Origin of the sequence: Marilutibacter maris (assembly GCF_003233695.1) — a bacterium.
Lineage (GTDB): Bacteria > Pseudomonadota > Gammaproteobacteria > Xanthomonadales > Xanthomonadaceae > Marilutibacter > Marilutibacter maris.
The window spans coordinates 3,620,687-3,675,338 of record NZ_CP029843.1 but is presented as its reverse complement, the minus strand read 5'-3'; the positions used below and the strand labels follow the sequence as shown (position 1 = coordinate 3,675,338).

The following is a 54,652-nucleotide window of genomic DNA, read 5'->3' as shown; positions in this document are numbered from 1 at the left end:
CTGCTGGTGCGGTTCGAGGGCGAGCACCTGGTGCTGGAGCTAAGGCCGCTGGGTACGCCGTTGCCGCCATAGGCGGCCGGCTCGGCGCTCAGAATCCGCTCGGTACCGGCAGGCCGCGCAAGCGTCGCGTCGCCATCCCGATCATGCCCAGCGGCTGCTTGGTCCGGTCCAGCCAGTCGCGTTCGCCGGGCATCCGCGGTTCGATGCCGACGCGCCTGAGCATCCGGTTGGCCGCATGCGCGTAGGCCTGGCGACGGGTCAGCGGGGTGTAGAACACCACCCCGAACGAGATCGAGACGCCGTCGCCGGGCGTCACCCACGCCGGTTCGCTGCGGGTCATGTGCGGCGAGGTGGACGGGAAGTAGGCGCCGTCGCCGGGACCGCACGCCAGCACATGCGCGCGCGGCCGCAGTGCATCGGTGAGCCTGACGTTCTCCAGCGAACGGGCGACGATGAAATCCTCGACGTCGCGGGCGGCGACGGTGACGCGGTCGGTGTGGTCCCACACGTTGAGCGTCTTGCGGCCGCGGATCTGCAGCCAGAAGTTGTTCTCGCGGTCGATATGGAACGGGGTCACCGACGGCGGCGCGGAGATGAAGATGAAACCGCGGGCCTCGCAGGGGCGCTCGCTTCCCCGCAGAACCGCGCCGGTGCTGCCCAGGATGTCCCAGATCAGGGCCCGGTACTGCGGGTCGGTCTGCACGTTGTACAGCGCAAGCCATGAGCCGGGCTCCTCGATCCGCTCGAACACCTCGTCGATGCCGCGCCCGTCCTGTGGCCGTGAGCGATGGTCGAACCTCGATGCATCGGTCGTCTCCGGCAGGATGAAGCGGCATTGCCGGGTCCTCATCAATGACCTGGCCAGGTCCTCCAGCCGCTCGAGCTGCATCAGCGGATGCAGGTGATAGTCGTGCCTGATCGGACACATGCGGCGCGTGGAGAAGCCCGCCTCGTCGTCGATGCGGATGCGGTGGCAATCGCTGTCCGTCAGCGGAGCGGCGGTGGGAACCTCCAGCAGACCGGTGGCGGCGACGGCATCGACGCTGGGCATGGGCGTTTCTCGGACATGGGCGAATACGTCCGAAAACGCGGCGTCACTGCCGGGGCGGCCAACGCCGCCGCGGCCGACATCGGATTCAGAACCCGTGCGGCAGGGGGAAGCCGCGCATGCGGCGGGCGGCCATCTGGACCATGCCCAGCGGCCGCTTGGCCCGGTCCAGCCAGACGTGTTCTCCGGGCATGCGTGGCTCGAGCCCGGCGCGCCTGAGCAGGCGGTTGGCCGCGAACGCATAGGCGCGGCGGCGGGTGTCCGGGGTGTAGAACACGACACCGAACGACATCGAGACCGCGTCGCCGGGTTTCACCCAGCTGCGGTCGCTGCGGGTCATGTGCGGGGTGGTGCAGGGGAAATAGGCGCCGTCGCCGGGACCGCATTCGAAGGCATGGACCCGTGGGCGGGCGGCATCGCTGAGACCGACATGCTCCAGCGACTGGGTCACGATGAAGTCCTCGACATCGCGGGCGGCGACCGCGACCCGGTCGGTGTTGTCCCACAGGTTCAGGGTCTTGTGGCCGCGGATCTGCAGCCAGAAGTTGTTCTCGCGATCGATGTGGAACGGGGTCAGCGATGGCGGCGCGGAAATGAACAGGAAGCCGCGCGCCTCGTAGGGCCGCTCACCCTGCAGCAGGGCGCCGGCGCTGCGCAGGACTTCCCAGACGAAGGCCTGGTACAGCGGGTTGGTCTGGATGTTGTACAGCGCGATCCACGAACCGGGTTCCTCGATGCGCTCGAAGGTCTCGTCGATGCCGCGCCCGTCCACCGGCCGCGAACGGTGATCGAACTTCGAGGTCTCGGTCATTCCCGGCACGATGAAGCGGCATTGCCGGGTCGGCATCAGTTCATGGGCGAGCGCGGCCAGACGATCGAGCCGCAGCAGCGGGTGGTCGCAGTAGTTGTGCCGGAGCGGGCACAGGCGTCGCACCGAAAAGTCCGCCTCGTTCTCGACGGTGATCCGGTAGTGGCCGCGGGCGGCCGTGTCGGCGACGCTTGCCGGTCCATGCCCGCCCAAGGCACGCGCGCTGGGTATCGCGCGGGACATGGGATCCTCCACAGACTCGTGCAGACGGCAGGTGTGGGCAAAACAGGTGTGGATATGCCCGGGAACGCGGTGGCGGCGATCGAGCGGCCAGGGCGTGGCGCGATCGCCGTGGCGGGGCTGCAATCGTATTCGCGGCCGAAACCCCGGATCCGGCAACACAGTGGTGCAGCCATGGGCTTTCGCCGGTTGCTGCAATGCACAACAATGCGCCCTGGCACTTCCTGTCCCGAGCTCCGTCCATGGCCGACTCCGGTATCCCCGCCGCTACCGCCGAGCGCGTGCTGCCGCCGGCGACCGTCCGCGCGATCCTGTTCGCGCTGGCGATGGGCGGTTTTGCGATCGGCACCAGCGAGTTCGTGGTGATGGGGTTGATGCCCGACATCGCCCGCGGACTCGGCGTCACCGAGCCCCAGGTCGGGCATGTGGTCAGCGCGTACGCGATCGGCGTGGTGGTCGGCGCCCCGCTGCTGGCGATCCTCGGCGCGCGCCTACGTCGGCGGCCGCTGTTGCTGGCGCTGATGGCGTTCTATGCGCTGGGCAACCTGGCCAGCGCGCTAGCGCCCAACTACGCCACGATGCTGCTGGCGCGCTTCGTCGCCGGACTGCCGCATGGTGCCTACTTCGGCGTCGCCTCGCTGGTCGCCGCCTCGATCAGTCCGCCGGGACAGCGCGGCACCGCGGTCAGCCGGGTCCTGCTGGGTCTGGCGGTCGCGTTGCTGATCGGCAATCCGCTGGCGACCTGGTTGGGGCAGACGCTGGACTGGCGCTACGCGTTTGGCCTGGTGGTGATGGTCGCGGTGGCGACGGTGGTCTCGCTGACCCGCACCTTGCCGCCCGATCCGGACGAGCCCCGCGCCGACCCGATCCGCGAACTGCGCGACTTCAACCGCGCGCCGGTGTGGCTGGCGCTGGGCATCGGCGCGATCGGTTTCGCCGGCATGTTCTGCGTGTTCAGCTATCTGGCGCCGACCATGATCCACGTCACCGCCGTGCCCGAGGCCTGGACCCCGTTCGGCATGCTCGCTTTCGGCGTCGGCGGCATCCTCGGCAGTCTCGCCGGTGGGTGGCTGTTCGATCGACTGCAGTTCCGCGCTGTCGCGGTGATCCTGCTGTGGTCGGCGGTGGTGCTGATGGTGTTCCCGTTCGCCGCCGGTTCGCTGTGGACCCTGCTGCCGGCAGTGGTCGCGGTCGGCACGATGGGCGCGCTGGCGCCGGTGCTGCAGGCGCATCTGATGGACGTGGCCGGCGATGCGCAGACCCTGGCGGCGGCCTCCAACCACTCCGCCTTCAACACCGCCAACGCGCTCGGCCCGTGGCTGGGCGGCATGGCGATCAGCGCCGGCCTGGGCTGGACCTCGACCGGTTATGTCGGCGCGGCCACCGCGCTGGCCGGGCTGGCGGTGTTCGCGATCGCCTGGCGGCAACGGCACGCGCCGCGACCCTGACGGCGCCTCAGCGCGGCGAGGGGATGCCGCCGGCTTCGGTATCGCCGGCGTCCTGCCGCTGCTTCAGTGCCAGGCAGAACTCGGCGGTGGCGGCATCGGCGGGATAGTTGCACTCCACGTGCAGTTCGTCGACGGTGACGTCGCGCGGGGTGCCGAAGGTGGTGAGGGCCGAGAAGAAGCCCAGCTCCAGTCCCTGGTGGCGGAACCCGACGTTCAGCACCGGTGCCGGCACGCTGCCCAGTTCGCGCCGCCGCCACTGCGATGGCACGCCCGGGTAGGCGGTGACCTCCTCCAGCAGGGTGCGCGCATTCAGGTCCGACGGGGTCGATGCGACCAGGGCGTGCAGGTGGCGCAGCAGTTCGCCGGCGACCTCCTCCCAGTTGACGACCCGCGCACGCAGGTCGTCGGGATCGAAGAAGTGCCGCAGCATGTTGCGATGCCGGCTGTCGCGCCCGTCCAGCAGCCAGCGATTGACCCGGATGGCGGCATCGTTGGCGATCAGGATGTCCCAGTGCCGGTTCATCACGAATGCCGGATAGGGTTCGTGCTGGCGCAGGATGCAGTCGATCGTCTGGCGGATCCGCGCCATCTGCGGCGCGTCCAGTCCATGCTCCGGATACTGCGGCGCATGCCCGGCGGCGAGCAGCAGCGCGTTGCGCTCGCGCAACGGCATCTCCAGCGCGTCGGCAAGGCGCCCGACCATCTCGCGGCTGGGGCGCGCCTTGCCGGTCTCCACGTAGCTGAGGTGGCGCGCCGAGATTTCCGCCGTCATCGCCAGGTCGAGCTGGCTCCAACGGCGGGCGCGCCGCCATTCGCGCAGCAACAGGCCGGCCTGGACATCGGGAGTCGCGGCGAGGGACATGGTGTCGGTTCGTGGTGATGGCTCGCGGGCAAGCATAGGGCCGTGCGTGGCCGGGAACCATGACCTGCGAGGTCATCGGCCCATGACCGGCGACGTCATTGCCGCGATGCGGGCGTCACCGCAGGCTTTGCCTCGACCGGGGAGGTGCCCCGACGGAGAACGACACATGCAACGCAGGCACTTCATCGCGCTGGCGGCCGGGACGCTGGCAACCGCGGCCACGGCCGGTTCGGGATTGCTGCCCGGTCGCGCGGCCGCGGCCACCGCGAAGGACGGGATCGATGCCGCGGCCTGGCATCGGCTGCGACGCTTCGTTCCCACCCGCTTCGGCGACATCGCCTGCATCGACCATGGCCAGGGCGAGGCAGCCCTGTTCCTGCACGGCTTCCCGCTCAACAGCTTCCAGTGGCGTGGCGCGATCGAACGGCTGGCACCGTACCGTCGTTGCATCGCTCCGGACTTTCTTGGCCTGGGGCACAGCGAGGTCGCCGACGGGCAGGACCTGGCGCCGCGCGAGCAGGTAGCGATGCTAGTCGCCGTGCTCGACCGGCTCGGCATCGACCGCGTCGACGTGATCGCCAACGACAGCGGCGGCCAGGCCGCGCAACTGCTGGTTGCCGCCCACCCGCTGCGGGTGCGTTCGCTGTTGCTGAGCAATTGCGACAGCGAGATCAACAGCCCGCCGGCGGCGATGGCGCCGGTGATCGAGCTGGCGCGCGAGAACCGATGGGTCGACGAGTGGATCGTGCCCTGGCACGCCGATCCGGTGCTGGCGCGTTCGGACGCGGGCATCGGTGCGATGTGCTACGCCGACCCGGGCCATCCGGGCGACGAGGCGATCGCCGCCTATTTCTCGCCGCTGATCGCCTCGCCGCGGCGCAAGGCACTGGCCAACGCCTATGCGGTCGCGCTGGCGCGCAACCCATTGACCGGCATCGGTCCCCAGTTGGCCCGCTGCGGGGTGCCGACGCGGATCGTATGGGGGATGGCCGACACGATCTTCGCGCCGGCCGATGCCGATCACCTGGACCGCGCGTTCGACCGCTCGCGCGGTGTGCGCCGTCTGCCCGGCTACAAGCTGTTCTGGCCGGAGGAGCGGCCGGACGTGATCGCGGCCGAAGCGCTGGCGCTATGGGGCCTGGAAGCCGGCGAGGCTGACATCGGCTCGTTCAGCCGCCCGGCCACAGCCACAGGAACGCCGCCGCGGTGACCACGCCGTAGATCAGCGCGTCGAGCAGGTCCTTGGCGACGCTGCCCCAAGGCTTTCCCATCCAGATCCCGGCCTGCACGCCGCCGCCGCCGTAGGCGAGGAAGGCGAGCACGCCGGCCAGGTGGGCGGCGTACGGAGGCGGCGCCGAGGCGCCGAGCAGGTGCACGGTCAACAGCGCCGCGATCGCGGCGATCGCCAGATTGAGCGCGAACCACTGCAGCAGCGATTCGCCCATCCGCGGCGGCCCGTTGCGGAACACGGTGATGAAGGCGACCGGGCCCTCGTGCAGCTTCTTCAGCATCGCCTCCTCCTGCATCGCCTTCATGTCGGCGCAGTGCGGCACGGTGTACAGCCCGGGCGTCGGCGAGGCCTTGCGCAGCGCCGCCTGCACCGCGTCCTCGTCGGCGAGCTTGCGGTAGTCGCTGTTGTGCCACTTGAAGACCATGTGGATCAGGCTGCTGGCGACGAACACCAGCGCCGCGGCAACGAGGACGGGGAGCCACAACTGGGTCAGTGCGTTCATGACGACCTCCTTCGGTGGATGGGCGCAGCGGAACGTGGGGTCTGTGCGTCAGGGACTGGGTCAGGACCTGTCCAGGCCGAGTGCCGGAACTTGACTCGCGGTTGCCCGTCGTCCCCGTCGAGATCATACGCCGATGCCCATCGGGCAGGCAGATGCGGTGCTGACGGCAGCTCCCCGAGGGTGTCCGGACCGGCGCCGGTCGATGTGATCGGGCAACCGCCGGAGCACTGGCGAGTCGAGAGTCTCACGAGTCGAGAACCTCATGATGCATCGTGGCCACGCAGCCATGACACGGAGCGTGTGCATGCAGAGCTGCGACACAAGGAGGATCAATGAAGTACAAGCATGCAAGGCGCGTCGCCGCGCCACTATTCGCCCTAGTCGGGATTATCGCCAGCGGCATTCCCCAGGCGAATGCCGCCGACCCGGAACGGCCATCGCGCCGATATCAACTGGTGCACGAAATCGTCATGAAATGGGCGCCTGTCATCGCCAAGACCCATCGGGTGCCCCCTCGAGCCTGGGCTCGCGGCATGGGTGGGGTCTTCGCGGACAGCGACCTGGATGCATTGCAGGCGGCGGTGGATGCCCGCAGCCTGGATGGGATGATCCGGGCGCTGGTCCCGGCTTCCGGCAATGGCACTGCGATCGGCGGTGTCAGTGCGCTGGCCGGAACCCTTTCGGCCCAGAATCCGGCGAGCGTCGGTGCGGAACTCGTCTACGTGCCGGTTACGCCGTGTCGGATCTTCGATACGCGCGTCACCGGGGAAATCCTCACATCCGGCAGCACGCGGGACTTCGACGTGACGGGGGTCTCCAGCTATGCGCTCCAAGGTGGCGATGCGGGCGACTGCAACGGCGTCGGGGCGGTCGGCGCGTTCGCGGCGGCGGCGATCAGCCTGAGCGTGGCGACCCCGGCCAGACGGGGATTCATTACCGCATATCCGTTCGGGACCACACGTCCGCAGGCGGTAACGATGGTCTATAACCGGGGTGTGCGGGATACCACGCTGTCGATCGTTGCCCTCGACCAGGATGCGTCCGCCGCCGACATGTCCATCTACTCGGCCAGCGATACGCATGTCGTCGGGGATATCGTCGGTTACTTCATCAAGCCCCGGCCCATCGCCCTGGAGTGCATCGAGACCGGGCAGACGGTGGAGGTCGCGGACCCCGGAGTCGCCAGGAACGCGATTGCGCCGGCCTGTGCGACCGGCTTTACCCAGACGGCCACGAACTGTCAGTCGTCGTCTTGGCAGATGCCTTTCGTCTACATGTCCAATGGGATCTGCTCGGCGCAGAACAATGGCGAGAGTGCCGCCAATCTGAGGGCTTCCCGCACCTGCTGCCGGGTGCCTGGGGGCTGACGATGCCCGACGCGATGGTCGGGGTGGTCCCCGGCCATCGCCGCGTCGGGTCCGGCAGCGGGCAGTTCCGCCTCCGTCATCAATCCGCTGCCGGAGCCCCGGGCTCGCGTGCCAGCATCGCCCCGACCGGCTCCGACACGCTGCGCAGGCGTCCGTTGTCCATCCGCCTGCGGATGGTGGCCGGACCGTGGCACCAAATTCCGCGACCTTGCGTTTTCCCTTTTGACCATGGCGCGGAGGGTGTCCATGGACGCAACCTAATGAAGGGGATTCAGCAGATGAAACTCAAGTACGCAGCGAATGTGGCGGCTCCGCTGCTTCTCGCGGTCGGTGCGATGACCTGTGCCATGCCCAGCGCGAATGCCGCCGAGAACGGGCAGCCTTCCCGTCGCTATGAACTGGTCCACGAGATCATGATGAAGTGGGGACCGTTCGTGGCCGAGACCTACCAGATCACCCCGCAGGCCTGGGCCCGGGAGATGGGCGATCTGTTCGCCACCAGCAGTCTGGACACGCTGCAGGCCGCCGCCAATGCAAATACCCTGGACCAGATGACGCTCGCCTTCACTTCGGTTTCAAGTGGCGGTGCCTCGATCGGTGGGATCAGCACGCAGGCCGGTGACATTTCGATCCAGAGCCTGGGCGATGCGGCAGCCGACCTGGTCTACGTGCCGGTTCCTCCCTGCCGCATCTTCGACACCCGGGTTGCCGGTGGGATCATCGGTGCCGGCAGCACCCGCAATCTGGACGTCACCGCGATCGGCAACTATTCCGGCCAGGGCGGCGACGCCAGCAACTGCAACGGCGTCGGCGCCGCCGGTTCGTTCGCCGCCGCGGCGATCAACTTCAGCGTGGTCACGCCGTCCGCGCAGGGCTTCATCACCGCGTTCCCGTTCAACACCACCCGACCGCTGGCGGCGACGATGGCCTACAACCCGGGCGTGATCGACACCACGCTGTCGATCGTCGCCCTCGACCAGGGGCCGTCGGCCGCGGAGATGTCGCTCTATTCCTCCGCCACCACGCATGTGGTCGGCGACATCGTCGGCTATTTCATCAACCCGCAGGCGACCGCGCTGCAGTGCGTCGAGACCGCGCAGACGATCGACTCGGTCGCTCCCGGCGCGACCAAGAACACCGTGGCGCCGGCGTGCGCGGCGGGCTATACCCAGACTTCGACCAACTGCGAGTCGTCGACCTGGCAGATGCCCTTCGTCTTTTTCTCCAACGGTACCTGCTCGGCGCAGAACAACAGTGGCGGCAATGCTTCGCTGCGTGCCTCGCGCACCTGTTGCCGCGTGCCCGGCCGCTGAAACTGGGACCGCTTGATTCACCGATCGCAGGCGGGTTCCCACGGGAGCCCGTCTGCTTCATGTCGAGGTGGGAGGCCTGGAGGCGATGACGCTCGGCCAGGCCTGTGGCGGAATCCGCCCGTAGCAGGCGGCCGCACGCGCCGGAGGCCGGTAGTCATGCCCCCGGATTGCGACGAACTCGTCATGGAACTCCGCCCAGCGCGAGCGCGGAGGGGCATTGGTCGCGATGCCACCATGTACCTGGTGGAAGGTGGTTTCCCCCAGCAGCATCGTCACCCGGGCGTCGGGCAGCGCGCAGGCCCGGGCCCAGGTGTCGAGGTTGACCAGGCCGCCGCCGGGGGTGACGAACGCGGGGTCGTAGCCCCCCAGTTGCTCCCATTGGCCGCGCCGCAGGAACAGCGCGTTGGTCTCCGAGGGCACGGTGAACCAGCCTTTCGCGGATGAGCCGGCGAACACCGCGATGCGGAACAGTTCGTAGCCGTCCTTGCGCCAATCCACCGAATCCAGCAGGCGGTCCTCCTCGGCCTGGTCGTAGCCGTTGCCGACGCTGCGCATCTGCACGTCGGGGCCGAGATGGAAGGCGACCGTGCCGATGACCGCGCACGGATGCAGGCGCGAGGCTTCCAGCGCCGAGGCCAGCAGTCGCGGCGTGGCCATCCGCGCACCGTCGATCATTACTCCGATCAGCTCGCCGCGAGCCAGCGACAGGCCCTGGTTGATTGCCGAGACTGGCGAGGGTGGGGCGTCCTCGATGCGATGGAAGCGCAGTCCCGGGCAACTGGCCCGCAGACGTTCCAGCTCGGGACGGTGCGGCGAGCCGTTGTCGATCAGGATGACTTCGTAGTCGGAGGGATCGATGTCGCGCTGATAGGCCGGCGACAACGTGTGCAGGGTGCGCGGCAGTTCGCGCGCCATGTCGTAGCCGATCAGCACCACCGACAGCCGCGGCGGGCTCATTCCGGTCGGCTCGCGATGGCGCGCAGTCGGCGCAGGATGTCGGTGCGACTGGCGCCGGATGCGCGCGTTTCGCGCAGGGCGTCGGCGATCGATCCGACCCGCGGGTCGTCCGGGGCCCAGGCCTCGTCCCGTCCCAGCACCTCCGGCGGCGGATCGGCGGGCGCGGTGAAGCGGCGAACGATCGGGTTGTAGCGATCCCATAGCACGCGGTTGCCCGGGTCGAGGCCGGCAACCAGCAGCAAGCCGGTAGGCGCGGTGTCGAGCGGAATCAGCAGCAGATCCTTGCGGAACTCGGCCAGGCAGGCATGCAGCTTCCAGACATCGCCGGTCCATACCCGGGTGCGGCGCTCCCGGCTCGCCTGCAGCGGGTGCGACGGGAAGATGTCGTCGATGACGATCAGGGCGCCGGGATGCGCGCGTCGCTCGACATTCATGAAGTCGCGCAACACAAACTCGAACAGGTGCATACCGTCGATGAACGCGAAATCCGGACGCGGCGCCGAGGCGCTGAGCGCGTCGGCGGCAAAGTAATCGTCGCTGGCCAGTTCGTGCAGGGTGGCATTGGCCGGCAGCGGCGAATCTAGTTCGGGCTGGGGGTCGATGCCGATCGCCTCGCAGCGGGCAAGCGCCAGGCTACCGCCCCGGCGCACGCCTATTTCCAGATAACGGCGCGGCGCCAGTCGCTCATGCAGCGCGGTGAGCGTATCGCGGTAGTGGATGCGGCCGGAGACCGCCTCCTGCTCGGCGCTGCCGGCGGCGACGTCGATCGGCGCGATCGGCTGCCGCGTCCGGGTCGGGCCTTCCGGCACCGCGACCTGGGCGTGGCTGAACACCCCGACCAGGTCGCGCCAGGGGCCGCGTTCGTCGAGCCAGCTTTCGATCATGTGGCAGCCGCTGTGGCGTGCCAGTGCGCGATAGGCGTCGGGGTAGAAGCGGTAACAGTCGACCGGATAGCGGTGGATCGGACCTGCCGATGGCGCGATCAGGAACAGGAAGCCGTCCGGCTTCAGCACCCGCATCATCTCGGCGAAGCTCAACCAGAAGAACTCGCAGTGTTCGAGCATCTGCCCGGATACCACGATGTCGAGCGAACCGTCGTCGAACGGCAGACGGTAGGGATCGTCGAGGACGACGTCGACGCCGTCGCCGGCGCTCAGGTCCGCGGTCAGGTAGCGCACTCCCGGTCCTTGGAAGATCGGGCGATAGCCGCCGTTGACGTCGGCGCCGCCGACATCGAGCACGGTGATACCGTCGCGCGCCTGCGTCCATGCGCCGGTCACGTAGCGCGCGTGACAACGTTCCATGTTTTCAAATGAGGACGCGTGCATTCGAAAAGCCGTGGTTGGCGAGGACTCGGCAGTGTCCGCGAAACCCGCGGCACCGGGCAAGCCCACGGCCGGAGCGGGCTTGCCGTGCGGGCTGACGACGTCGCCCGATGGTTCGGCTCAATCCCGGGGGCGGTCTCCGCTGGCACCGCCGTCGTCATCATCGCGATCGCCACGTCGCGGCTCGCGCACCAGCATCGCCCCGACCGGCTCCGACACGCTGCGCAGGTGCAGGTCCTGCTGCGGGAACGGGATCTCGATGCCGGCCTCGTTGAGGGCGGCGTAGATCCGGGTCAGCAGGCGGCTGCGGATCGCGAACCAGCTGTTGTAGTCGCGGGTCCAGGCGCGCACCGAGAAATCCAGCGAGCTGGCGCCCAGGCCGATGAAGTACGCGGTTGGTTCGGGCACCTTGGAAACGCTCGGGTCGGACTGGACCACGTCCATCATCAGGGCGATGACCTGCTCCGGGTCGCTGCCGTAGGCGACGCCGACGCCGATCTCGATCCGCCGGAACATGTCGCGCAGGGTCCAGTTGGTCAGGTTCTCCGACAGCAGGGTGCCGTTGGGGACCACCACGTCGGCGCCGTCGAAGGTCTTGATGGTGGTCGCGCGCATGCCGATCTCGCGGACGTTGCCGGAGATGCCGGCGATGTCGACCACGTCGCCGGGCTGGATCGGGCGTTCGAACATCAGGATCAGTCCGGAGACGAAGTTGTTGACCACGTTCTGCAGGCCGAAGCCGATGCCGACGCCGAGCGCGCCGAACAGGAACGCGAGCTGGCTGATCTCGAAGCCGGCGACGGCCAGCGCGACCAGGAACCCCAGCATCAGCAATGCGTAGTAGCTCAGCGAGGCGACGCTGTTGCCGACGCCGCGCGGCAGCGACATCTTCGGCAGCACTTCCTCCTCCAGCACGAAGCGCACCGCCTTGGCGCTCCAGAACGCGATCAGCACCGAGGCGACGAACAGCAGGACGTCGCCGAGGGTGAGGCTGATCTCGCCTATCTTGAAGGTATGGGTGAGCACCGCCTCGACCGTCGAGTAGACCGGCCGGAAGATGCGGAAACGGTTCATCGTGTAGGCCAGCCAGCCGATCACCGCGGCGACGTTGAGCAGGCGTACGAACAGGCGCAGCATCAGCACCGCGCGCTCGCGGACGCCGCGCAGGCGGTCGGCGCTGCGGCGGACGATCAGCAGGTGCAGCAGGGCGGTGAACACGTTGACGCCGGCGTACAGCATCAGCCCGAAGTAGCCGCTGTCGATCACCCCGCCGGTCAGCATCTCCGCCAGCGAGAACGCTCCGACCACGTTGGCGATCGCGGACACCGCCAGCAGGACCACGGCCGCCCAGGCGATCAGCTGGACGGTGCGCTGGATGCGGGTGGCCGGCCCGGTCCGCGCGATCCGTCGCGAGCGCCATAGCAGCCACGCGGTCAGCGCCAGCGCCAGCACGGTGAGGCCGAGCTCGTAGAGCCGGTACAGATCGGTGCCGGCGAGCAGCGCCAGGAAGCCCAGCCGCTCCAGCAGGTACAGCGCGGTGGCGACGTAGGGCCACGGACCGAGCAGGCGGAAGCCGTGCGCGGGCAGCAGCCGCAGCACCGGGATCAGCGCAACCAGCATCGCGAACTGGTGCAGCATCAATGGCGCGTCGGCCTCCAGCACCAGGATGCCCATCATCCACAGCAGCAGCCACGAGGACAGCGGTCGCCGCAGTACCCGCGCCGCGGTCTCGTCCTCGACCGTGCCGGGGGCGCTGCGGCGGTTGTGCAGGCTCAGCCAGATCAGCAGCGGCAGCAGCAGCAAGCGCAGGACATTGAGGACGCGCTGGTTGCCGAGGCCGGCGGCGTTGTAGTCGGCGGCGAACTGGGATTCGATCCTGGCGTTCTGGTCGATCGATTCCAGCACCGTCTCCTGGTCGCCCGCCTGCTGCCGCATCCGCCAGATCGGCGGCGCGTCGGCATGCAGCAGCCGGCTGTCGATGTAGTCGATCGCGGCGGCGACGGTCTTCTGGCCGGCCTCGATGCGGGCCTCGACGGCATTGGCGCGCCGGCCGACGTCGATCTGGCGGGCCAGCGGCGCCGACACGGCCTGCTCGGCGGCTTTGAGCTGGGCGATGACCGCGTCGACCTGGGTGGTGAGCGCCGCTGCGGCGCCCGACCCGGCCAGGCCGGCGCGGGTCGCCTCCCAGTCGGCGCGGCGCTTGGACAGCTCGGCGACGTCCTCGGCATACGGCGCCGTGGCCTGCTGCAGTTGCGCCTTCAGCGCGGCGAAGCGGCGGGCGTCGAACCGCCAGTGCCGCTCCAGGCTTTCCAGCCGCATCACCGGCAGGGTCTTGAGGTTCTCCAGCTGGAGCAGGTCGGTGCGTGCGTCGATGGACGCGTCGATCGCGTCGAGCTGCGGCACCAGCCGGGCACCGGGGTCGGGCAGGCGCGCGCGCACGATCACGGTCTGGGCGAAGCGCTCGTCGTCCTTGGCCCGGGTCGGGATATCCGCGACCGCGATCGCCGACGGCCCGGCCGGAGCTTCGCTCGCGACCGGCGCACCGGCGGTTTCCTGGGCGAGCGCCTGGCCGATACCCAGCAGGGCGAGCAGCAATATCGGAACGAGGGACTTGGGCATCGGGGGCATCGTGGCTCCGGTCGGTCGTCGCACCGGGACGCGGTGCGTGCTGACAGAAACGCGGCGGCGTCGCCGATGTGCCGCCGCGCTACCGCCGGCAGTCTAGCCCGGCGGCCCGTGAGAAGCCGTTCACCCGTTGCCGCGGATGGCGGCGGCGCCGGTTCGCGATCGCCCCGGAGCCGGCTCCGGGGCGAGGCGGGCAAGTGGATCAGAACTTCAGGCGCGCGGTGATGCCGTACATCCGCGGCGAGCCGGGAATGTAGGTCGGGGTGCCGAACAGGCGGCCGGTGTTGCCGGCGTCGATCAGATACTCCTTGTCGGCGAGATTACGGCCCCAGATGCCGATGTCCCAGCGGCCGTCGTCCAGACGCACGCCGGCGCGCAGATTGAACAGGCCGTAGGCGTCCTGCTCCAGCCCGGCGGTGTTGTCGTCCTCGAAGAACACCCGCGACTGCCAGGTGTAGGACGGGCGCAGGTAGAATGCGTGGCCGGCGCCGAACGGCACCTGCCAGTCCAGGCCCAGCGAAGCGGAGTGCTCCGGGGTCAGCCGGAAGCGGTTGCCGGCGAAGGCCTGCGGGTTGCCGTCGTCGTCGCGATCGTCGAAGGTCGCGTCGATCCAGGCGTAGTTGAGGAAGCCGACCAGGCCCCGGGCCAGTTCGCCGTTCATCGCCACCTCGATGCCGGTGGCGGTGGCATTGCCGGCATTGGTGGTGATGAACAGCGGAGTGCCGCCGCTGGGGTTGGGGATGTCGGTCTGGAAGTTGCTGTACTCGTAGCGGAACGCGGCCACGTCCCAGGCGAAACGGTTGCCGCCGAGGCTGCCCTTCAGGCCGATTTCATAGCTGTCGACGGTCTCGGCCGGGACTTCCTCGGAGACGGTCGGGGAGAGGTTGAACGCCTCCGGGCGGCGGCCGCGGGAGATGCTGGCGTAGCCGCTGAGGGTGTCGCTGAAGGCGTAGCGCCCGACCAGGCGGCCGACCGCGGAGTCGAAGCTGCCGCTGCGGGTCAGGCGGCCGTTGGTGGCCAGGTTGAGGATGTTGCGGGAGCCGGGCATCGGCACGCCGGCGCCGAGGCCGCCGAGCAGCGACGGCGCGCTGCCGGGATCGGCCTGGTAGCCGGCCTCGATGTCCTCGCGGCTGAAGCGCAGGCCGGCGGTCAGCTCGAAGCGATCGTTGACCCGCCAGGTGCCGTCGGCGAACACGTCCCAGGCCTGGGTGGTGCCGTAGTTGCTGAAGCTCTCGTTGTGCGCCGGGTTCAGCGGCAATGGCAGCGGCGGCAGCGGATAGTTCACGTTCGGGGTGCCGTCCGGCAGCAGCACCGGGATCTCGGGCAGGGTCAGGCCGAGCTGGGCGATCGCCGCACGCACGTTCGGATCGTGCGACAGCAGTGCCAGCAGGCTGCGCTCGTCGGTGGTGAACGGCACCGTCTGCGAACCGTCCTCGAAGAAATAGCTGGCGCCGAAGAAGCCCGCGAACGCGCCACCGGCGTCGTAGTTGAAGCGGAATTCCTGGCTGAACTGCTTGCCCTCGGCAATCTCGGCGAACTCCAACGCGGCGATCTGCGAGCCGTCGGCGTCGAACTGCTCGGTGGACTCGAAGTGGCGCCAGCCGCTGATCGTGTCCAGGGTCCAGTTGTCGCTCAGCGCGAAGTCGCCGAGCACGGTCGCGCCGTAGACCTTGCGGTCCAGGCCCAGCTCGTCGCCGCGGTTGAGGTCGGCCGGCCCGAACAGGTCGGTGCTGCCGCGACGGTTCGGAATCGTGCCGCTGCGGAAGTCGGTGCCCGGCGGGGTGTCGCGCTGGTAGTTGAAGATCACGTCGATCCGGCTCATCTCGCCGATCAGCATGCCCAGGCTGCCGCGCACGGCGCGGGTGTCCTTGCCGTTGAGGTCGCCGCCGGACAGGTTGTCGACGGTGCCGTCGTATTGTTCGCCGAACACCGCCAGGCGGGCGTACAGGGCCTGGTCGGCGATAGGCGCGTTGAGCACGCCGCTGAAGCGGCGCAGGTTGTAGTTGCCCAGGCCCAGTTCGACCTCGCCGCCGAACTCGCCGTTGGCCTTGTTCTGGATCAGGTGGACCGCGCCGATCTCGGCCGCGCGGCCGAACAGGGTGCCCTGAGGACCGCGCAGGATCTCGACCCGCTCCATGTCGAACAGCTCGACCGAGGCGCCGCGCGAACGGCTCAGCGAGACGCCGTCCTGGAAGATCGACACCCGCGCCGGCACGTTGGCGGCGCCGCTGTCGGAGGTGATGCCGCGGATCACGAAGCCGGGGTTGTTCGGGCTCTGCTCCTGCACCTGCAGGCCGGGCACGTAGCCGCTGAGGTCGCCCATCGTGCTCACGCCCAGCGACTCCATGAACTCGCCGGAATAGGCGGTGATCGCGATCGGCACTTCCTGCACCTGCTGCTCGCGCTTCTGCGCGGTGACCACCATGCGATCGAGCTCGACCGCGGTTTCGGGATCGGCGACGGCGCCCGGCGCCTGCTGCGCCGAGGCGGTGACCGGAAGCATGGCCGCGATGGCCAGTTGCAGCGCGCAATGCAGCGGGCGGAGGCGCCGGCCCGGGCGGGCGCCTGTGCGAATCGTTGTCATGGGTTCCCCGAATGAAAAGTGGACAGCTGGAAAGTGGACAGCGGAACGGAGCAGCGAGCCCGAACGGCAGGCCGCAACAAACGCCGAAGTATGGAAGTGCGTGGTTGCAGTTGTGTTGCGCGTCAACGGCGCCACGCCTGTCACGAAATCGACACCTGCCGGGGCCACGATCGGCCGCCTTTCCGGCCGCCCGCCGCGGTCCCGACAGGAGCTGCCGATGACCGCCGATCCGCAACGCCGCCGCCTGCTGAAGGCGCTCACGATCACCGCCAGCGCATTGCCGTTCGCGTCGATGTGGCCGATGCGGGTGGTCGCCGCCGCGGCCGCCGGGGCGTTGGAGTGGTTCCCGCAGTCGGTCGCCTCCGGCGATCCGCGGCCGGACCGGGTGCTGCTGTGGACCCGCGCGCCGGATAGCGGCGGCGGGGCGGTCGTGCTGCGCCTGCAGGTCGCTGCCGACGCCGGCTTCGAACGCCTGCTCGTCGAACGCGAACTGCGCGCGGAGGCATCCGCCGACCACTGCGTGCGGGTCCGCCTGCGCGGACTGGCCCCCGGCACCGGCTATCACTACCGCTTCCTGCGCGAGACCGCGCAGGGCTGGGTCGCGTCGCCGCACGGCCGTACCCGGACCGCGCCGGCAGCGGACAGCGACGAGCCGGTCAGCTTCGCCGTGCTCAGCTGCCAGGACTACGGCGGTCGCTGGTACAACAGCCTGTTGCCGCTGCTGGAGGCGACGCCGGCCGACGACCTGCCGCGGCCCGACTTCATCCTGCATCTGGGCGACTTCATCTACGAGTCGGTCGGCGACCCGAGCTTCCAGAGGACCAGCGACGAGCGCCGGATCGCGTTCGACGACGCCGGCGGCGCGATCGTGCGCGGCCGCGACGCCCTGGCCGCCTGCAGCCTCGACAACTATCGTCAGATCCACCGCACCGTGCGCACCGATCCGGTGCTGCAGCAGCTGCTGGCGACCACGCCGCTGGTCGCGATGTGGGACGACCACGAGTTTTCCGACGACTGTTGGCGGGAGCACGCGACCTACAGCGACGGGTTGCAGGGGGAGGGCGATCGTCGGCGCCGGGTCAACGCCGAGCAGGCCTACTTCGAGTACATGCCGATCGACATCGAGGTCGGGCCCGAGGATGCGGCCGGACAGCAGACGGTCGACACCGAACGGTTGTTCCCGCATACCCGGATGTGGCGCGAGCTGCGTTTCGGGCGCGACCTGCAGCTGCTGCTGGTCGACTATCGCAGCCACCGTCCCGACCACCTGATTCCCGAGGACGCCTTCCCCGGCGCGCTGGCCTACGACGAGCCGGCGCTGCGCCGGTTGCTGCCGCGGATCGGCCAGGACTTCGAGCCACTGCGTCCACAACTGCTGCCCTATGTCGACGCCACCCATCCGCACTGGCCGCGCTGGCGCAAGGCGCTGCGACGGGCGCTGCTGAAGGCCTATCGCGACCAGGGCCTGGAGCGGGCCGCGGCGCGCCGCCGTGTCGCCGCGATCCTCGACGCACCGATCGCGGTGCTGGTGCTCAACGACATCCTGCGCCGCTACAACGCCGCGGTGCCGGGCTTCATGGAAGTGCCGCTGGCGGCGAGCGACGACACCCTGCCGCGCGGCTTGCCCTGGATCGCGCTGGGCAAGACCGGTCTGTTCGAGGACCTGGGCAGCCGCTATTTCGTGGTCAAGGACACCTACGACCTGCTTGCCGCATTGCGCGCGAGCGAGGATCCGGCATCGGCGCTGGGCGAAGCGCAGGCGGCCTGGCTGGCCGAGCGCATCGCCGCCAGCGACGCGCGCTGGAAGCTGGTCGCCAGCTCGGTATCGATGACCTCGATGGTGCTGGACCTGACCCGCCCCGAGTTGCAGGCGCCGGAACTGCTGCGACGCCGGTTCTACCTCAACGTCGATCAATGGGACGGCTTTCCGGTCGAACGCCGGCAGCTGATCGATCAGGTGTTCGAACCGGCCGGCGGCGTGGTCGTGCTGTCCGGCGACATCCATGCCGGATTCGCCACCCAGCTGGCGCCGCGGACGGTCGAGTTCACCGTGCCGGCGGTGTCGTCGCAGACCCTCAACGCGATCATGGCCGGCAGCGTCGAAGCCGATCCGCAGGCCGAGTCGGCCGAGGCCGGGCGCCGCCTGGTCGCCGCGTTGGACACGCTGCTGCCGCTGGGCAACGAGGCGATCCGCTACGCGCAGACGGTGCGTCACGGCATGGGCCTGCTGACGGTCGGCGGCGAGCGCCTGCAGGCCGGGTTCTTCGAACTGCCGGCCACGGCCTGCGAACAGTGCCACTACGCGCGGCCCGAGGAGGCGCTGGCGCAGGGGCAATGGGTGCGTTTCGAGGTCGATGCCGGCTCGCGCCGGCTGCGCCGGGTCTAGCCGGCGGACGGCCGGGGGTGGACGGGTGGAACCTGTCGCTTTCGGCCTCCATGATGGGGCCACCCCAACACGGAAGAACCCACCATGAAGACAGTCCTGATCACCGGCGCCAACCGCGGCATCGGCCTCGCCCTGACCCGCCGCTTCCGCGCCCGCGGCGACAAGGTGATCGCGGTCTGCCGAAATTCCAGCCCCGAGCTCGAGGCCACCGGCGCACAGGTCGAGGCGGGCATCGATGTCACCGACGCCGCGGCCCTGGCCGAGCTGGCCGGACGCCTGGGACATACCCGCGTCGACGTGCTGGTCTGCAATGCCGGCATCCTGTCGCGCGAGGTGTTCGGCGACATCGACGGCGACGGCTTCGAGGCGATGCGCCGCCAGTTCGAGATCAATACGCTGGGACCGCTGCGCACCGTGCAGGTGCTGGCCGGCGTGCTCGGCGAGGGCAGCCGGGTCGGCATCATCACCAGCCGGATGGGCTCGATGGCCGACAACGGGTCCGGCGGCTACTACGGCTACCGGGCGTCGAAGGCGGCGGTCAATGCGATCGGCAGATCGCTGGCGATCGACCTCAAGCCGCGCGGCATCGACGTGTTCCTGCTGCATCCGGGCTTCGTCTCCACCGACATGGTCGACAACGCCGGCGAGATCAGCCCGGACGAGTCGGCCGCGCAGCTGGTCGAGCGCCTGGACACGTTGTCGGACGCCGACAGCGGTTCGTTCTGGCACGCCAACGGCACGCCACTGCCCTGGTGAAGCCTTGCCGGCCTCAGGTGTGGTCCGCCCGCGCGTCCGGGGCCGGCGGGGCTTGTTATGCTGGATCGCCGTATCCGGTGAAGCTTCGATGCGATCCTTCCTGAAACGGCTCCGGCCGGGCCGGCGGTCGTCGGTTATGTCGCCGCTGCTGATCTTCTCGCTGGCCCTGGGCGTTCACGCCCAGGCCGCCGCGCTGTCGACGACCTCCGGCGATCCCGCGCCCGACCGGCGCATCGCCGTCACCATCGACGACCTGCCCTGGCAGGGGATCGGCAATACCGCCGACGACGACCTGGCGGCACGGCATGCGCGCCTGATCGCGCAATTGAAGCTCGCCGGCGCGCCAGTGGTCGGCTTCGTCAACGAATCCAAGCTGGAAGTGGATGGCCGGGTCCGGCCCGAGCGCCTGGCGATGCTGGAGAACTGGCTGGACGCGGGTTTCGAGCTGGGTAACCACACCTGGGGCCATGTCGATCTGCACGAGGTCGGAGTAGCGGCATTCCAGGAGGACATCCTGCGCGGCGAGCGCCAGCTGCGGCCGCTGATGGCCGCGCGCGACCAGGCGCCGCGCTGGTTCCGCCATCCCTATCTGCGCGCCGGGCGGAGCCAGGCCGACAAGGCCGCGGTGGTCGATTTCCTCGCCGGCCGCGGTTACCGGGTCGCGCCGGTCACCGTCGACAACAGCGAGTGGATCTGGGCGTTCGCCTACGAACGGGTGCTCGCACAGGCCGACCCGGCGGCCCGCGAGGCGACGCTGGAGCGCCTGCGGCTTGGCTACGTGCCGTACATGCTCAACAAGCTCGACTACTACGAGCGCCAGTCGATCGACCTGCTCGGTTATGCACTGCCGCAGGTCTGGCTGCTGCACGCCAACACCCTCAATGCCGATACCTATGCGGAACTGGTCGCGGCGGTGCGTCGTCGCGGCTACCGCACCATCGGCCTCGACGAGGCGATGGCCGACCCGGCGTACGCGCGCCCGGATGGCTACGAGGGGCGCTGGGGGCCGAGCTGGCTGCACCGCTGGGCGATGGCCGAGAAGCGGCCGAAGGCGTTCTATGCCGGCGAACCGCAGGTGCCGCGCTGGGTGCTGGACCTGGCGGGGCTGGAGTCGGAATAGCCGGCGCGGCGGCGCGTTTCCGCCGTCGGTCGGCACGGCGCCGTGGGTCCGACCGGCGGTGACCGCCGCCGCCAGGGCCGCGCGTTGGTTCGGGGGCCTGCCCATCAGGGCGTTCCCCCGGGAGTTCGATCATGAACACCACGCGCCTGCCGCGATCAGCGGCGATCCCTCTCGCCTCCCTGTCCATCGCGCTGCTGGCGGTGCTGGTCGGCTGCAAGCCGGCGGGTACCGGCAGCGAGCGTCCCGATTCGACTGCCGCGCCGATGGAGGCCGAGGCGCCGGCGGCGGACGCGGTCGCCACGCCTTCCGCCGCCGAACTGGAACAGCTGGCCGAACGCATCGTCACCCAGGCCGCCGCGGTCGAGCCCGGCGAGGTCGTGTGGATCTCCGGACGCCCGCATGACGCCGAGCTGTTGGAGGACCTCGCCGTCCAGGTGCGCAAGGCCGGCGGCTATGCGGTGGTCGAGTACTCCAGCGACCGCCTGACCCGGCGCTCGTTCTTCGACGTGCCGGCCGAATTCGACGGCACCCCCAATGCGGCCGGACTGATGCTGGCCAACAACGCCGACGTGATGATCGAGCTCAGCAACGGCACCAGCGAGAACCTGCTGGAGGGAGCCGACCCGGCCCGGATCGCGGCGCGGATCAAGGCCGACGAAACGGTCCAGAACGCATTCATGAAGAACGGCGGGCGCTTCATCGAGGTCGGCAACGGCCTGTATCCGACGTCCTGGCGGGCCGAGCGTTACGGGCTGTCGGAGGCGGCCCTGGCGAAAATGTTCTGGGCCGGCGTCAACCTCGACTACGCCGCGCTGCAACAGCGCGGCGACGCGGTCAGGGCGGCGTTGGCCGGCGCCGACCAAGTGCATGTCACCCATCCCAACGGCACCGACCTCAGTGTCAGCGTGAAGGGGCGCGCGGTGATGGTCAGCGACGGCGCGATCAGCGCCGAGGAGAAGCGCCAGGGCGGCGCGGCGCTGATGACCTACCTGCCGGCCGGCGAAGTCTATGCCGCGGCCGTGCCGGGCAGCGCCAGCGGGACCCTGGTGCAATCGTACGGTTACTACCAGGGCAAGCCGGTCGAGAACCTGACGCTGACGTTCGAGAGCGGCGAGCTGATCTCGGTGACCGGCGACGGCGAGGGCTTCGCGGCGATGAAGGCGGTCTACGATGCGATCGACGACGACCGCAAGAAGCAGTTCGGCTTCGTCGACCTGGGCATCAATCCGAATGTCAGCCTGCCGGCGGAGAGCCGGGTCGGCAACTGGGTGCCGGCCGGCACCGTATCGCTGGGCACCGGCAGCAACACCTGGGCCGGTGGCGACAACTCGGTGCCGCACAGCTTCAGCGTATCCTTGCAGGGCGCCACGGTGACCTTCGACGGCAATACCGTGGTCGAGAACGGCGAGTTGAGGCTGTAGGTCGCGGCCGGACGCGTGGCGGACCCGGCGCTGCCGCCCGCCATGCGCCGTCGTTCCGGAACGGGTCTGGAGCGGGCCGATCTGGAGCGGACCGGTCCGAAGGCAGCCGGTCAGCCAGAAATCGCGATCCAATGCTTGACCTCAACTTAAGTCGAGGTCTTAGGCTGTGCCGCCAATGGCCACCGTGGCCATCGATACAGGGAACGAGGCCCGATGGAACCCAACGCACTTACCGTTATCCACAAGCTGGTCCGTCACGAGATCCATGCGGTGTCCGACCGGCTGGCCGCAGCTGGCGACAGCGACGATCGTGCCGTGCTGGAGGCGATCAGGCGCGCCGCCGAAATGTTGCGCGGCCACGCCGAACAGGAGGACGCGCACCTGCTGCCGGTGCTGCAGGCGGTGGCGCCGGAACTGGCGCGACGGCTGGACGAGCAGCACCACAGCCTGGATCGCGACATGGAGGCGATCTGCGCGTCGGCCGAGGCCTTGCAACGCCTGCCAATGTCGCGCCGGGTTCGTGCGCGGCGGCAGTTGCACGACGCCTGGAACCGCTTCGTCGCCGACTGCCTGTTGCACATGGACGAGGAGGAACGCGCGATGCAACCGCTGCTGGGCGAGGGCATCGTGTTGTCGAAGGTGGCCGAGTCGACGCTGGCGATGGAACAGGCGAACGCCGACGAATTCCTCGCCAACCTGTGGCGTGCGATCACACCGCAGGAGCGGATCGCGATCGAACGCGCCCGCCTGCGCCTGCAACTGGAACGCGCGGCCCGCCGGGCCGAGGACTGCTACGAGGCCGACGCCGCCTGAGTGCCGTTCGCGTGGCGCAAGGCCTCAGGCGCCGACCCGGTCGCGGACCGCGTCCATGTCGCGGACCGGGCGGATCTCGATGTGTCCGGTCTGCGACCACGGGAACTGGCGGGCGATCTCCATCGCCTCGTCCATGTCCGCGGCCTCGATCAGGTTGAAGCCGGCCAGCACTTCCTTGGCTTCGCTGAACGGGCCGTCGGTGATCGACATCCGGCCTTCGCGCTGGCGCAGGGTGCGCGCGGTGCGGCCGTGTTCGAGTTGCTGCGAGTCGAGCAGCTTGCCGGCCGCGCGCAATTCGTCGGCCTTCTCGAAACAGCCCTTCATCAGCCGGTCGAACTCGCCCTCGGGCAGCTCGGCGACCAGGTCGTCGTCGGTGTGGATCATGACCAGGAACTTCATCGGAAACCTCGCTCGGGGGAGAGGGGGCAGGCGACACGGTAACCGGTTCGCGATGCATATGCATGACGCGTCGCAGCCATCGATGCCGGACCTGGAGCGGTGCTCCTGCGCCGCCGCGAACAAGCCTGGCGGGGCGCCGTCTCAGGCGCTGCGACCGCGGCCGCGCAGACTGTCCCGAACGCGGGAATGAGCATCCACCCGCCAAGACTTATCACGCCGCCGCGTGCGCGCTAACGTGCCAATCCCGAGGGGCTCGACGGGGCCAATCCCGGTCCTGGCCGTATTCTTGCCCGCGCGGGGTCGCGGAACGGCGCCGGGTATGGGACCGTTCGGGCCGTCGCGCCGCAGCCGCCGTCGACGCCCCATCCACGCAGGGAGAACGCATGCATCCGATCATCACCGTCAGCGGCCTGACCAAGACCTACGGGTCGGGCTTCCAGGCGCTCAAGGGCATCGACCTGGAGATCCGCCGCGGCGAGATCTTCGCCCTGCTCGGCCCCAACGGCGCCGGCAAGACCACCCTGATCAGCATCATCTGCGGGATCGTCAATCCGAGCGGCGGCACGGTCGTCGCCGACGGCCACGACGTGGTGCGCGACTACCGTGCCGCGCGCCGCAAGATCGGACTGGTGCCGCAGGAGCTTTCGACCGACGCGTTCGAGACGGTGTGGGCAACGCTGCGCTTCAGCCGCGGCCTGTTCGGCCGGCCGCCGGATCCGGCGCATCTGGAGAAGGTGTTGCGCGCGCTGTCGCTGTGGGAGAAGAAGGACAGCAAGATCATGGCGCTGTCCGGCGGCATGAAGCGGCGCGTGCTGATCGCCAAGGCGCTCGCGCACGAGCCGGAGATCCTGTTCCTCGACGAGCCCACCGCCGGCGTCGATGTCGAGCTTCGCCACGACATGTGGCAGCTGGTGCGGAAGCTGCGCGAGGACGGCGTGACCATCATCCTGACCACCCACTACATCGAGGAGGCCGAGGAGATGGCCGACCGCATCGGGGTGATCAACCACGGCGAGCTGGTCCTGGTCGAGGACAAGACCACGCTGATGCGCAAGCTCGGCAAGAAACAGTTGACGCTGAGCCTGCAGGAGCCGCTGGCGGCGATCCCCGCCGAGCTGGCCGGGTTGCCGCTGGAGTTGTCGGCGGACGGCCAGTCGCTGGTCTACACCTTCGACGTGCAGTCGGAGGAAACCGGCATCGCCGGCCTGCTGCGCCAGCTGCACGCGCACGGCATCGATTTCCGCGACCTGCATTCGAGCGAGAGCTCGCTGGAGGACATCTTCGTCAGCCTGGTCCGCAACAGTGCGCGCAACGGTGCGGACCGTGAACGGGCCATCGCGCAGGAGGCGCAGGCATGAGCACCGCTTCGATCAACATCCATGCGATCAAGGCGATCTACCGCTTCGAGATGGCGCGGACCTTCCGCACCCTGGGCGAGAGCATCCTCTCGCCGGTGCTGTCGACGTCGCTGTACTTCATCGTGTTCGGCGCGGCGATCGGCTCGCGGATGGGCGACATCGAGGGCGTCAGCTACGGCGCCTTCATCATCCCGGGCCTGATCATGCTGTCGCTGCTGGGCGAGAGCATCTCCAACGCGTCGTTCGGCATCTACATGCCCAAGTGGGCCGGCACCATCTACGAGCTGCTGTCGGCGCCGGTGTCGTCGCTGGAGGTGGTGATCGGCTACGTCGGCGCGGCGGCGACCAAGTCGTTGATGCTGGGGCTGCTGATCCTGGCCACCGCGCGCGTGTTCGTGCCCTACGAGATCGCGCATCCGGTCTGGATGGTCGCCTTCCTGCTGCTGACCGCGGTCAGCTTCAGCCTGTTCGGTTTCATCATCGGGCTGTGGGCCGACGACTTCCAGAAACTGCAGGTGATCCCGCTGATGGTGGTCACGCCGCTGACCTTCCTCGGCGGCGCGTTCTATTCGATCAGCATGCTGCCGCCGGTCTGGCAGAAGATCACCCTGTTCAACCCGGTGGTCTACCTGATCAGCGGCTTCCGCTGGAGCTTCTACGGGGTCTCCGACGTCAACGTCGAGATCAGCCTGGCGGCGATCCTCGGCTTCCTGGCGGTTTGCCTGGGGATCGTCATGTGGATCTTCCGCACCGGCTGGAAGCTCAAGCAGTAGGCGCCGGGAAGCGCTCTGGCTCAGCCCTCGACGGCGTCGCCCGCGTCGCCGGCCGGGGTCAGGAACCAGGCCTCGACCGTGCCCCTGGACTTCATCGTCATCGGCTGGCCGCGACGGTCCAGCGCCTTGCCGACCGCCATCCGCACCCAGCCCTCGCTGATGCAGTACTCCTCGACGTTGTGCCGCTCGATGCCGTTGAAGCGGATGCCGATGCCGCGTTCGAGCAGGGCCTCGTCGTAGAACTTGCTGCGCGGGTCGTTGGACAGGCGGTCGGGCGGGGTGTCGGACATGGCGTGGCCTTGCGTGTACGGATGTGTCTGGGCGCCAAGGATAGCGTGGGGCGCGGCGATGCGCCCCGGTCCGCGCGACCCGGCTACCAGGTGTCCTCGAGCATCCGCGGCCGGCAGGCGAGCAGGCCGCCGGTCGCCAGCACCGCCAGGCACAGGCCAAGGAAGGCGAACGGCAGGCCCCAGGCATGGCTGGCGTCGTGCAGGGCGCCGAACACCACCGGGCCGGCGCAGCTGAGGGTGTAGCCCACGCCCTGGGTGAAGCCCGACAGCGCGGCCGAGCCGCCGGCGGTGCGGGTACGCAGGTTGATCAGCACCAGCGACAGCGGGAAGGTGCTGGGGCCCAGTCCGAGCAGGGCGACCCACAGCACCGGCGCCGCCATCGGCGCCCACAGCAGGCCGAGGAAGCTGGCAGCGAAGCAGGCCAGGCAGGCGAGCACCACCGGGAACGGGTTGCGCATCCGCACCGCGATCGCCGGCATCACCAGCCCGGTGGCCAGGCCCAGGGTCGAGAACAGCGCGACCATGTTGCCGCCGAAGGCCGGACTGGCGCCGGCGGCGGCGAACAGCGCCGGCAGCCAGGTGAACATCGAATAGGTGACCAGCGAGGTCATCCCGAACATCAGCGCCAGGCCCCAGGCCACCGGCGAGCGCCACACCCGCCCGCGCGTGGCCGGACGGGCCAGCTCCGGCGCCTCGTCGTCGCCGGCCACCGCGCGGTCGTGGGCGTCGGCGAGCGCGCGCGCCTGGGCCGAGCATTCGGCGCCGGCATGGGCGCGACGCTCCATCCACAGCACCCCGGCCCACGGCAGCGCGGCGGCGATCCCGACCACCGACCAGGCGGCGAGCGACGCTCGCCAGCCGACCGTATCGGCCAGCGGTACCGCCGTCAGTGCCGGCAGGATCGTGCCCAGTTGCAGCAGGGTGATATAGGTCGAGCTGACCGTGCCGACCCGGTCGGGGAAGTAGCGTTTGACCAGCGGCGGCAGCACCACGTTGCCGATGCCCATGCCCGACAGCGCCAGCGCCGAGGCCGCGAGCAGGGTCCAGGTGTCCGGGGCGAGGCCGCGGGTGAGCAGGCCGGCGGCGGCCATCAGCATCGCCAGCAGGGCGGTGCGCTCCAGGCCGACGCGATGCGCGATCGCCGGGGTGGCGACGCCGAAAGCGGCGAAGGCGGCGGTCGGCACCATCCCGAACACGCCGGTCATGGTGCTGCCGAAGCCCAGGGTCTCGCCGATCCGGTCCAGCAACGGGGTCAGCGAGGTCACCGCGGTGCGCAGGGTGAACGCGGACAGGCCGATGCCGGCCAGCACCCAGGCGCGCCCCCGCCAGAGGCCGCGGACGGCCGAAGGGGCCGCGGCCGGGCTGGCGGCGGACGGAGCGATCGCTGGGGTGTCGTTGGAAGACATGCGGTCGGGCGGACGGCGGCGGTCGCCGCCGTCGTGCATCGTTGTGGGGAGGGCGGGCAGTGTGCGCCGATGCCGCCGCCCAGACCAGACGGTCATCGGGGATGCTGCGTTTCAGCGGTGGTCCGAGTGGCTGCCGCCAGGTCCCGGCAACGTCGCCGCCCGCAGCGGCAAGGCCCGGCCTACTTGCGGCGCCGGCCGCGGCCGCTGGGTTCGGCGGCGGAGTGTTCGTCGGCGGTGGCGGGCGCGATCTTCTGCAGCACCCGGGTCACGCCGAGCTTCTCGATACGGCCGCCGGACTTCTGGAAGTCGGCGATGTCGGCGGAGATGCGTTCGCTTTCGATGCGCTTCTGGACGTTGTGGTCGGCGCCTCCCGCGGCGGGGCCGCGACGGGCGGGTGAGGTGCTGCCTTTCTTGGCGCGGGCCATCGAGGGTCCCCCGTGGTTGGGTGGACAAGCCGCGGCGGCGGGTCGGCGCGGCGAGAACCCCCACTATGCGCCTTTTGCGGCGCCGTGCCCATGCCGGGGCCGGCGGCCGGCACCGCGCCGTTCAGGGGTGCTCGCCGCGGCCCTGGGCCTTGGCGACGCGGATCACCGCACGCACCTGTTCGCGGTCGCGATGGCGGGAGATCGCGACCGCGCCCAGCGCCAGCGCGCGCTCGCGCAGATCGCTGGGCACGTCGTAGTGGGCGCCGCTGGTCTTGTTCTGGAACGCGTGACGGGGGATGCCCAGGCGGGCGGCGAAGGCATGCAGCTCGTCGAGGGTATCGGCCATCAGGTGGGCCCAGCGCCGGCCGCGCCACTGGGTGACGGCGTCGTCGACGTAGACGCTCATGCGATCGGGGGCTCGGGGACGTTCATCGGGGCATTGTCGCCTGTCGGGGATGGATTCTGCCTGCCGGGTGAACGGCGTTGGCCGCCGGGTCTGTTCAGGATTGTGTTTGCAGGCAAGTACCGGTAATGTTCGTAGTGCTGTGTTAGTCAGGGGTCACTCTGAATCGTGACCCGGTGTCGTTGATCTTCACGATCCGCCCATCGTTTCGCCTCGTCTGCTCCTTGCAACCAGCTTCAACGCCGCATCCGCGGCTCATTCAAAACGCTCCAGGAGCAACATCAAGATGTCCAATCGCGAAACCGGTACCGTCAAGTGGTTCAACGACGCCAAGGGCTTCGGCTTCATCAGCCGCGAGAACGGTGAGGACGTGTTCGTCCACTTCCGTTCGATCCAGGGCTCGGGCTTCAAGAGCCTGCAGGAAGGCCAGAAGGTCAGCTTCACCGTCGTCCAGGGCCAGAAGGGCCTGCAGGCCGACGCCGTCGAGGCGCTGTAAGGCCAACGCCAATATCGCCATGCTCCGCGCCGCCACCGGCGGTGCGGACTGACGACGGAAGCCCGGCGAAAGCCGGGCTTTTTCGTGGCCGCGATCCGGCGCCGGAGCGGTCGATTGGGCGCGGTGAAGCCTTCCCATGAACGCCCCATCGCGGCTCACGCCGCTCCTACGAAGAGCGTTTGTCTACCTCATGAGCCAACGGCGGGGCCCAAGGTTTGCGCAGCAAACTTTGGGAGATATCCGCGCGCAGCCGGATATCGTTCCCCCTGTAGGAGCGGCGTGAGCCGCGATCAATTCTTGCGGTGAACGTGTCGTCGCCGCTTGCGCTTCTACTTCAGCTGCAGCTCGACCCGCATCCGGCCTTCGTGTTCGGCGGCCTGCAGCGACGAGGCCAGGAACACCCGGGTCGGGTCGAGATTGCCGTCGGCGAGCAGGGCCGCCTGGATCGCCACCGCGCGCGCCTGCCCCAGTTGCAGCAGCTCGTTCTCCGCCACCGCGTAGCGGGGCCGCAGTTCGCCCTCCAGCCAGGCGATGTCGGCCTCGCGCCGGCTGGCGCGGCGCTCGGACCACGACTGCTCCGCCAACGCCTCCTTGGCGACTTCCGGGGGCTCCGGCCTTTCGCCGGTGCTCTGCCGGTACAGGTCCTCCAGCAGGTCGAGCCGGTCGCCGGGTTCCATGCCGGCATAGTCGAAGGCGCTGCCTTCGGCGGTGTTGCCGTTGGCCTGCGCCAGCGCGGCCATGAAGCGTTGTTCCTGCAGGGCCTGGGCATCGGCCGCGCCGGCGGCGCCGGCGGGAATGTCGAGATTCAGCGCCGGGCGGTCGTTCAGTCCCTTGGCCAGCGCCGCCAGGGCGCCGGCGGCGTCCGTCGGCAGTTCCGCCGAGCCGGGGGCGAAGTCGACGTAGCGCGCGTCCTCGGCGCCTTCGAACAGCGAGCCGAGGAAGGCGAACGGCGCGGTCACCACCTTGACGATGAGGTTCTTGATGATCTGCCAGACCACCGGGCCGATCCGGAACTCGGGATCGTCGAGGGTGCCGCTGACCGGCAGTTCGAGATCGATCACGCCGTTGCGATCCTTGAGCAGCGCCGTGGCCAGGCGGATCGGCAACGACACCTTGTCTTCGCTGTCGGTGGCGCCTCCCCACTCGAGCTGGTTGATGACGACATGGTGGTCGGCGACCAAGGCGCGGTCGTCGATCCGGTAGTGCAGCTCGGTGCTGAGCTTGCCCTTGGAAATCGCGTAGCCGGCCCAGCGTCCCGAATAGGGGTTGAAGATCGGCAGTTCGATGTTCTCGAACGCCATCTCCACGTCGGTGTGCCGGTCCCAGGCGGCGATGTTGGTCTCGCCGGTGATCCGCACCGGCGAGAAGCGGTTGACCACATGGCCCTGCAGGTCGATCCGGGCGCGGCTGTCGGCGGCGGTCGACAGCCCGGTGACCGATCCGCGCAGGGCCTGGATCTCGGCCTGGAAGTTCGGGTCGATCGAGAAGTCGGCGAAGCTCATCGTGCCCTGTGCCAGTTGCAGCCGGCCGATCCGGATCGGCATCGATCCGCCGGAGGGGGCCGGCGCGGACGATCCCCCGTCCTCGCCGAACATCGTTGCCAGGTTGATCGAGCGATCCTCGGCGATCACCACCCGTGCATACGGACGGGTCGCCCGTACCGTGCGCACCTTCAACGTGTCCGGCCCGGCACTGAATTCAAGCCCGTCGACATCGAGACGTTGCCAGGACAGGAACCGGCGCCTGTTGCGCGCCTCGATCAGGTCGAAGTCGGAGACGGTCGCGCCGCCGGAAAACCGCAGCCAGGGCCCGGACTCCGACTGAGGTTGCAGGGACAGTTCGCCGCGGGCTCCGGCGCTGCCCGAGCGCAGCTGCAGGCTGGGCAGGGCCGGCAGGTAGCCGCGGACCTGGGCGATCGGCAGCGTGTCGATCTCGACCTGCAGGGTCGCGGTGACGGTGTCCGGCACCACCTCGCCGCTGACCCGCAGCGGAGCGGCCTGGTTGACCGTGGCCTGCAGCTGGATGCCGACCGGGCGGCTCATGTCGAGGCTGATCGGCTGCGCGGTCAGTGCCAGCGGCGCGAGCCGGAAGCGCGCGGCGGGCGCGATCGTGCGGTCCTCGAAATCGACCTCGCCCTGTTCCAGTCGCAGTTCGCCAAGCTCGAAACGCCAGGTATCGTCGGCGGCGGGCGCCGCCGACGACACGGTCGTGGTGGACGGTTCGGCCGTCGCGCCCTGGGCGCCGGTGCCCGTGGTGGTGGCCGCCATGGTTGCGGGCAGGGTCGCCGGGGCAGCCGCTGCGGCGGACGGAGCGAGCAGGCGTTCGAGATTCAGATGACCGTCGGCTTCGCGCCACAGGCTCGCCTTCAGTCCCTGCACCTGCGCCGAAGCGACGTCGACCTGGCGTGCCGGCCACGCCAGGCGGGTGTCGGCGACGCTTGCCGAGGTCAAGGTCACCCAGTCGCTGTCGACGCCCTTGGCCCGCAACGCCAGTTCGCCGGCGTCGATCCGTGGCAGGCTGACCTCCAGTCGCAGACCCTGCCCGGGCACCGCCTCGAAGCGGTAGTCGCCGGTCAGGTCGAAGCGGCCGGCGCTCAGCTGCAGCGGCAGTTCGTCGCTGAAGAATGCGTACACGCTGGTGGCCAGGAGGCCGCCGACCTCGAAGTGGCCATCGGACTTGAGCGGCTCCAGCGACAGCTGGCCATTCCAGTCCAGGCGCTCGCTCTCGGCACTGGCGGTGCTGAGGCGAAAGCCGCCGCCCTCGGGAGTGGTACGGAAGTGGCTGAGCGTGAAGTCGATCGGTGCCAGGGTCTTGCTCGGCTCCAGCGTCCTGCTGTGGTCGGCGAAGTCGATGCGGCCGCCGGCGACCGAGAGCGCCTGCAGCCAGAGCATCGGCAACGGCTCGTCGGTCGGCTCGGATTCGGGGATCAGCTCGGCCAGGTTGAGCGTGCCGTCGGGTCCGATCCGGGCATCGGCGTACGGCCCCACCAGGCTGACCTCGCGGAAGTTCCAGCTGCGCTGCCACAGCGACGATGCCTCCAGATCGACGAACAGCCGGTCGGCGGCGAGCAGTGGCTTGCCGCCATCGGCATCGGCGATCGCGATATCGGAAACCTCGAGGGTGAGCTTGAACGGATGGGTGCGGATCTCGCCCAGGCGCAGCGACTTGCCGAGCTCGTCGTGGACGAAGGCGGTGGCCTGCGAGCGCACCAGCTTGGGCGCCAGCCAGAACCCGGCGGCCGCATACAGGCCCAGGGCCAGCGCCAGCAGGGCGGGAATGAAGAACCACGGTTTGCGGATCAGTCCCATCGCGCACGCATCCCCAGGAGTCCGACCCGGCCAGGGCGGGCATGGGTCGGCGGCGACTGCCATTGCGGGAGGAGGGCGGCGCCCTCACATAGCCGGTACGGTGCCACGCGGTGCCGGTCGAACCCTTCACGGAGTCTTCATATGTCAACGGCTGCTGCGATCCGCATCGATTTCGTTTCCGACGTCACCTGCCCGTGGTGCGCGATCGGCCTGAACGCGCTGGAGCGGGCGATCGAACGGGTCGGCGACGAGGTCGCGGTCGAGCTGCATTTCCAGCCGTTCGAACTGAACCCGCAGATGGCGCCGGAAGGCGAGGATGCCGCCGAGCACCTGGCCGCCAAGTACGGACTGTCGCCGGAGCAACTGGCGCGCAACCGCGAGCTGCTGCGCGAGCGTGGCGAGGCGGTCGGATTCACGTTCGGCGAGCGTACCCGCGTCTACAACACCTTCGACGCGCACCGCCTGCTGGACTGGGCCGGCGCGCAGTCCGCGGACCGCCAACGCGCGTTGAAGCACGCGCTGCTGCACGCCTATCACGGCGAGGGACGCGACATGTCCTCGCACGACGTGCTGGTCGAGGTCGCCGCCGGGATCGGTCTGGATGCCGACGCCGCGCGCGCGGTGCTGGCCTCGGATGCGCATGCCGAGGCGGTGCGCCGGCAGCAGCGGCTGTACGCCGGGCGCGGCATCCAGGCGGTGCCGTCGGTGATCTTCGACGACCAGCACCTGGTCCAGGGCGGTCAGCCGGTCGAGGTGTTCGAGCAGGCGCTGCGGCAGTTGGCGAAGCTGGCGCACACCGCCTGAGCGCGCCCCGGGCGCTCAGAGCTCGGGGAGCTGCACGATCCTGACGATCCGGTCGACCCAGATGTCGCGCGGCGTGCGCGCCGCATCGAAGGCCACTTCCTCCAGCCGCACCAGGGCGTTCAGGCCTTCGTTGCCGTGGCCGTCCTCGAACACCTGCACGGTCGGCCGTGCGGCGACGGTGCCGCGAACCACGTCGCCGTCGTCGAGGGTCAGCTCGACATGGGCATCGTTGGGCAGGCGCGCGATCAGCGACTCCAGACGTGCGATCTCGGCGCGGTCGGTGTGGATGCGTTCGGCGGTCTTGCCCATCGTGGACTCCTTGCCGATGGCGGGTGCGAAGCGCAGAGGCTAGCGCGGCGCGCGCCATGTGCCGGTGAAGACGTCCCTTGCCAGTGCGGCGTGGAGGCCGGACGCAAAAAAAAAAGGCCGCTCCCGGAGGAGCGGCCTGGCGGTGTCGCCGATGCGGATCGGCACCTGGGGCCGACTCCTGGAATCAGCCCTTGATGCAGACCACCTGGCGAAGCGTATGCACGACCTCGACCAGGTCGGTCTGCGCGGCCATCACCGCGTCGATCGACTTGTAGGCCGCCGGCGACTCGTCGATCACCCCCTGGTCCTTGCGGCACTCGACGTGGGCGGTGGCCTCGCGGTGCTGCTTGAGGGTGATGCTGCGACGCGCGGCGGTACGGCTCATGACCCGGCCGGCGCCGTGGCTGCAGCTGTGGAAGCTGTCCGCGTTGCCCTTGCCGCGCACGATGTAGCTGCGCGTCCCCATGCTGCCGGGGATGATGCCCAACTCGCCCTCGCGCGCGCTGACCGCGCCCTTGCGGGTCACCAGCAGCGACTCGCCTCCGTGCTGCTCGCGCTGCACGTAGTTGTGGTGGCAGTTCACCGCCATCCGGTCGAGCTTGAACTTGGGCAGGCGGTGACGCATCTCGTGCAGCACCCGCGCCATCATCGCCTCGCGGTTGATCCGGGCGTAGTCCTGCGCCCACGACACCGCCTCGACGTAGTCGTCGAACAGCGCCTCGCCCTCCAGGAAGAAAGCCAGGTCCTTGTCGGGCAGGTGGTAGCCGAGCACCCGCTTCTCCAGCTGGCGCCGGGCCTGCTCGATGAAGTAGGTGCCGACCAGGTTGCCGGTGCCGCGCGATCCGGAGTGCAGCATCACCCACACCGAGTCGGCCTCGTCGAGGCAGATCTCGATGAAGTGGTTGCCGCCGCCGAGGGTGCCGGCCTGCACGTCGATGCGGTCGGGCCGGATCTTCGGGTGCTTCTCGCGGATGTGCGCCAGCCGCTCGACCAGCCCGGATCGCGTCAGCAGGGTGCCGACGCTGTCGGGCACGCGCCGGTGGTTGCCGCCGGGGCCGTTGCCGACCGGCACGCTGCGCTCGATCGAGTTGCGCAGCAGCGCCAGATCGTCGGGCAGGTCGTTGGCGGTCAGCGTGGTCCGCACCGCGGCCATGCCGCAGCCGATGTCGACGCCGACCGCGGCCGGGATGATCGCGCCACGGGTGGGCACGACCGAGCCGACCGTCGCGCCCTTGCCCAGGTGCACGTCCGGCATCACCGCGACCCAGGGGCCGACGAACGGAAGCTCGGCGATGTTCTGCAACTGGCGGTGGGCCTGATCCTCCAGCGGCACGCCGTGCACCCAGCCCTTGATCGGGGTGGTGGCGCCCTCGGCGTGGAGCAGCTCGAAGCCGGCTTGTGCGTTGTCGTTCAAAGTGTTCATCTTGAATTCCCTTCATGAATGACTCCGCATCGCGAATCCGTTCGCGACGCGGAGCTTGCTACTGCGCCGGCGCCTTCAGGCTCACCAGCTGCTTCATCACACCCTCCAGGCCACCGAACACGGTCATCGAACCGACCTTCTCGGTCACCTTCTCCAGCGCCTCCAGTTCCTTGAGGCGCATGAGCACCGGGTTGTCCTCGATCAGCTTCGCGGTGTTCAGCAGCGAGCGCGTGGCGTTCGCCTCCTCGCGACGGCGGATCACGTTGGCCTGGGCCGACTTCTCCGCCTGCACGACGCTGTTGAGGATGTCCTTCATCTCGCCCGGCAGGATCACGTCCTTGACGCCGACCCCGAGCACCTCGGTTCCGAGCTCGCCGACACGGCCTCGCACGTAGGCGAAGATGTCCGCGTCCAGCGACGCCTTGTCGCCGAGCAGCTCGTCGAGCGTCTTGGCCGCGACCGCCTTGCGCAAGCCGTACTGCAGCTCGCGGTAGACGTAGTCGCCGTGCTTGGCGACGCGGGTCACGGCCGCGACCGGGTCGGTGATGCGGGTGCTGGCGGCGAGGTTGACGCGCAGGCTGACCTTGTCGCGGGTCAACAGCTCCTGGCCGGAGACCTCCACCGACTGTACGCGCAGGTCGATGACCTGGGCGACAACGTTCTTGCGGAAGTTCCAGAATGCGTAGCTGCCCGCCTCGAGCACGCGCGACAACCTGCCGTCGACGAACAACAGGCCGGCGAACTCGGCCGGAACCTCGACCATGAGCGCCTTCGACGTCGCCGTGTTCGACAGCATGCCGAGCTGACGCAGACGCATCCGTACGTCGTCGCGCAGTTCGAGGCCGTCGGCCAGCGACACCCGCTCGACCGCCACGTCGACCAGGCCGCGCCAGTACAGGCGACGCGAACCCGGAGCGAGCACGTCCTCGAGCTTGCCGTTCCTCATCACCAGGCCGATCTCGTCGGCACCGAGGTCGACATGCACGAACACCTCGTCCAGGCGCGCGCCGAGGCGGGCGATCAGGATGTCGACGTCGTGGCCGCAGTATTCGGGTGCGGCGATGTTGAAGGTTTTCACCTCGATTCGGCCGAACGGGTCGGAAAAGCGATATACGCCGGCGACCAGCACCTGATCGAACTGACGGTTGCGATACACCAGGCCGCGCTCGCCATCACCGATCACGACCCTCTTGGTCCAGAACATCGGAATTCTCCTTGTTGGCTCTGGTGTTCCGGTCCGCTTGAGGGCGGGGGACCGGTTGCCGCCGCGCACGGATGCGCAAAGGCTTCATTGAAAGATCCGCACACGGATGCGCGGGGTTCTGCGCACGGGTGCGCAGGACAAATAAGTGGAAACACCCCCGACGCTGGAGCCGCGGAGCCGGAGCGCTTTCGACGGCGGGCGACGATGCGTCGCCACGCGACGGTGCCGCTGTCGCATGGTTCCGCCTCGTCGCCGGACCGCCCTAAGGGCCCGGGCCCGACGACTTCACCGCTGCCTGGCGTGCTCCCGCGATGCGCGGGGCATCGTGTTCGCACGCCTGGCAGGGGGTGTTTCCTGGATGGGACTTGCGTCCCTGTAGCAACGACACGACAGGTCGTATACCGGAGCGGGATTTGAACCCGCGACAATCGGAATCTGAATCCGACGCTCTACCCATCTGAGCTATCCAGTGGCGAAACGCACGGGACTCGAACCCGTAACCTCGGCATCGGCCGCGCTCTCCCCTTGAGCCAGCGTTTCCATTCCGGAACGCCTCCTCGCGGATTCGGGCATACGCCACGGCAACGCCGCGCGCACCGGACGGGCCTTGGAACCCGTACCGCAGGAATCCGTCTGAATGACGTTCCGCATTGGCGCCTGAAACAAGCGCCAATCCGTTGTGCGATCGCACCGCATCGCCGCCCGGGCCGAAGCATCCAGGCCCAGCGCAAAGCGCTTCACGGCATTCCCCGCCTCGCATCGGCCTGCATTGACGGCGATACGGATGCTTCGGGAAGACGCGATGCAATCGCGATGATCGTTTGAGGGGTGAAGGCTCCCTTGCGAACGCCAGAAACAAAACACCCCCGGGTTGGAGACCCGAGGGCGTTCGCGTTCCTCGGGAGGTCGGGGTGACCGACCTCCCGTTGGGAGATCAGTCCTGCAAGGGCGGCAGTTCGCGCCGTGCTTCGATCGATCGAACGAAGTCGCCTTGCACGCAACTGCCGCTGCCGAGGCCGTTGGGCCGCAGCGCGAAGCCGTTATCGATGTGCTTGGCGGAATTCATGGAAACGAAGCCTTGCAGGAGTGTTTGAGAAGAAATCTGTCGAACGGGTGCGCGTCGACAAGGCCGCGAACGATACGCCGCTGATTCTCCACATGCAAGCGCCGCTCGTCGGGCACCAGCGGCGGACGGCGCTTCCCACGGTGTGTCACCCAGGTGACAGAGTTCCCGGCGCCGGCCTGCGCAGACTCGCGATCAGCGACGTGACATGGAGTGTTGCCGATGCAGGATCGCGTATCCCGAAACGATGGCATGCGTGCCGAGGACCGCATGTTCATCGAGGCATGGAACCGGACCAGACCTGAGCTGCTAAGGCGCGCCAGGCGCCTGGCCGAAGGCCACGCGGACCGCGCGGACGACCTGATGTCCGCCACCGCGATCAAGGCGTTGATGTTCATGCGCCGATCCCCCGAAGCCATGACCGATCCCGACGGATTCCTGTTCGTCGTGCTGCGCCACGTATTTCTCGACAGCGTCCGCCGGCAGTCGCGGGAGCGCGCGGTCATCGACGAGAGCGCCGATGTGCAGGACGAGCACACCCATGCGTCCGGGTCGTTGGCGCTGTCGCAGACGCAGCGGCTGGAGCTTCACGAACAGCTGGACAGTGTGGTGTCGGCGGTGAAGCGATTGACCCGCGAGCAACGGCAGCTGTTCGGAATGAGGTTCGTCGAGGAGCTCTCGTATCCGGTGATCGCCGAGCAGTTGCAGGTCAGCGAGGCGTTGGCGCGCAAGCGGGTGCAGCTGTTGCGCGCACGATTGCGGGGACGGCGGCAGGAGGCCTCCTGAGCGGGAGTGCTTCACATCGTCGTCGCTGCCGCGTTCCTGTGCAGGGGTCCCAGCGACGGCCCCACCTCCGTTTCCATGACAGGGAGATCGATATGGCGCTCTACATGACCCAGACGATGAGTGAAGGCCTTCATCCCACCATCCAGTACTACCGCAAGCAGAGCCAGCCGCACGTCAGTCATACCGAGTCGGGCAAGTTCACCACCGATGCGGTGAAGACCTATGCCGAGACCTACGACGTACCCGTCGACGATGTCGAAAAGGGCAAGTACATGAGCTCGCAGGGCAAGCCCAAGTCCAGCACCGCGGTCGAGATATGAGCGGGTGCGACTTCGCGTTCACAGCGAATGCCGGCCGGCGTTCCAGTTGAAGCAGGGTCGGCGCGTATCGGTTGATCGATTGCGCGTCGACCGCTTCTTGCCCGATGCGTTCTTCCCATATCAAACACCTTTCAAATCCCGCCCCGAACCAAGGATTGCGCCATGGCCGACCCCGTGCCCGTCAACTCGCAGATCACCGATGCCGTCACCCAGACCAACGTCAAGGTCGTAGCGGAGGCGCCGGCGCAGGCGATCGCAGCGCTCTACCAGGTATCGAGCCACTCGACCGGACTGTCGCTGCAGAACGCGGTGCACAGCCAACAGGCGCTCAACCAGATTTCGAACGCGGTGGTGTCCAAGGCCGCGACGCTGATCATGGCGATCGGAGAAAAGCCATGACCGCGGTCGCGGGCGCGCTTGCTGCCGCCTCCATCCCTGAACCCGCGACAGCGAGGTAACCTCGATGGCGTTCTGGAACAGACGCAAGAACAAGCCCCGGCCCGCGTCCGCCGCTTCGGTCGCGGCCACGGCAGCGCCGGGAGCGGCGGCCGATGAGGGCGACACCCAGGCGACGGATGGCGACGCCGGCGCGGACACGCCCGCGGATGCCGATGGCGCGGACACGGGCGCAGACGCCGCGGCCGCGACCGGTGCCAACCACGCTACTGGCGGCTCCGGCTCCGGCTCCGGCTCCGGTTCGGGCCGTGGCGCCACGCCGCCGCGATCGACCCTGGGCCAGATGACCGACCGCCTGCTCAGCCAGGCGTCGACCCCGGCGACCACGGCACTGAATCCCCAGATCGTGCAGGCCGTGCAGTTGAGCAATGCCGAGACCACGTCCTATGCGCCTTCGCAGATCGCGATCGGCCCGGACATGATGATCAGTCAGGCGGCGGGCCTGGTCGCGCAGTCGGCGGCCGCGTATTTCGACGGGGTCAGCAAGTTGGCCCTGGCCAGCCAGGGCGTGCTGTTGAAGGACATGACCGAGGCCCTGGTCAGTCAGCAACTGGAGAAGGCGGCCGAGGACGCGGTAGGCGTGCTCGCGACCGACGTGATGATGGGGGCCGCCGCCGCGGTGGCGGCGGCCGCGGGTGCAATGGAGGCGGAATCGGCGAGCTTCGCGATCGACAGGATCGATCAGAGCATCGCCAAGTACGCCGACCTGCTGGCGAATCGTCGTGACAAGGGCTGAGCGCAGCGGGGCGCCGCCACCGACGCACGACGAGGGAGGGTCGCCGCCGCCCGCGGCCGCCGCCGGCCCGCTGCGAAACGCGGTGCTGGAGTTCTCCGAGCGCTATCTCAAACGCGCGCTGACCGAGGCCGAGCGCGAGACGCTCGACAGCCTGGTCGCAAGCGGCATGAGCATCGCACCACCGGATCCGGGCGACACCGATCCGGTCAGGCTGGTCGTCGATGCGGTGAAGTCGGGGCAGCAGACGATCGACGAGACCCTGTCCCGGGTCCGCGAGGAAGCGGCCAATCACCTCGCGCGCGCCGGCGCGGGAGCCGACAGCGAGACCCATGCGTTGTTGCAGGTGCTGGAGAAGGCCGAGGACCTGGGGGCGCTGCGACCGTCGCGGCTGCAGCCGGGCCAGGCGTCCTCGAACAGCCACGTGCTGATGACGCAGATCGCGGACCGACTGGCCAACCTGGTCAAGAAGGAAGTCGAGTCGCTGTTCCAGTCGCGCTTCGGCGCGCTGGCGCAGCAACTCGAGCAGGCGCTCGCGGCGTTGCCGGGCGCGTCCGCCGAGCCTGTGCAGGCGACCCCCGAAACGCCTGCCGCCGAGCCTGTGCCCGAGCCCGCCCCGCAGGCCGGGAAGTCGTCCGCAAAGGGCCGCAAGGGCGGCTCGGGCACGGGCCGCGGGTCCTGACTCCCAGGGCCGCGGCGGCACCGGAGAAATGCGTCGAGTGTGTTTCACAAAGCTCCGGTGACGACGTTTTTTGAAACGTACGGCAACGGCCGTGCATAACCCCAAGAGGAGTCGAAGCAATGGCATTCCCTACCGCGGTCAACGACCAGATCACCGATGCAGTCACCCAGTCGAACGTCAAGGTCGTGGGCGAGGCCCCGGCCATCGCAATGAGTTCGATCTACCAGACCATGGCGCACTCGACCGGCATCCTGTTCGAGAACGCCGTGTCGGCGCAGCAGCAGCAGAACACGCTGTCGCAGGCCGCCTCCAACCAGGGCGTGATGCAGATCTACACCCTCGACACCACCGCCGCCGCCGGCGCCACCGAGAAGGTCGCGCAGACCGGCGTGGCGGACAACCTGACCAGTCTCTTGACCGTGCTCAACGCATTCCGCTGACCGGTCAGGTCTGATCAGCCGAGGCTGAGCGACCCGGGCAGGAGGGCGATGGCCTGACTGCCCGAGTTTGAGCGTCATTCCCATGGCCGGCATGGCCATACACATGGAGAAGTCAAATGGCATATCCCACCTCCGTCAACAACCAGATCACCGATGCGGTGACCCAGTCGAACGTCAAGATCGTCGGCGAAGCGCCGGCGATGGCGATCGCGTCGATGTACCAGACCATGGCGCACTCGACCGGCATCCTGTTCGAGAACTCGGTGTCGGCGCAGCAGCAGCAGAACTCGCTGTCGCAGGCCGCCACCAACCAGGGCGTGATGCAGATCTACAGCGTCGACACCACCGCCGCGGCGGGCGCTTCCGAGAAGGTCGCCCAGACCGGCGTGTCCGACAACCTGACCAGCCTGCTGACGGTGCTCAAGTCGTTCAGCCCGCAGCAGTCGAAGGGCCTGTAGCCCGGGCGCCCGAAGCGGCGGGCATCACAGTCCACCGGCCGGTAGCGGCCGGGGCCTGAACTGCGCGATGCCGGAACGCTCCGGTATCGCGCAGTCCTTTGCGAAGGAGCCGGAGCGTGGGCCGCGACAGGGCCTGCGCGGATTGCGGCTCCGACGGTCACGGCGCACCGGAGCGCCACTTGCGTGACCGCGATGAGGCCCGCCCCGGGCGGGCCGGAACAGGGGCATCGAGAAGCACTGGGGAAGGAGACATGGACGCGACGACAGAGGCGGCGCAACCGTCGAGGAGTGTGCGGGCGAGGTTCGGAACGGTCGGGGTCGATCCCAGGGCGGACGGAGCGCGCTCGGGCGCGTTGTCGTCCGCAAGATCGGCAGGCGGCCGTCTCCATGGGTAGTGGCCGCTCACGGGTGCGGGTGGCCGATGACGGAGAGGCGGAGGCACTGCGCGGGCGGCAACTGGCAGCGAGCGCCTTCTTCGAGGGCGTTCCCGAGCGTGTCGTCAGGCACGTCGCGCGGCATGCGGTCGAACGCCGGGTCGAGGATGGCGACACCTTGTTCTTCAAGGGCGATCCCGGCGACTTCATCGCGGTGGTGACCGCCGGCCATCTCTACAAGATCCTGTACGGGCCCGAAGGGCAGGAGCTGATCGTCGACAGCATCGGCCCCGGCGAGAGCGTCGGCGAGACCGCCCTGCTCGACCAGGGGCGGCGCAGCTTCACCACCGTCGCCTACGGTCCTGCCACCGTGCTGGTGCTGGCGCGGCGCCACTTCGGCGCGTTGGTGGCCGAGCCGGCGATGATCGAGCGGGCCTACGCGGTGCTGTGCGCCAGGCTCAGGCGCGCGGTCGACAGCCTCGAGACCATGTGCCTGCATCGACTGGAGTCGCGCTTGGCGCGGCATCTTCTCAATCGCATGGACGATGCCTCGCCGGCGGCGCCCGATCGTTTCGAGGTGACCCTGCCGCCGACCCAGAGCATCCTCGCGGCGATGATCAACGCCAGCCGTCCCAAGCTCAACGCCCAGCTCCAGCGCTGGCACCGGGCCGGGCTGGTGAGCCGGCGCCGCAACACCCTGAGGATCAACGACATCGACCTGTTCCGCTGCAAGGCGCAGCTGGGCTGCCGTTGCGCGGGAACGGTGGTGGCCAGAGGCGGCGACCGTGCCTGAACCGCGCCGGCCCGGTCGGCCGCGCCGTGCGGCCGGATCGCTGCGGCAGGGTCAGTCCAGCAGCGGCTTCAGCGCCGGCCACACGTGGTCGCGCAGGCGGGGCTGGGCCTCGGCGACCGGGTGCAGGTTGTCGTCCTGGAACGCGGAACGGTCCAGCGCGATCGGCTCCAGCAGGAACGGCACGAAGGCCAGTCCGTCGGCTTTGGCCAGCTCCGCATAGTTGCGGGCGAAGCCCTCGGTATAGGCGCGGCCGAGGTTGGGCGGCATCCGCATGCCGATCAGCAGCACGCGCGCGCCGGCCGCCGTCGAAGCCTCGATCATGCGCTCGAGGTTGGCGCGGCTCTGCGCCAGCGGCAGGCCGCGCAGGCCGTCGTTGGCGCCCAGTTCGATCACCACCACCGACGGGCGGTGCCGCCGCAGCTCGCCGGCGATCCGCGAGGCGCCGCCAGCGGTGGTCTCGCCGCTGATGCTGGCGTTGACCAGCTTCCAGCCCGGGTGGGTGGTGGCGATCCGGGCCGAGGTCAGCGCGACCCAGCCCTGCGAGGCGGCAAGGCCGTGCGCGGCCGACAGCGAGTCGCCCATCACCAGCACGGTCCGGGTGGGCGCGGGCGCGGCGCGGGCGGTGCCCTGCGCGGCCGCGGCCAGGGGCAGGGCGAGCAGCATCGACAGCATCGCCACCCAGCCGATGGCACATTGAACCCGGCGTGCCGATGCCGCATATCGGGAGGCAGCCACGCGCGTCGTCTTAAAGAACATTTAATCCATGCTCCCGATGATCGAGGTCGGATGATCGCGGACACCAGCATAAGGAAGATCATGGCCGATTCCATCGCCCCCCGGACCCCTGCCTCATTCGCGCTTCAGGTCGCCGGGCTGGGCAAGCATGTCGCGTTGCCCTCCGGCGAGCTGACCATCCTCGACGATGTCGGTTTCGACGTCGCCCACGGCGACACGGTCGCGATCGTCGGCGCGTCGGGCTCGGGCAAGAGCACCCTGCTGTCGCTGATGGCGGGACTCGACGTGCCCAGCAACGGCCAGGTCAGCCTCGATGGTGCGCCGCTGTCCGCGCTCGACGAGGACGGCCGCGCCCGGGTCCGCGGCGAGAAGGTCGGCTTCGTGTTCCAGAGTTTCCAGCTGCTGCCTTCGCTGACCGCGCTGGAGAATGTGATGCTGCCGCTGGAGCTGCGCGGCGACCGCGAGGTCGAGGCGCCGGCGCGCGCGATCCTGGAGAAGGTCGGGCTCGGCCAGCGGCTCGGGCACTATCCGCGCCAGCTGTCCGGTGGCGAGCAGCAGCGCGTCGCGCTGGCCCGCGCCTTCGTGACCCGGCCGTCGCTGCTGTTCGCCGACGAGCCGACCGGCAACCTCGACACCCATACCGGCCAGGCGGTGATCGAGCTGCTGTTCGAGCTCAATGCCGATGCCGGCACCACCCTGGTGCTGGTCACCCACGACGACCATCTGGCGCTGCGTTGCCGGCGGCGGCTGCGCCTGGACAGCGGGCGCCTGGTTGCCGACGACATCGTTGCCGACGACCTCCGCGTGAGCGCATGAGGACGTTCGCGCTTGCCTGGCGCCAACTGCGCCGCGACCTGCGCGCGGGCGACGTGCGGATCCTGTTCGCGGCGATGGTGCTGGCCGTGCTGGCGGTCACTTCGGTCGGTTTCGTCACCGACCGCGCCGAGCGCGCGCTGGCGATCGAGGCCAACCGCCTGCTCGGCGGCGACGCGGTGGTGCGCGCCGATGCCCCGATCGGCGAGGAGATCCGCGACGCGGTCGGCCGCAACGGCCTGCGCGGTGCCGAGACGCTGGAGCTCAACAGCATGGTCAGCGTCGGCGAGGGCGAGGCCATGCGGCTGCAGTTGAGCGAGCTGCACGCCCTCGGCGAGGGCTATCCGCTGCGTGGCGCGTTCGTCGTGCGCGACGCCGACGGCGTCGAACGCAGCGCCTCCGGCGGTCCCGCGCCGGGCACCCTGTGGCTGAGCCGCAACGGCGCCGATCGCTTGGATGCCCGCCCCGGCGACATGCTCGGGGTCGGCGACAGCCGGCTGCGGCTGGAAGCGCTGGTGGTGCAGGAGCCGGACGCGTCGATCGACTACTTCAACATCGCGCCGAAGGTGTTCATGAACCTGGCCGACCTGCCGGCGACCGGCCTGGTCCAGGAAGGCAGCCGGATCCGCTACCGGTTGGCGGTGGCCGGCGCGCCGGGCGCGGTCGAGGCGTTCACCGATGCGGTGCGTCCCGCGCTGGGGCGCGGCCAGCGCCTGCAGACGATCCAGGACGCGCGTCCGGAGGTGCGTTCCTCGCTCGACCGCGCCGGCCGCTTCCTCGGCCTGGCGGCGCTGGTGTCGGTGGTGCTGGCGGCGGTCGCGGTGGCGATGGCCGCGCGCCGCCACAGCGAGCGTCACTTGTCCGGCAGCGCGGTGATGCGCTGTCTGGGGGCGCAGCAACGGACCCTGGCCGCGGTCCACATCGGCGAACTGCTGATGCTCGGCCTGGCCGCCTGCGCGACCGGTGCGCTGCTGGCGTTCGCGTTGCAGGCCGGCGTCGCCCACTGGCTGGCGCGCGCGCTGGAGGTCGACATTCCGCCGGCGACGGTGTGGCCGGTGTTGCGCGGCTTCGCGGTCGGCCTGGTGGTCCTGTTCGCGTTCGGCGCGCCGCCGGTGCTGGCGCTGCGGCGGGTGTCGGCGTTGCGGGTGCTGCGGCGCGACCTCGACCGGGTCGAGCCGGCGGCCTGGCTGGTCGCGCTGTCGGGCCTGCTCGGCCTGGCGGCGCTGCTGTGGTGGCAGGCCGGTTCGGCGACGCTGGCGCTGGCGATGCTGGGCGGCCTGCTGGCCGCGTTCGCGGCGCTGGCGCTGCTGGCCTGGGCGTTGATCGTCGTGGTCCGGCGCCTGCGCGGTCGCCTGCGCGGCAGCCTGCGCTACGGGCTGGCCAATGTCAGCCGCCATGCCGGCACCAGCATCGCCCAGGTCGCCGCGCTCGGGCTGGGGTTGATGGCCTTGCTGCTGCTGACCTTCGTCCGTACCGACCTGCTCGACCGCTGGCAGCTTGCGTTGCAGGCGGAGGCGCCGAACCGCTTCATCATCAATGTGCAGGACGACCAGCTCGATGCGGTGCGCGCCTTCATCGCCGAACGCGGCGTCGACGCGCCGACCCTGTATCCGATGGTGCGCGCGCGGCTGGTGTCGCACAACGGCGAGGCGGTCACCGGCGAGGACTACGCCGAGCGCGGCGGGCGCGCCGAGCGCATGGCCGAGCGCACCTTCAACCTGTCGACCGCGGCGGTCCTTCGCGACGACAACCAGGTCACCGACGGCCGTTTCTGGTCGGGCGAGGTCGCCGCGCCGGAGCTTTCGGTCGAAGAGGACTTCGCCCGCGACCTGGGTTGGGAGATTGGCGACAGGGTCGGCTTCGACGTCGCCGGGCAGCCGTTCGAGGCGACCATCAGCAGCCTGCGCAGCGTCGACTGGGAGAGCTTCCGCCCGAACTTCTTCGTGATCGCCTCGCCGGGCGCGCTGGACGGCTACCCGGCCAGCCACATCACCGCGGTCAGCGTGCCGCCGGAGCGGACCCGCTTCACCGCCGAGCTGGTGCGTGCGTTCCCGAACCTGTCGGTGATCGACGTCGACGCGGTGCTCGACCAGGTCCGCAGCACCGCCGACCAGGTCTCCACCGTGGTCCGGGTGGTGTTCTATTTCTCGCTCGCCGCCGGCGTGCTGGTGCTGATGGCGGCGGTCACCGCCAGCCAGGACGAGCGCATGCAGGAAGGCGCGGTGATGCGCGCGCTGGGCGGCAGCCGGCGCCAGCTGCGCCTGGCCCAGGCCTCGGAGTTCGCCGCGATCGGCCTGCTGTCGGGCGCGGTCGCGGCGATCGCGGCATCGCTGCTGTCGGGGGTGATCGCGGTCCGGGTGTTCGATCTGCCGTGGCAGCCCGACTGGCGGATGGCGGCGGTCGGCGCGGGTATCGGCGTCGCCGCGGCGGTGCTGGCCGGGTTGTTCGCGACCCGCCGGGTGCTGGATGCGCCGCCGTCGGTGACCCTGCGCGAGCTGGACAACTGAGGCACGGGGGGCCCTCGGCGTTGCGGCGCTCGGGGTCGCGGCGATTTAGAATCGCCGCTCCCCCGCCTTTCTTCCTGCCCATGCGCGACGCCGCCGCGGACGATGCCCTTGCCACCCTGATGTTGCCGTTCGAGGCGGGCCCGTTGTCGTGGCCGGCCGAGGGCGGCGCACTGTTCCTGCGCGCGCGCGACGGCTATCCGCTGCACCGGCAGCCGCGCCCGGGACTGGTCTGCGAGCAGAGCTTCCGCCCCGAGGCCGAGCGCCTGGAGCGCTCCGGCCTGACGCTGCGCGAGGCCGACGGGGACGGCGCCGAGCGCTACCCGTTGGTATTGGTGCTGCCGCCGCGCCAGCGCAGCGAGTCGCGGGCGCTGCTGGCCCGCGCGGTCGCCGCCTGCGCGCCGGGCGGGCGCGTGCTCGCCTGCGTGCCCAACAACGAGGGAGCGAAGTCCGCCGAGGAAGACCTGCGCCTGCTGGCCGGCGCGGTCGGCTCGCTGAGCAAACACAAATGCCGCGCGTTCTGGACCGCGCCGCTGCACGGCCCGGCCGATGCCGCGCTGCTGCGGCAATGGCTGGCGCTGGATGCGGTCCGCGAAGTCGCCGACGGTGGCCTGTTCAGTCGTCCCGGCGTGTTCGCCTGGGACCGGGTCGACGCCGCTTCCGCGCTGTTGATCGAGCACCTGCCGGGCGACCTGCGCGGACGCGCCGCCGACCTGGGCGCCGGCATCGGCGTGCTGGCGAAGGCCGTGCTGGAGCGCTGCCCGGGGATCGAATCGCTGGAACTGTACGAGGCCGAGGCGCGCGCGCTGGCGCTGGCCCGCCGCAACCTCGCCGACGCGCGGGTGCCGGTCGGCTTCCACTGGCACGACGTGACCGCCGGCGTGGCCGGCGGTTTCGACACCATCGTGATGAACCCGCCGTTCCACGGCCAGGGCCGCGGCGAGCGTCCGGACATCGGCCGCCGCTTCATCCAGGTCGCCGCCGAGGCGCTGCGTCCGGGCGGGCACCTGTGGATGGTCGCCAACCGTCATCTGCCCTACGAGCAGACGCTGGACGCCTCGTTCGGCGAGATCCGGGTGCACGCGCAGCGCGATGGCTTCAAGGTGGTGGAGGCGGTGAAGGCGCGGGGGCGCGGACGATGAAGCTGGTCCGCCTGATCGCCAACCTCGGCTATGGCAGTCGCAAGCAGGTCGCGTTGATGTTCCGCGAGGGCCGCATCACCGACCCCGACGGCGAGGTGCTGTATGCCGACGACAAGGTTGGCCACGCCGACGTGCGCATCGACGGCGAGCCGCTGGACCCGCCGGCCGGGCTGGTGCTGATGTTGCACAAGCCGACCGGCTACACCTGCTCCACCCGCGACCCGGGCCGGATCGTGTTCGACCTGCTGCCGCCGCGTTTCCGTCTGCGTTCGCCGGCGTTGTCGCCGGTCGGCCGGCTCGATCGCGAGACCAGCGGCCTGCTGCTGATGACCGACGACGGCGCCCTGCTGCACCGGATCATTTCGCCGAAATCGAAGCTGGCCAAGGTCTACGAGGCGCGATTGGCCGGCGATCTGCGCGGCGACGAGGGCGCGACCTTCGCCAGCGGCGGCCTGATGCTGGAATCGGAGACCACGCCGCTGGCGCCGGCGACGCTGCAGGCACTGGCGCCACGGCATGCGCGACTGAGCCTGACCGAGGGCCGCTACCACCAGGTGCGGCGGATGTTCGCCGCGGTCGGCAACCACGTCGAGGCGCTGCACCGCAGCCGCATCGGAGGCCTCGAGCTCGGCGATCTGGGCGAGGGGCAATGGCGTCCGTTGCACGCGGCCGACCTGGACCGACTGTTCGGAGACGACCCCTGATGGATACCCGCAGCGACGAGATCACGGCTGCGGCCCCGCCGCCCGCGATCGGCTTCCGCCCGGCGGCGGTGCTGTTCGACATGGACGGCCTGATGATCGAGAGCGAGCGCACCCTGCTTGAATGCTGGCGCCAGTCCGCGGCCGAGCTGCAACTGGCGCTGGACGACGCGCTGTGGCTGTCGATGATCGGCCTGTCCGACAAGGTCTGCCGACAAATGCTGCACGACCGCCTGCGCACCGACCAGGCCGAGGCGCTGACCGCGCGTCTGGGAGCACTCTACGGCGCCCGGGTGGAGGCGGGGTTGCCGCTGCGCCCCGGCACACGGCGCATCCTGGATTGGGTCGAAGGCATCGGCCTGGCGCGCGCGGTGGTGACCTCGACCCACCGCTGGCGTACCGAACAGAAGCTCGAACGCTGCGACCTGCAGCGCTACTTCGTCACCGTGGTCACCGGCGACGAGGTCCGCGAATCCAAGCCGGCACCGGACATCTACCTGCTCGCCGCCGCGCGGCTGGGGGTCGAGCCGGCGCGCTGCGTGGTGCTGGAGGACTCGGTGCCGGGCGTGCGCGCGGCGCTGGCGGCGGGGATGACCCCGATCCAGGTCCCGGACCTGGTCGCGCCCGACGCCGCGGTGCGCGCGCTCGGCCACCGCATCGTCGCCAGCCTCGACGAGGCGCGCGCGCTGATCGCACCCGCGCTGGCCTGACCTGCCCGGAACCCGCGGGAGCGGTGCGAGGGGTGATGAGGCGCCAACGGTAAGGCCCTCGCGGCTTACGCCGCGATCCCCGGGCTGCGCCCGGGAATCTCCCAAGGTTTGCTGCGCAGACCTCGGGCCCCGCCGTTGCGCTGCCACACCCCCATTCGTGCCTGCGGCACGAATCGCCCCCTGACTCAGGGGGAACGATATCCGGCTGCGCGCGGATATCTCCCAAAGTTTGCTGCGCAAACCTTGGGCCCCACCGTTGCGCTGCCACACCCCCATTCGCGCTGCGCGCGAATCGCCCCCTCACTCAGGGGGCTGGGATCATGAGACAGATGAATGCTTTTCGTAGGAGCGGCGTAAGCCGCGATGGGGCTTTCCTGGGAAGGCCCTGGTGCCTTGGGGGCGTCAGGGCTTCAGCAACTCGCGCCAGCCGTCGACGCCGAGCTTCTCCAGGGTGGCGATATTGCGCTCGACGATCACGTCCGGGTCCGGGTAGGCGGCGACCGCGCGGTCGATGCTGGCCTCGCGCAGCAGGTGCAGGGTCGGGTACGGCGCGCGGTTGGTGAAATTGCCGATCTCGTCCGGATCGGTGCCGGCGAACTGGTAGTCGGGGTGGAAGCTGGCGACCTGGATCTCGCCCTCCAGTCCCAGTTCGGCGACCAGCGCATCGGCGGCGTCGAGAAAGTCGTTGAAGTCGAGAAAGTCGCGCAGCACCTGCGGATGCACCAGCAAGGTGGTGTCGACCGTGTCGGCATCGGTGGCGTGCAGCAGGCGCAGCTCGTCGGCCAGTTGTTCCAGCAGCGCCTCGGGGGTCTGCGCGGGACTGAGCACGTAGCGGATCTGGCGCTTGGCGTGCACGGCCTTGGCGAACGGGCACAGGTTGAGGCCGATCACCGCCCGCTCCAGCCAGCGCCGGGTCTCGATGATCGCCTCGGGCGTGGTTTCCGGCGCCGCGCTCATGGGCGTGGGCCGCGTCCCCGGCAAGGTCGGATCGCCGGCACTGGCGGCATCAGTCGCGGAAATTGTCGAACTGCAGCGGCAGCTCGAACTCGCCGCCCTTCAGCAGCGCGATGGCGGCCTGCAGGTCGTCGCGCTTCTTGCCGTTGACGCGCAGTTTGTCGCCGTTGATCTGCGAGTCGACCTTGATCTTCGAAGCCTTGATCGCGGCCTGGATCTTCTTCGCCATCTCCCGGTCGATGCCCTGCCTGACGGTGATCTTCTGGCGCGCGCCGGCCAGATTGGTCTCGATCTCTCCGAACTCCAGCGCACGGGCGTCGATGCCACGGGCGATCAGGCGCGCGTTGAGGATGTCGGCCATCTGCTTGAGCTGGAAGTCGCTGGGCGCGGACTGGGTGATCACCGCCTCGTCGAGGGCGAACTTCGCGTCGACGCCCTTGAAGTCGAAGCGGTTGCCGAGCTCGCGGTTGGCCTGGTCGACGGCGTTGGTGAGTTCGTGGCTGTCTACTTCGGAGACGATGTCGAAGGAAGGCATGGCGCGCAGCGTGGTGACGGGCCGCACAGATTAACGCACCGTGGCCGGATTCGCCGATGAGCGGCATTTCCCTTGCCCTGCAGGAACTTACAGGTTTGCCGAATGCGGCCGCAGTCACACTCCCGCGCGTCGTTCAGTCCACGCGCGGGTAGCGCGGTCACGCCTGTGCCAGCTTTCCGGCGGGGCGTGCGTCGCTTCCCCCGCTTGCGCGGCGCCGTCCCGATGAAGCCTGAACGTCCGAAAGCAGCCTTCGAAGGAAAATTCCATGCGCCTGCAGAAAATCCATCTGATCCTCCCGCTGGCCATCGCGTTCGCGCTGGCCGGCCCCACTGCCTTGGCACAGGACGCCGGCGATGACGCCATCATCCAGGACGCGAGCGTGCCCCGCTCCAAGCTGGTCGAGCGCTACACCGATCTGGCCGGATCGCCGGAAGCGGCCGGCATCCTGGTCGACAACCTGCGCGAAGGCGGCGATTTCGTCGTCGTCGAGGAAGTCACCACGGAAAATCCCGACGGAACCACCTCGACCACGACGGTCGAACGGACCATCGCCAATCCCAACGGCCCGATGGGCTGGGGCGAGGTCAATATCAGCCTGTCGCTGGCCGGAGCGCTGATCGACTCCGGCAACGCGCCCGACCTGCAGTCGGCCCTCACCGGCATCGAGACCACCGTCGTCCAGGACGACGGCAGCTCGGTGACCACGGTCGAGGGCGGTGTGCTGGCGATGCGCGCCGACCACATGGGCTGGGGCCAGATCGCCAACGAGCTGGGCTTCAAGCTCGGCGCGCTGGTCAGTGCCGGCAATCGCAGCGAACACGCCGCGGCACGCGCATCGACGCGGGTCGAGCGCGGTGGCGGCAAGCCCGAGCGGGTCGCCCGCGCCGAGCGCCCGGAGCGACCCGTGCGTCCGGAACGTGCCGAACGGCCCGAGCGGCCTGAAAAGCCCGAGCGTCCGCAGCGCCCCGAGCGCCCCGAGCGCGGCGGCCGCTGATCCAACCGTGTAGTGCATGACGGGCGTCCCCGCGCGGGGCGCCCGTCGTCGTGCCCATTCTTCCAGGAGTCCAGATGAAGCGTTCCATCCTGTTCTTTGCGCTGGTCGCGATGTCCGCCGGTGCGCAGGCCGCGGACGGCCTCAAACTCGGTGTCGGCGTCGACTACAGCAGCGGCGACTACGACAGCGATACCACCACCACGATCCTGTCGGTGCCGTTCACCGCGCGCTATACCCGCGGCGACTGGTCGTTCAAGGCCAGTCTGCCGTGGGTCCGGGTCGACGGCGACCCGAACGTGCTGCCCGGCCTGGGTGGGGTCGACAACGGCAACCCAAACGGCCGCGGTCGCGGGCGCGGCAACGGCGGCGGCGGTACCACCGCGCCGGCCGAGAGCGGCGCCGCTTCCGGGATCGGCGACCTGCGGCTGGCGGCGATCTACAGCGTCGACACCGGTTCGGACCTGGGGCTGGACCTGACCGGCAACTTCAAGCTGGCCACCGCCGATGAGGACAAGGGGCTGGGAACCGGCGCCAACGACTACGGCGTTGCCGTCGACCTGTATCGCCAGGTCGGCAGCGCACTGCTGTTCGGCGGCGTCGGCTACACCTGGCTCGGCGATTCGGACTACATCGACGTGGATGCCGTCGCCAACGCCAACCTCGGGGTCAGCTGGCGTGCCGGCGGCGGCAACCTCGGGCTGATCTACGACTACCGCCAGGCAGCTTCCGACGGCTACGACCCGCGCAGCGAGGTCACCGCCTTCTATGCCCTGAACGCCGGCGAGAGCACCCGGATCCAGTTGTACGGTGTCGCCGGCCTGTCCGACGGCAGCCCGGACTGGGGCGGCGGTGTCAGCCTCACCCGCGGGTTCTGATCGACCGCGAACCTGGCCCGTTGTTTCGCCGGCAATGGCGGGAGCGCATCCCGCCATTGCGCCGCCCGTCGCGGGCGCTAGTCTTGAGGACCTACCCCCTCGAGAGCGCCACGATGGACAAGACTCCCGCCTATGCCGCCCTGGATGCGAAATCGCCGCTGGTGCCGTTCTCGGTCGAACGCCGTGAGCCGGGTCCGAGCGAGGTCCTGATCGACATCCTCTATTGCGGCGTCTGCCATTCCGACATCCATCAGGCCCGCGACGAGTGGGGCGGTTCGATCTTCCCGATGGTGCCGGGCCACGAGATCGTCGGCCGGGTCGCGGCCGTCGGCGACGCGGTGAGCCGTTACCGGGTCGGCGACACCGTCGGCGTCGGCTGCTTCGTCGACTCCTGCCGCAGCTGTCCGCAGTGCGAGGCCGGCGAGGAGCAGTATTGCGACTTCGGCATGAGCGGCACCTACAACAGTTACGAGCGCGACGCCGAACACCGCTTCGACCGTTCGCGGCCGACCTATGGCGGCTATTCGACCCGGATCACCGTCGACGAGGCCTACGTGTTGCGGGTGCCCGACGGCATCCCGCTGGAACGCGCGGCGCCGCTGCTGTGCGCCGGCATCACCACCTATTCGCCGCTGAAGCATTTCCAGGTCAAGCCCGGCGACCGGGTCGCGGTGGTCGGCCTGGGCGGCCTGGGCCACATGGCGGTCAAGATCGCCGCGGCGATGGGCGCCGAGGTCACCGTGCTCAGCACCTCCGAGTCCAAGCGTGCGGATGCGGCCGCGCTGGGCGCGCACGACTTCGCCGCGACCGGCGACGGCGAGGTGTTCAAGAGCCATGCCCGGCGCTTCGACATGATCGTCGACACGGTATCGGCCGAGCACGACTACAACGCCTACCTGGGGCTGCTCAAGGTCGACGGCACCATGGTGCTGCTGGGCATTCCCGAGGTGCCGGCACCGGTCGCCGCCGGCGCGCTGATCTCCAAGCGCCGACGCCTGGCCGGCTCGATGATCGGCGGCATCCGCGAAACCCAGGAAATGCTGGACTTCTGCGCCGAGCACGGCATCGCCGCGGACATCGAGCTGATCGACATCGACGGCATCAACGACGCCTATGAGCGGATGCTGCGCGGCGACGTGCGCTACCGCTTCGTGATCGACATCGCCAGCCTGCGCGGCGAGGGCTGAGGCGGGGTCATGGCCGGCAGGGGAGCGGGGGCCGCGTGAGCGCGTCGCAATCCAATGTCCGCGCGGCCTGGACCATGCTGGTCGCGGTCGCCGCGTTCTCGTTGATGGACGCCGGCCTCAAGCAGCTGTCGGCGCACTATCCGTCGTTCCAGGTCGCCAGTCTGCGCGGCGCCGCGTCGCTGCCGTTCGTGCTGGTCTGGGTGCTGGCGACCGGTGGCCTGGCCTCGCTGCGGATCCGGCGCTGGTCGCTGCACCTGCTGCGCGGTGCGATCGGGGTCGGGATGATGGCGAGCTTCGTCTACGCGCTGCGCAGCCTGCCGCTGTCGACCGCCTACTCGATCTTCTTCGTCGCCCCGCTGGTGATCACCGCGCTGTCGGTGCCCTTGCTGGGAGAGAAGGTCGGACCGCGGCGCTGGACCGCGATCGCGATCGGCCTGCTCGGCGTGCTGGTGCTGCTGCGGCCCAGCGGCGAGGGCCTGGTCAGCCTGGCCGCGCTGGCGGTGCTGGCCGCGGCGCTGGGCTATGCGCTCAGCGCGATCACCGTGCGGGTGCTGGCGCGTACCGACAGCGTGCAGTCGATCATGTTCTGGCTGCTGGTGATGATCGCGGTCGGTTCGGGACTGCTGGCCTGGCCGGACTGGGTGCCGATCCGCGCCGCCGACGCCTGGCTGATCGCCGGCGTCGGCGCCGCCGGCGCGCTCGGCCAGTACGCGATCACCGAGGCGTTCCGGATCGGCGAGGCCTCGGCGATCGCTCCGCTGGAGTACACCGCCCTGGTCTGGGGCGTGCTGCTGGACCTGAGCGTGTGGGGGGTGTTGCCGGACGCGGTGACCTGGATCGGGGCGGCGATCATCGTCGCCAGCGGCCTGTACCTGCTGCGCCGCGAGCGCGTGCATGCCGAGGCCGAGCATCCCTGAGGAGGAAGACGCCCAGCGATGCACCGTGCCGTGACCCGGGCGTGGCATCGGTATAACGTGCCGGTTCCATCCCGGGGAGTCGGCGCATGTCCGTGGTTCCGTATTCGCAGGTGTCTGCCCGGTCCTGTCCGCTGGCGGACTGAGGCGGGCATGGTCAGCAGCACGGCCGCCACCGTCGACGCTTATCTGGAGGAGCTGCCGCCGGAGCGGCGTGCGGTCGTCGCCGCGGTCCGCGATGTGGTCAATGCGGCGATGCCGGCCGGTTACGGGGAGGCGATGGCCTACGGGATGATCGGCTGGAGCATCCCGCTGTCGCGATATCCGGCGACCTACAACAAGCAGCCGCTGGGCTACGTTGCTCTGGCCGCGCAGAAGCGCCACTACGCGCTGTACCTGATGGCCGCCTACGCCGACTCGGTGCAGGAGCGGTGCCTGCGCGAGGCCTATGCCAGGGCGGGCCTGAAGCTCGACATGGACAAGTGTTGCCTGCGCTTCAAGTCGCTCGACACGCTGTTGCTGGAGCCGGTCGCGGAGGTGATCGGGTCGATGTCGGTGGAGGACTACATCGCCCGCTACGAAGCGGCGCGCGGGGTCGCCGGCAGCTAGGTGAGGTGCGCAAACGACAACGCCCCGCGGTGGCGGGGCGTTGTCGGGTCCGGAAGACCGGAGCGTATTGCCGGGCGTGGCCGATCAGAAGCGCGCGCCGAGGCCGACGCCGACCACCACCGGGTTGAGCTTGGCCTCGCCGACGGTCTGGCCGTCGAGGTAGAGGTCGGAATCGCCGTTGAGGTAGCGCAGGTCGGCGCGGGCGAACCAGGTCGGCGACAGCTTGACGTCGACGCCGGCGGTGGCCATCGCGCCCTTGGCGGTTTCCACGCCCAGGCGCTGGCCGGCGAGGGCGCCGCTGGAGGTCACCGACTCGTCGTCGAAGTTCTGCTCGTAGTAGCCCAGGCCGACGAACGGACGCACCAGCGCGTCGGCATCGCGGAAGTGGTACTGGCCGCTGATCGCGTACGGCTGCGAGTCGACGCTGCCGGCCTTGCCGTTGGCGGCGTTGACGCGGTGGCCGAACTTGC

General features: G+C 69.5%; 54 protein-coding genes and 2 tRNA genes (2 of these 56 cut by a window edge). 32 read left to right on the top strand and 24 right to left on the bottom strand.

From position 1 onward, the window contains the following. A protein-coding gene (locus C9I47_RS15895) for a tetratricopeptide repeat protein (protein WP_190238537.1) crosses the window boundary here: on the top strand, positions 1-72 show its 3' portion. Its footprint begins 1,350 nt before the window's first position; 72 of the gene's 1,422 nt are visible here — the last part of the coding sequence; its start codon lies beyond the left edge, outside the window; it ends in the stop codon at positions 70-72. Between the two features lie 16 nt (positions 73-88). On the opposite strand, the gene C9I47_RS15890 is transcribed toward C9I47_RS15895, so the two are convergent. Beyond that, on the bottom strand, positions 89-1,051 hold the full coding sequence (locus tag C9I47_RS15890) for a cupin (RefSeq protein ID WP_111267630.1): 963 nt from the start codon (positions 1,049-1,051) through the stop codon (positions 89-91). 85 nt (positions 1,052-1,136) lie between these two features. Then, the gene (locus C9I47_RS15885) at positions 1,137-2,099 is read right to left on the bottom strand and encodes a cupin (protein WP_145985547.1); all 963 of its coding nucleotides are present in this window, start codon (positions 2,097-2,099) and stop codon (positions 1,137-1,139) included. A gap of 323 nt (positions 2,100-2,422) precedes the next feature. Between C9I47_RS15885 and C9I47_RS15880 the strand changes: the two genes are divergently transcribed. Next, complete coding sequence (locus C9I47_RS15880; protein ID WP_223250394.1) at positions 2,423-3,544, top strand: MFS transporter; 1,122 nt, start codon at positions 2,423-2,425, stop codon at positions 3,542-3,544. A 7-nt stretch (positions 3,545-3,551) separates the two neighbouring features. Here the strand turns inward: C9I47_RS15880 and C9I47_RS15875 are convergent, their stop codons facing one another. Beyond that, entirely contained in the window at positions 3,552-4,406 is an 855-nt protein-coding gene (locus C9I47_RS15875; RefSeq protein WP_111267627.1) for a helix-turn-helix domain-containing protein, read from the bottom strand. 166 nt (positions 4,407-4,572) lie between these two features. Here C9I47_RS15875 and C9I47_RS15870 point away from each other — a divergent pair, with 166 nt between their 5' ends. Next, a complete protein-coding gene (locus C9I47_RS15870; protein WP_111267626.1) occupies positions 4,573-5,616 on the top strand; it encodes an alpha/beta fold hydrolase in 1,044 nt (347 codons plus the stop codon). On the opposite strand, the gene C9I47_RS15865 is transcribed toward C9I47_RS15870, so the two are convergent. Further along, positions 5,576-6,139, bottom strand: a complete 564-nt coding sequence (locus C9I47_RS15865; protein WP_111267625.1) for a hypothetical protein — start codon at positions 6,137-6,139, stop codon at positions 5,576-5,578. The two genes, C9I47_RS15870 and C9I47_RS15865, sit on opposite strands and share 41 nt — an antisense overlap. Before the next feature lie 332 nt (positions 6,140-6,471). Between C9I47_RS15865 and C9I47_RS15860 the strand changes: the two genes are divergently transcribed. Continuing rightward, positions 6,472-7,506, top strand: a complete 1,035-nt coding sequence (locus tag C9I47_RS15860; RefSeq protein WP_145985546.1) for a hypothetical protein — start codon at positions 6,472-6,474, stop codon at positions 7,504-7,506. A gap of 2 nt (positions 7,507-7,508) precedes the next feature. Further along, positions 7,509-8,819: a hypothetical protein gene (locus C9I47_RS15855; protein ID WP_145985545.1), complete on the top strand. Its 1,311-nt coding sequence runs from the start codon at positions 7,509-7,511 to the stop codon at positions 8,817-8,819. A 57-nt stretch (positions 8,820-8,876) separates the two neighbouring features. Here C9I47_RS15855 and C9I47_RS15850 read toward each other — a convergent pair whose 3' ends face one another. From C9I47_RS15850 to C9I47_RS15835, 4 genes are all read right to left on the bottom strand, one after another. After that, positions 8,877-9,776, bottom strand: coding sequence for a glycosyltransferase family 2 protein (locus C9I47_RS15850; RefSeq protein WP_111267622.1), 900 nt, complete (start codon positions 9,774-9,776; stop codon positions 8,877-8,879). Further along, on the bottom strand, positions 9,773-11,170 hold the full coding sequence (locus tag C9I47_RS17770; RefSeq protein ID WP_190238536.1) for a methyltransferase domain-containing protein: 1,398 nt from the start codon (positions 11,168-11,170) through the stop codon (positions 9,773-9,775). Before C9I47_RS17770 ends, C9I47_RS15850 begins: the two co-directional genes overlap by 4 nt. A 51-nt stretch (positions 11,171-11,221) precedes the next feature. Further along, a complete protein-coding gene (locus C9I47_RS15840; RefSeq protein WP_111267620.1) occupies positions 11,222-13,720 on the bottom strand; it encodes a mechanosensitive ion channel domain-containing protein in 2,499 nt (832 codons plus the stop codon). Between the two features lie 208 nt (positions 13,721-13,928). Next, entirely contained in the window at positions 13,929-16,229 is a 2,301-nt protein-coding gene (locus tag C9I47_RS15835; protein WP_190238535.1) for a TonB-dependent receptor, read from the bottom strand. Positions 16,230-16,527: 298 nt separating this feature from the next. Here C9I47_RS15835 and C9I47_RS15830 point away from each other — a divergent pair, with 298 nt between their 5' ends. The 5 genes from C9I47_RS15830 to C9I47_RS15810 all read left to right on the top strand — a co-directional run bounded on the left by C9I47_RS15830 (position 16,528) and on the right by C9I47_RS15810 (position 22,806). After that, entirely contained in the window at positions 16,528-18,696 is a 2,169-nt protein-coding gene (locus tag C9I47_RS15830) for an alkaline phosphatase D family protein (protein WP_190238534.1), read from the top strand. Between the two features lie 84 nt (positions 18,697-18,780). Next, entirely contained in the window at positions 18,781-19,452 is a 672-nt protein-coding gene (locus C9I47_RS15825; RefSeq protein WP_111267617.1) for an SDR family oxidoreductase, read from the top strand. 136 nt (positions 19,453-19,588) lie between these two features. Next, the gene (locus tag C9I47_RS15820; RefSeq protein ID WP_111267616.1) at positions 19,589-20,572 is read left to right on the top strand and encodes a polysaccharide deacetylase family protein; all 984 of its coding nucleotides are present in this window, start codon (positions 19,589-19,591) and stop codon (positions 20,570-20,572) included. A gap of 131 nt (positions 20,573-20,703) precedes the next feature. Next, a complete protein-coding gene (locus C9I47_RS15815) occupies positions 20,704-21,993 on the top strand; it encodes an aminopeptidase (RefSeq protein WP_111267615.1) in 1,290 nt (429 codons plus the stop codon). A gap of 213 nt (positions 21,994-22,206) precedes the next feature. Continuing rightward, entirely contained in the window at positions 22,207-22,806 is a 600-nt protein-coding gene (locus C9I47_RS15810; protein WP_111267614.1) for a hemerythrin domain-containing protein, read from the top strand. A 24-nt stretch (positions 22,807-22,830) separates the two neighbouring features. Here C9I47_RS15810 and C9I47_RS15805 read toward each other — a convergent pair whose 3' ends face one another. Continuing rightward, a complete protein-coding gene (locus C9I47_RS15805) occupies positions 22,831-23,205 on the bottom strand; it encodes a YciI family protein (protein WP_111267613.1) in 375 nt (124 codons plus the stop codon). Positions 23,206-23,588: 383 nt separating this feature from the next. Between C9I47_RS15805 and C9I47_RS15800 the strand changes: the two genes are divergently transcribed. Next, a complete protein-coding gene (locus C9I47_RS15800) occupies positions 23,589-24,563 on the top strand; it encodes an ABC transporter ATP-binding protein (RefSeq protein WP_111267612.1) in 975 nt (324 codons plus the stop codon). Between the two features lie 11 nt (positions 24,564-24,574). Next, positions 24,575-25,336: an ABC transporter permease gene (locus tag C9I47_RS15795; RefSeq protein WP_111268189.1), complete on the top strand. Its 762-nt coding sequence runs from the start codon at positions 24,575-24,577 to the stop codon at positions 25,334-25,336. A 20-nt stretch (positions 25,337-25,356) separates the two neighbouring features. Here the strand turns inward: C9I47_RS15795 and C9I47_RS15790 are convergent, their stop codons facing one another. The 4 genes from C9I47_RS15790 to C9I47_RS15775 form a co-directional block, all read right to left on the bottom strand. Continuing rightward, a complete protein-coding gene (locus tag C9I47_RS15790) occupies positions 25,357-25,626 on the bottom strand; it encodes a DUF3297 family protein (RefSeq protein ID WP_111267611.1) in 270 nt (89 codons plus the stop codon). An 83-nt stretch (positions 25,627-25,709) separates the two neighbouring features. After that, positions 25,710-27,032 carry a CynX/NimT family MFS transporter gene (locus C9I47_RS15785; protein WP_111268188.1) on the bottom strand — a complete coding sequence of 441 codons (1,323 nt, stop codon included), beginning with the start codon at positions 27,030-27,032 and terminating at the stop codon, positions 25,710-25,712. A gap of 179 nt (positions 27,033-27,211) precedes the next feature. Continuing rightward, positions 27,212-27,457, bottom strand: a complete 246-nt coding sequence (locus C9I47_RS15780) for a hypothetical protein (RefSeq protein WP_111267610.1) — start codon at positions 27,455-27,457, stop codon at positions 27,212-27,214. Between the two features lie 121 nt (positions 27,458-27,578). After that, a complete protein-coding gene (locus tag C9I47_RS15775) occupies positions 27,579-27,863 on the bottom strand; it encodes a DUF4031 domain-containing protein (protein WP_111267609.1) in 285 nt (94 codons plus the stop codon). 283 nt (positions 27,864-28,146) lie between these two features. Here C9I47_RS15775 and C9I47_RS15770 point away from each other — a divergent pair, with 283 nt between their 5' ends. Further along, the gene (locus C9I47_RS15770) at positions 28,147-28,356 is read left to right on the top strand and encodes a cold-shock protein (RefSeq protein ID WP_111267608.1); all 210 of its coding nucleotides are present in this window, start codon (positions 28,147-28,149) and stop codon (positions 28,354-28,356) included. A 329-nt stretch (positions 28,357-28,685) separates the two neighbouring features. Here C9I47_RS15770 and C9I47_RS15765 read toward each other — a convergent pair whose 3' ends face one another. Beyond that, complete coding sequence (locus C9I47_RS15765) at positions 28,686-31,664, bottom strand: DUF748 domain-containing protein (protein WP_190238533.1); 2,979 nt, start codon at positions 31,662-31,664, stop codon at positions 28,686-28,688. A gap of 141 nt (positions 31,665-31,805) precedes the next feature. Here C9I47_RS15765 and C9I47_RS15760 point away from each other — a divergent pair, with 141 nt between their 5' ends. Continuing rightward, on the top strand, positions 31,806-32,468 hold the full coding sequence (locus tag C9I47_RS15760; RefSeq protein ID WP_111267606.1) for a DsbA family oxidoreductase: 663 nt from the start codon (positions 31,806-31,808) through the stop codon (positions 32,466-32,468). 15 nt (positions 32,469-32,483) lie between these two features. On the opposite strand, the gene C9I47_RS15755 is transcribed toward C9I47_RS15760, so the two are convergent. From C9I47_RS15755 to C9I47_RS18110, 6 genes are all read right to left on the bottom strand, one after another. Beyond that, positions 32,484-32,777, bottom strand: a complete 294-nt coding sequence (locus tag C9I47_RS15755) for a DUF3247 family protein (protein WP_111267605.1) — start codon at positions 32,775-32,777, stop codon at positions 32,484-32,486. Between the two features lie 184 nt (positions 32,778-32,961). Beyond that, positions 32,962-34,200: an RtcB family protein gene (locus tag C9I47_RS15750; protein ID WP_111267604.1), complete on the bottom strand. Its 1,239-nt coding sequence runs from the start codon at positions 34,198-34,200 to the stop codon at positions 32,962-32,964. 58 nt (positions 34,201-34,258) lie between these two features. Continuing rightward, entirely contained in the window at positions 34,259-35,404 is a 1,146-nt protein-coding gene (locus C9I47_RS15745) for a slipin family protein (RefSeq protein WP_111267603.1), read from the bottom strand. Between the two features lie 398 nt (positions 35,405-35,802). Continuing rightward, a tRNA-Leu gene (locus C9I47_RS15740) sits at positions 35,803-35,876 on the bottom strand. Beyond that, positions 35,875-35,944 (bottom strand) — tRNA-OTHER (locus C9I47_RS15735). The genes C9I47_RS15740 and C9I47_RS15735 overlap by 2 nt, the downstream gene beginning before the upstream one ends. 394 nt (positions 35,945-36,338) lie before the next feature. Further along, positions 36,339-36,470 (bottom strand): hypothetical protein, encoded by a 132-nt coding sequence (locus C9I47_RS18110; protein ID WP_262982906.1) that lies wholly within the window; start codon positions 36,468-36,470, stop codon positions 36,339-36,341. Between the two features lie 249 nt (positions 36,471-36,719). Here C9I47_RS18110 and C9I47_RS15730 point away from each other — a divergent pair, with 249 nt between their 5' ends. From C9I47_RS15730 to C9I47_RS15695, 8 genes are all read left to right on the top strand, one after another. Next, positions 36,720-37,253 carry an RNA polymerase sigma factor gene (locus C9I47_RS15730; RefSeq protein WP_223250181.1) on the top strand — a complete coding sequence of 178 codons (534 nt, stop codon included), beginning with the start codon at positions 36,720-36,722 and terminating at the stop codon, positions 37,251-37,253. 116 nt (positions 37,254-37,369) lie between these two features. After that, a complete protein-coding gene (locus tag C9I47_RS15725) occupies positions 37,370-37,573 on the top strand; it encodes a hypothetical protein (protein WP_211371874.1) in 204 nt (67 codons plus the stop codon). Positions 37,574-37,735: 162 nt separating this feature from the next. Beyond that, positions 37,736-37,972: a RebB family R body protein gene (locus tag C9I47_RS15720; RefSeq protein WP_111267600.1), complete on the top strand. Its 237-nt coding sequence runs from the start codon at positions 37,736-37,738 to the stop codon at positions 37,970-37,972. A 64-nt stretch (positions 37,973-38,036) separates the two neighbouring features. After that, positions 38,037-38,765, top strand: a complete 729-nt coding sequence (locus tag C9I47_RS18030; RefSeq protein WP_111267599.1) for a hypothetical protein — start codon at positions 38,037-38,039, stop codon at positions 38,763-38,765. 82 nt (positions 38,766-38,847) lie between these two features. Beyond that, positions 38,848-39,444, top strand: a complete 597-nt coding sequence (locus C9I47_RS15710; protein WP_111267598.1) for a hypothetical protein — start codon at positions 38,848-38,850, stop codon at positions 39,442-39,444. Between the two features lie 119 nt (positions 39,445-39,563). Beyond that, positions 39,564-39,884 carry a RebB family R body protein gene (locus tag C9I47_RS15705; protein WP_111267597.1) on the top strand — a complete coding sequence of 107 codons (321 nt, stop codon included), beginning with the start codon at positions 39,564-39,566 and terminating at the stop codon, positions 39,882-39,884. 116 nt (positions 39,885-40,000) lie between these two features. Continuing rightward, the gene (locus C9I47_RS15700) at positions 40,001-40,342 is read left to right on the top strand and encodes a RebB family R body protein (RefSeq protein ID WP_111267596.1); all 342 of its coding nucleotides are present in this window, start codon (positions 40,001-40,003) and stop codon (positions 40,340-40,342) included. A 387-nt stretch (positions 40,343-40,729) separates the two neighbouring features. Continuing rightward, positions 40,730-41,509, top strand: coding sequence for a Crp/Fnr family transcriptional regulator (locus tag C9I47_RS15695; protein WP_170288291.1), 780 nt, complete (start codon positions 40,730-40,732; stop codon positions 41,507-41,509). 51 nt (positions 41,510-41,560) lie between these two features. Here C9I47_RS15695 and C9I47_RS15690 read toward each other — a convergent pair whose 3' ends face one another. After that, the gene (locus tag C9I47_RS15690) at positions 41,561-42,181 is read right to left on the bottom strand and encodes an arylesterase (protein WP_317616524.1); all 621 of its coding nucleotides are present in this window, start codon (positions 42,179-42,181) and stop codon (positions 41,561-41,563) included. A 144-nt stretch (positions 42,182-42,325) separates the two neighbouring features. Here C9I47_RS15690 and C9I47_RS15685 point away from each other — a divergent pair, with 144 nt between their 5' ends. From C9I47_RS15685 to C9I47_RS15665, 5 genes are all read left to right on the top strand, one after another. Continuing rightward, complete coding sequence (locus C9I47_RS15685) at positions 42,326-43,060, top strand: ABC transporter ATP-binding protein (RefSeq protein ID WP_111268186.1); 735 nt, start codon at positions 42,326-42,328, stop codon at positions 43,058-43,060. Beyond that, entirely contained in the window at positions 43,057-45,564 is a 2,508-nt protein-coding gene (locus C9I47_RS15680) for an ABC transporter permease (RefSeq protein ID WP_111267594.1), read from the top strand. Before C9I47_RS15685 ends, C9I47_RS15680 begins: the two co-directional genes overlap by 4 nt. Positions 45,565-45,644: 80 nt before the next feature. Continuing rightward, positions 45,645-46,703, top strand: coding sequence for a class I SAM-dependent methyltransferase (locus tag C9I47_RS15675; RefSeq protein ID WP_111267593.1), 1,059 nt, complete (start codon positions 45,645-45,647; stop codon positions 46,701-46,703). After that, complete coding sequence (locus tag C9I47_RS15670) at positions 46,700-47,407, top strand: pseudouridine synthase (protein WP_111267592.1); 708 nt, start codon at positions 46,700-46,702, stop codon at positions 47,405-47,407. The genes C9I47_RS15675 and C9I47_RS15670 overlap by 4 nt, the downstream gene beginning before the upstream one ends. Continuing rightward, positions 47,407-48,114 carry an HAD family hydrolase gene (locus C9I47_RS15665; protein WP_111267591.1) on the top strand — a complete coding sequence of 236 codons (708 nt, stop codon included), beginning with the start codon at positions 47,407-47,409 and terminating at the stop codon, positions 48,112-48,114. The genes C9I47_RS15670 and C9I47_RS15665 overlap by 1 nt, the downstream gene beginning before the upstream one ends. Before the next feature lie 402 nt (positions 48,115-48,516). Here the strand turns inward: C9I47_RS15665 and C9I47_RS15660 are convergent, their stop codons facing one another. After that, the gene (locus tag C9I47_RS15660; RefSeq protein WP_111267590.1) at positions 48,517-49,071 is read right to left on the bottom strand and encodes a DUF1415 domain-containing protein; all 555 of its coding nucleotides are present in this window, start codon (positions 49,069-49,071) and stop codon (positions 48,517-48,519) included. A 49-nt stretch (positions 49,072-49,120) separates the two neighbouring features. Beyond that, entirely contained in the window at positions 49,121-49,603 is a 483-nt protein-coding gene (locus C9I47_RS15655; protein ID WP_111268185.1) for a YajQ family cyclic di-GMP-binding protein, read from the bottom strand. A gap of 265 nt (positions 49,604-49,868) precedes the next feature. Between C9I47_RS15655 and C9I47_RS15650 the strand changes: the two genes are divergently transcribed. The 5 genes from C9I47_RS15650 (at position 49,869) to C9I47_RS15630 (ending at position 54,182) form a co-directional block, all read left to right on the top strand. Next, positions 49,869-50,597 carry a hypothetical protein gene (locus C9I47_RS15650; protein WP_111267589.1) on the top strand — a complete coding sequence of 243 codons (729 nt, stop codon included), beginning with the start codon at positions 49,869-49,871 and terminating at the stop codon, positions 50,595-50,597. Between the two features lie 74 nt (positions 50,598-50,671). Further along, positions 50,672-51,472: a transporter gene (locus C9I47_RS15645; protein WP_111267588.1), complete on the top strand. Its 801-nt coding sequence runs from the start codon at positions 50,672-50,674 to the stop codon at positions 51,470-51,472. A gap of 113 nt (positions 51,473-51,585) precedes the next feature. Next, positions 51,586-52,659, top strand: a complete 1,074-nt coding sequence (locus C9I47_RS15640) for an NAD(P)-dependent alcohol dehydrogenase (RefSeq protein WP_111267587.1) — start codon at positions 51,586-51,588, stop codon at positions 52,657-52,659. Between the two features lie 35 nt (positions 52,660-52,694). Continuing rightward, entirely contained in the window at positions 52,695-53,576 is an 882-nt protein-coding gene (locus C9I47_RS15635) for a DMT family transporter (protein ID WP_407067486.1), read from the top strand. A gap of 150 nt (positions 53,577-53,726) precedes the next feature. Further along, a complete protein-coding gene (locus tag C9I47_RS15630) occupies positions 53,727-54,182 on the top strand; it encodes a DUF1801 domain-containing protein (RefSeq protein ID WP_111267585.1) in 456 nt (151 codons plus the stop codon). Between the two features lie 84 nt (positions 54,183-54,266). On the opposite strand, the gene C9I47_RS15625 is transcribed toward C9I47_RS15630, so the two are convergent. Then, positions 54,267-54,652: the 3' portion of an OmpW/AlkL family protein gene (locus C9I47_RS15625; protein WP_111267584.1), read on the bottom strand. 262 nt of this gene lie beyond the right edge of the window; 386 of the gene's 648 nt are visible here — the last part of the coding sequence; the start codon falls outside the window, past its right edge; it ends in the stop codon at positions 54,267-54,269.

Excerpts from the sequence above, each read along its gene's own strand:
- C9I47_RS15885 (WP_145985547.1), bottom strand. The coding sequence starts at position 2,099 with ATGTCCCGCGCGATACCCAGCGCGCGTGCCTTGGGCGGGCATGGACCG.
- C9I47_RS15785 (WP_111268188.1), bottom strand. The coding sequence starts at position 27,032 with ATGTCTTCCAACGACACCCCAGCGATCGCTCCGTCCGCCGCCAGCCCG.
- C9I47_RS15745 (WP_111267603.1), bottom strand. The coding sequence starts at position 35,404 with ATGTTCTGGACCAAGAGGGTCGTGATCGGTGATGGCGAGCGCGGCCTG.
- C9I47_RS15870 (WP_111267626.1), top strand. The coding sequence starts at position 4,573 with ATGCAACGCAGGCACTTCATCGCGCTGGCGGCCGGGACGCTGGCAACC.
- C9I47_RS15750 (WP_111267604.1), bottom strand. The coding sequence starts at position 34,200 with ATGAACACTTTGAACGACAACGCACAAGCCGGCTTCGAGCTGCTCCAC.
- C9I47_RS15810 (WP_111267614.1), top strand. The coding sequence starts at position 22,207 with ATGGAACCCAACGCACTTACCGTTATCCACAAGCTGGTCCGTCACGAG.
- C9I47_RS15815 (WP_111267615.1), top strand. The coding sequence starts at position 20,704 with ATGAACACCACGCGCCTGCCGCGATCAGCGGCGATCCCTCTCGCCTCC.
- C9I47_RS18110 (WP_262982906.1), bottom strand. The coding sequence starts at position 36,470 with ATGAATTCCGCCAAGCACATCGATAACGGCTTCGCGCTGCGGCCCAAC.
- C9I47_RS15760 (WP_111267606.1), top strand. The coding sequence starts at position 31,806 with ATGTCAACGGCTGCTGCGATCCGCATCGATTTCGTTTCCGACGTCACC.
- C9I47_RS15720 (WP_111267600.1), top strand. The coding sequence starts at position 37,736 with ATGGCCGACCCCGTGCCCGTCAACTCGCAGATCACCGATGCCGTCACC.
- C9I47_RS15755 (WP_111267605.1), bottom strand. The coding sequence starts at position 32,777 with ATGGGCAAGACCGCCGAACGCATCCACACCGACCGCGCCGAGATCGCA.
- C9I47_RS15800 (WP_111267612.1), top strand. The coding sequence starts at position 23,589 with ATGCATCCGATCATCACCGTCAGCGGCCTGACCAAGACCTACGGGTCG.
- C9I47_RS15765 (WP_190238533.1), bottom strand. The coding sequence starts at position 31,664 with ATGGGACTGATCCGCAAACCGTGGTTCTTCATTCCCGCCCTGCTGGCG.
- C9I47_RS15780 (WP_111267610.1), bottom strand. The coding sequence starts at position 27,457 with ATGGCCCGCGCCAAGAAAGGCAGCACCTCACCCGCCCGTCGCGGCCCC.
- C9I47_RS15645 (WP_111267588.1), top strand. The coding sequence starts at position 50,672 with ATGAAGCGTTCCATCCTGTTCTTTGCGCTGGTCGCGATGTCCGCCGGT.
- C9I47_RS15860 (WP_145985546.1), top strand. The coding sequence starts at position 6,472 with ATGAAGTACAAGCATGCAAGGCGCGTCGCCGCGCCACTATTCGCCCTA.
- C9I47_RS15770 (WP_111267608.1), top strand. The coding sequence starts at position 28,147 with ATGTCCAATCGCGAAACCGGTACCGTCAAGTGGTTCAACGACGCCAAG.
- C9I47_RS15830 (WP_190238534.1), top strand. The coding sequence starts at position 16,528 with ATGACCGCCGATCCGCAACGCCGCCGCCTGCTGAAGGCGCTCACGATC.
- C9I47_RS15855 (WP_145985545.1), top strand. The coding sequence starts at position 7,509 with ATGCCCGACGCGATGGTCGGGGTGGTCCCCGGCCATCGCCGCGTCGGG.
- C9I47_RS15805 (WP_111267613.1), bottom strand. The coding sequence starts at position 23,205 with ATGAAGTTCCTGGTCATGATCCACACCGACGACGACCTGGTCGCCGAG.
- C9I47_RS15825 (WP_111267617.1), top strand. The coding sequence starts at position 18,781 with ATGAAGACAGTCCTGATCACCGGCGCCAACCGCGGCATCGGCCTCGCC.
- C9I47_RS15650 (WP_111267589.1), top strand. The coding sequence starts at position 49,869 with ATGCGCCTGCAGAAAATCCATCTGATCCTCCCGCTGGCCATCGCGTTC.
- C9I47_RS15670 (WP_111267592.1), top strand. The coding sequence starts at position 46,700 with ATGAAGCTGGTCCGCCTGATCGCCAACCTCGGCTATGGCAGTCGCAAG.
- C9I47_RS15690 (WP_317616524.1), bottom strand. The coding sequence starts at position 42,181 with ATGCTGTCGATGCTGCTCGCCCTGCCCCTGGCCGCGGCCGCGCAGGGC.
- C9I47_RS15865 (WP_111267625.1), bottom strand. The coding sequence starts at position 6,139 with ATGAACGCACTGACCCAGTTGTGGCTCCCCGTCCTCGTTGCCGCGGCG.
- C9I47_RS15880 (WP_223250394.1), top strand. The coding sequence starts at position 2,423 with ATGGGCGGTTTTGCGATCGGCACCAGCGAGTTCGTGGTGATGGGGTTG.
- C9I47_RS15775 (WP_111267609.1), bottom strand. The coding sequence starts at position 27,863 with ATGAGCGTCTACGTCGACGACGCCGTCACCCAGTGGCGCGGCCGGCGC.
- C9I47_RS15640 (WP_111267587.1), top strand. The coding sequence starts at position 51,586 with ATGGACAAGACTCCCGCCTATGCCGCCCTGGATGCGAAATCGCCGCTG.
- C9I47_RS15665 (WP_111267591.1), top strand. The coding sequence starts at position 47,407 with ATGGATACCCGCAGCGACGAGATCACGGCTGCGGCCCCGCCGCCCGCG.
- C9I47_RS15820 (WP_111267616.1), top strand. The coding sequence starts at position 19,589 with ATGTCGCCGCTGCTGATCTTCTCGCTGGCCCTGGGCGTTCACGCCCAG.
- C9I47_RS15875 (WP_111267627.1), bottom strand. The coding sequence starts at position 4,406 with ATGTCCCTCGCCGCGACTCCCGATGTCCAGGCCGGCCTGTTGCTGCGC.
- C9I47_RS15790 (WP_111267611.1), bottom strand. The coding sequence starts at position 25,626 with ATGTCCGACACCCCGCCCGACCGCCTGTCCAACGACCCGCGCAGCAAG.
- C9I47_RS15675 (WP_111267593.1), top strand. The coding sequence starts at position 45,645 with ATGCGCGACGCCGCCGCGGACGATGCCCTTGCCACCCTGATGTTGCCG.
- C9I47_RS15730 (WP_223250181.1), top strand. The coding sequence starts at position 36,720 with ATGCGTGCCGAGGACCGCATGTTCATCGAGGCATGGAACCGGACCAGA.
- C9I47_RS15630 (WP_111267585.1), top strand. The coding sequence starts at position 53,727 with ATGGTCAGCAGCACGGCCGCCACCGTCGACGCTTATCTGGAGGAGCTG.
- C9I47_RS18030 (WP_111267599.1), top strand. The coding sequence starts at position 38,037 with ATGGCGTTCTGGAACAGACGCAAGAACAAGCCCCGGCCCGCGTCCGCC.
- C9I47_RS15705 (WP_111267597.1), top strand. The coding sequence starts at position 39,564 with ATGGCATTCCCTACCGCGGTCAACGACCAGATCACCGATGCAGTCACC.
- C9I47_RS15835 (WP_190238535.1), bottom strand. The coding sequence starts at position 16,229 with ATGCTTCCGGTCACCGCCTCGGCGCAGCAGGCGCCGGGCGCCGTCGCC.
- C9I47_RS15850 (WP_111267622.1), bottom strand. The coding sequence starts at position 9,776 with ATGAGCCCGCCGCGGCTGTCGGTGGTGCTGATCGGCTACGACATGGCG.
- C9I47_RS15890 (WP_111267630.1), bottom strand. The coding sequence starts at position 1,051 with ATGCCCAGCGTCGATGCCGTCGCCGCCACCGGTCTGCTGGAGGTTCCC.
- C9I47_RS15840 (WP_111267620.1), bottom strand. The coding sequence starts at position 13,720 with ATGCCCAAGTCCCTCGTTCCGATATTGCTGCTCGCCCTGCTGGGTATC.
- C9I47_RS15725 (WP_211371874.1), top strand. The coding sequence starts at position 37,370 with ATGAGTGAAGGCCTTCATCCCACCATCCAGTACTACCGCAAGCAGAGC.
- C9I47_RS15660 (WP_111267590.1), bottom strand. The coding sequence starts at position 49,071 with ATGAGCGCGGCGCCGGAAACCACGCCCGAGGCGATCATCGAGACCCGG.
- C9I47_RS15685 (WP_111268186.1), top strand. The coding sequence starts at position 42,326 with ATGGCCGATTCCATCGCCCCCCGGACCCCTGCCTCATTCGCGCTTCAG.
- C9I47_RS15695 (WP_170288291.1), top strand. The coding sequence starts at position 40,730 with ATGGGTAGTGGCCGCTCACGGGTGCGGGTGGCCGATGACGGAGAGGCG.
- C9I47_RS15700 (WP_111267596.1), top strand. The coding sequence starts at position 40,001 with ATGGCATATCCCACCTCCGTCAACAACCAGATCACCGATGCGGTGACC.
- C9I47_RS15655 (WP_111268185.1), bottom strand. The coding sequence starts at position 49,603 with ATGCCTTCCTTCGACATCGTCTCCGAAGTAGACAGCCACGAACTCACC.
- C9I47_RS15680 (WP_111267594.1), top strand. The coding sequence starts at position 43,057 with ATGAGGACGTTCGCGCTTGCCTGGCGCCAACTGCGCCGCGACCTGCGC.